At 63.5% G+C, this 57,671-nt stretch carries 53 protein-coding genes and 1 pseudogene (2 of these 54 cut by a window edge); 43 read left to right on the forward strand and 11 right to left on the reverse strand.

Annotated features, from left to right (window positions below; genetic code table 11):
• The 10 genes from C811_RS06215 to C811_RS06260 form a co-directional block, all read left to right on the forward strand.
• Positions 1-303: the final stretch of a PD-(D/E)XK nuclease family protein gene (locus C811_RS06215; protein ID WP_016308658.1), read on the forward strand. Its footprint begins 2,427 nt before the window's first position; 303 of the gene's 2,730 nt are visible here — the last part of the coding sequence; its start codon lies beyond the left edge, outside the window; it ends in the stop codon at positions 301-303.
• Positions 300-4,028, forward strand: a complete 3,729-nt coding sequence (locus C811_RS06220) for a UvrD-helicase domain-containing protein (protein WP_016308659.1) — start codon at positions 300-302, stop codon at positions 4,026-4,028. Before C811_RS06215 ends, C811_RS06220 begins: the two co-directional genes overlap by 4 nt.
• Before the next feature lie 45 nt (positions 4,029-4,073).
• Positions 4,074-4,379: a hypothetical protein gene (locus tag C811_RS06225; protein ID WP_016308660.1), complete on the forward strand. Its 306-nt coding sequence runs from the start codon at positions 4,074-4,076 to the stop codon at positions 4,377-4,379.
• A 114-nt stretch (positions 4,380-4,493) separates the two neighbouring features.
• Positions 4,494-5,066, forward strand: a complete 573-nt coding sequence (locus C811_RS06230; protein ID WP_016308661.1) for an RNA polymerase sigma factor — start codon at positions 4,494-4,496, stop codon at positions 5,064-5,066.
• A 253-nt stretch (positions 5,067-5,319) separates the two neighbouring features.
• Entirely contained in the window at positions 5,320-6,618 is a 1,299-nt protein-coding gene (locus C811_RS06235) for a hypothetical protein (protein ID WP_156997048.1), read from the forward strand.
• A 133-nt stretch (positions 6,619-6,751) separates the two neighbouring features.
• The gene (locus C811_RS06240) at positions 6,752-7,042 is read left to right on the forward strand and encodes a type II toxin-antitoxin system Phd/YefM family antitoxin (protein ID WP_016308663.1); all 291 of its coding nucleotides are present in this window, start codon (positions 6,752-6,754) and stop codon (positions 7,040-7,042) included.
• Positions 7,042-7,350 (forward strand): type II toxin-antitoxin system RelE/ParE family toxin, encoded by a 309-nt coding sequence (locus C811_RS06245; protein ID WP_016308664.1) that lies wholly within the window; start codon positions 7,042-7,044, stop codon positions 7,348-7,350. Before C811_RS06240 ends, C811_RS06245 begins: the two co-directional genes overlap by 1 nt.
• Positions 7,351-7,464: 114 nt before the next feature.
• Positions 7,465-7,623, forward strand: coding sequence for a hypothetical protein (locus C811_RS06250; protein WP_156997049.1), 159 nt, complete (start codon positions 7,465-7,467; stop codon positions 7,621-7,623).
• Positions 7,611-7,979 carry a hypothetical protein gene (locus C811_RS06255; protein WP_150840777.1) on the forward strand — a complete coding sequence of 123 codons (369 nt, stop codon included), beginning with the start codon at positions 7,611-7,613 and terminating at the stop codon, positions 7,977-7,979. Before C811_RS06250 ends, C811_RS06255 begins: the two co-directional genes overlap by 13 nt.
• Positions 7,980-8,179: 200 nt before the next feature.
• The gene (locus tag C811_RS06260; RefSeq protein WP_016308667.1) at positions 8,180-8,680 is read left to right on the forward strand and encodes a BspA family leucine-rich repeat surface protein; all 501 of its coding nucleotides are present in this window, start codon (positions 8,180-8,182) and stop codon (positions 8,678-8,680) included.
• On the opposite strand, the gene C811_RS06265 is transcribed toward C811_RS06260, so the two are convergent.
• From C811_RS06265 to C811_RS06275, 3 genes are read right to left on the reverse strand one after another with little or no spacing between them, the layout of a single operon-like run.
• Positions 8,681-9,031, reverse strand: a complete 351-nt coding sequence (locus tag C811_RS06265) for a hypothetical protein (protein WP_016308668.1) — start codon at positions 9,029-9,031, stop codon at positions 8,681-8,683.
• Entirely contained in the window at positions 9,018-9,374 is a 357-nt protein-coding gene (locus C811_RS06270; protein WP_016308669.1) for a hypothetical protein, read from the reverse strand. Before C811_RS06270 ends, C811_RS06265 begins: the two co-directional genes overlap by 14 nt.
• Positions 9,375-9,390: 16 nt before the next feature.
• Complete coding sequence (locus tag C811_RS06275) at positions 9,391-10,224, reverse strand: helix-turn-helix domain-containing protein (RefSeq protein WP_016308670.1); 834 nt, start codon at positions 10,222-10,224, stop codon at positions 9,391-9,393.
• Between the two features lie 161 nt (positions 10,225-10,385).
• On the opposite strand from C811_RS06275, the gene C811_RS06280 reads away from it, so the two are divergent.
• The 3 genes and pseudogenes from C811_RS06280 to C811_RS17020 all read left to right on the forward strand — a co-directional run bounded on the left by C811_RS06280 (position 10,386) and on the right by C811_RS17020 (position 11,818).
• Positions 10,386-10,865, forward strand: coding sequence for a phage holin family protein (locus tag C811_RS06280; RefSeq protein ID WP_016308671.1), 480 nt, complete (start codon positions 10,386-10,388; stop codon positions 10,863-10,865).
• A pseudogene (locus tag C811_RS17315) lies at positions 10,862-11,362 on the forward strand (endolysin-like domain-containing protein); the annotation flags it as partial. The gene C811_RS06280 and the pseudogene C811_RS17315, both read left to right, overlap by 4 nt.
• A 3-nt stretch (positions 11,363-11,365) precedes the next feature.
• Complete coding sequence (locus C811_RS17020; protein WP_438263789.1) at positions 11,366-11,818, forward strand: SH3 domain-containing protein; 453 nt, start codon at positions 11,366-11,368, stop codon at positions 11,816-11,818.
• Positions 11,819-12,066: 248 nt separating this feature from the next.
• Here C811_RS17020 and C811_RS06290 read toward each other — a convergent pair whose 3' ends face one another.
• Both C811_RS06290 and C811_RS06295 read right to left on the reverse strand, forming a co-directional pair.
• Positions 12,067-12,843 (reverse strand): dimethylarginine dimethylaminohydrolase family protein, encoded by a 777-nt coding sequence (locus C811_RS06290; RefSeq protein ID WP_016308673.1) that lies wholly within the window; start codon positions 12,841-12,843, stop codon positions 12,067-12,069.
• A gap of 95 nt (positions 12,844-12,938) precedes the next feature.
• A complete protein-coding gene (locus C811_RS06295; protein ID WP_016308674.1) occupies positions 12,939-13,193 on the reverse strand; it encodes a glutaredoxin family protein in 255 nt (84 codons plus the stop codon).
• A gap of 306 nt (positions 13,194-13,499) precedes the next feature.
• Here C811_RS06295 and serC point away from each other — a divergent pair, with 306 nt between their 5' ends.
• The 6 genes from serC to coaD all read left to right on the forward strand — a co-directional run bounded on the left by serC (position 13,500) and on the right by coaD (position 20,964).
• Positions 13,500-14,582: a 3-phosphoserine/phosphohydroxythreonine transaminase gene (gene serC, locus C811_RS06300; protein ID WP_016308675.1), complete on the forward strand. Its 1,083-nt coding sequence runs from the start codon at positions 13,500-13,502 to the stop codon at positions 14,580-14,582.
• A 49-nt stretch (positions 14,583-14,631) separates the two neighbouring features.
• Positions 14,632-16,209, forward strand: coding sequence for a phosphoglycerate dehydrogenase (gene serA / locus C811_RS06305; RefSeq protein ID WP_016308676.1), 1,578 nt, complete (start codon positions 14,632-14,634; stop codon positions 16,207-16,209).
• Positions 16,210-16,425: 216 nt separating this feature from the next.
• Positions 16,426-17,946, forward strand: a complete 1,521-nt coding sequence (locus C811_RS06310) for a 2-isopropylmalate synthase (protein ID WP_016308677.1) — start codon at positions 16,426-16,428, stop codon at positions 17,944-17,946.
• 130 nt (positions 17,947-18,076) lie between these two features.
• On the forward strand, positions 18,077-18,655 hold the full coding sequence (locus tag C811_RS06315) for a helix-turn-helix domain-containing protein (protein ID WP_016308678.1): 579 nt from the start codon (positions 18,077-18,079) through the stop codon (positions 18,653-18,655).
• 8 nt (positions 18,656-18,663) lie between these two features.
• On the forward strand, positions 18,664-20,355 hold the full coding sequence (locus C811_RS06320) for an AMP-binding protein (RefSeq protein ID WP_016308679.1): 1,692 nt from the start codon (positions 18,664-18,666) through the stop codon (positions 20,353-20,355).
• A 114-nt stretch (positions 20,356-20,469) separates the two neighbouring features.
• Positions 20,470-20,964: a pantetheine-phosphate adenylyltransferase gene (gene coaD, locus C811_RS06325; protein ID WP_016308680.1), complete on the forward strand. Its 495-nt coding sequence runs from the start codon at positions 20,470-20,472 to the stop codon at positions 20,962-20,964.
• Positions 20,965-21,058: 94 nt separating this feature from the next.
• Here the strand turns inward: coaD and C811_RS06330 are convergent, their stop codons facing one another.
• The 3 genes from C811_RS06330 to C811_RS17160 form a co-directional block, all read right to left on the reverse strand.
• The gene (locus tag C811_RS06330; protein WP_016308681.1) at positions 21,059-22,924 is read right to left on the reverse strand and encodes a flavocytochrome c; all 1,866 of its coding nucleotides are present in this window, start codon (positions 22,922-22,924) and stop codon (positions 21,059-21,061) included.
• A gap of 309 nt (positions 22,925-23,233) precedes the next feature.
• Complete coding sequence (locus tag C811_RS15700) at positions 23,234-27,988, reverse strand: isopeptide-forming domain-containing fimbrial protein (protein WP_016308682.1); 4,755 nt, start codon at positions 27,986-27,988, stop codon at positions 23,234-23,236.
• A 236-nt stretch (positions 27,989-28,224) separates the two neighbouring features.
• Positions 28,225-28,359 carry a hypothetical protein gene (locus tag C811_RS17160; protein ID WP_016308683.1) on the reverse strand — a complete coding sequence of 45 codons (135 nt, stop codon included), beginning with the start codon at positions 28,357-28,359 and terminating at the stop codon, positions 28,225-28,227.
• A gap of 989 nt (positions 28,360-29,348) precedes the next feature.
• Between C811_RS17160 and C811_RS06340 the strand changes: the two genes are divergently transcribed.
• The 14 genes from C811_RS06340 (at position 29,349) to ribF (ending at position 42,919) form a co-directional block, all read left to right on the forward strand.
• On the forward strand, positions 29,349-29,819 hold the full coding sequence (locus tag C811_RS06340) for a ribosome maturation factor RimP (protein ID WP_016308684.1): 471 nt from the start codon (positions 29,349-29,351) through the stop codon (positions 29,817-29,819).
• Between the two features lie 19 nt (positions 29,820-29,838).
• Complete coding sequence (gene nusA / locus C811_RS06345; RefSeq protein ID WP_016308685.1) at positions 29,839-31,041, forward strand: transcription termination factor NusA; 1,203 nt, start codon at positions 29,839-29,841, stop codon at positions 31,039-31,041.
• A gap of 27 nt (positions 31,042-31,068) precedes the next feature.
• Positions 31,069-31,359 carry an RNase P modulator RnpM gene (gene rnpM / locus C811_RS06350; protein WP_016308686.1) on the forward strand — a complete coding sequence of 97 codons (291 nt, stop codon included), beginning with the start codon at positions 31,069-31,071 and terminating at the stop codon, positions 31,357-31,359.
• A 3-nt stretch (positions 31,360-31,362) separates the two neighbouring features.
• On the forward strand, positions 31,363-34,107 hold the full coding sequence (gene infB, locus C811_RS06355) for a translation initiation factor IF-2 (RefSeq protein WP_016308687.1): 2,745 nt from the start codon (positions 31,363-31,365) through the stop codon (positions 34,105-34,107).
• A 273-nt stretch (positions 34,108-34,380) separates the two neighbouring features.
• A complete protein-coding gene (locus tag C811_RS06360) occupies positions 34,381-35,079 on the forward strand; it encodes a hypothetical protein (protein ID WP_156997050.1) in 699 nt (232 codons plus the stop codon).
• Positions 35,080-35,268: 189 nt separating this feature from the next.
• A complete protein-coding gene (locus tag C811_RS06365) occupies positions 35,269-36,120 on the forward strand; it encodes a hypothetical protein (RefSeq protein WP_156997051.1) in 852 nt (283 codons plus the stop codon).
• Positions 36,117-36,965: a hypothetical protein gene (locus C811_RS06370; RefSeq protein WP_016308690.1), complete on the forward strand. Its 849-nt coding sequence runs from the start codon at positions 36,117-36,119 to the stop codon at positions 36,963-36,965. The genes C811_RS06365 and C811_RS06370 overlap by 4 nt, the downstream gene beginning before the upstream one ends.
• Complete coding sequence (locus C811_RS06375; RefSeq protein WP_016308691.1) at positions 36,958-37,650, forward strand: ABC transporter ATP-binding protein; 693 nt, start codon at positions 36,958-36,960, stop codon at positions 37,648-37,650. Before C811_RS06370 ends, C811_RS06375 begins: the two co-directional genes overlap by 8 nt.
• Positions 37,651-38,325, forward strand: a complete 675-nt coding sequence (locus tag C811_RS06380) for a DUF5028 domain-containing protein (protein ID WP_016308692.1) — start codon at positions 37,651-37,653, stop codon at positions 38,323-38,325.
• 31 nt (positions 38,326-38,356) lie between these two features.
• On the forward strand, positions 38,357-39,094 hold the full coding sequence (locus C811_RS0102885; protein WP_022926403.1) for a hypothetical protein: 738 nt from the start codon (positions 38,357-38,359) through the stop codon (positions 39,092-39,094).
• A gap of 488 nt (positions 39,095-39,582) precedes the next feature.
• Positions 39,583-39,972, forward strand: a complete 390-nt coding sequence (gene rbfA / locus C811_RS06385) for a 30S ribosome-binding factor RbfA (RefSeq protein WP_016308694.1) — start codon at positions 39,583-39,585, stop codon at positions 39,970-39,972.
• Entirely contained in the window at positions 39,959-40,990 is a 1,032-nt protein-coding gene (locus C811_RS06390) for a DHH family phosphoesterase (RefSeq protein ID WP_237563917.1), read from the forward strand. Before rbfA ends, C811_RS06390 begins: the two co-directional genes overlap by 14 nt.
• The gene (gene truB / locus C811_RS06395) at positions 40,990-42,012 is read left to right on the forward strand and encodes a tRNA pseudouridine(55) synthase TruB (RefSeq protein WP_016308696.1); all 1,023 of its coding nucleotides are present in this window, start codon (positions 40,990-40,992) and stop codon (positions 42,010-42,012) included. The genes C811_RS06390 and truB overlap by 1 nt, the downstream gene beginning before the upstream one ends.
• Positions 41,993-42,919: a riboflavin biosynthesis protein RibF gene (ribF, locus tag C811_RS06400; protein ID WP_016308697.1), complete on the forward strand. Its 927-nt coding sequence runs from the start codon at positions 41,993-41,995 to the stop codon at positions 42,917-42,919. Before truB ends, ribF begins: the two co-directional genes overlap by 20 nt.
• A 114-nt stretch (positions 42,920-43,033) precedes the next feature.
• Here the strand turns inward: ribF and C811_RS06405 are convergent, their stop codons facing one another.
• A complete protein-coding gene (locus tag C811_RS06405) occupies positions 43,034-44,983 on the reverse strand; it encodes an LTA synthase family protein (RefSeq protein WP_016308698.1) in 1,950 nt (649 codons plus the stop codon).
• Positions 44,984-45,221: 238 nt separating this feature from the next.
• Here C811_RS06405 and uvrC point away from each other — a divergent pair, with 238 nt between their 5' ends.
• The 6 genes from uvrC to C811_RS06435 all read left to right on the forward strand — a co-directional run bounded on the left by uvrC (position 45,222) and on the right by C811_RS06435 (position 51,875).
• Positions 45,222-47,219: an excinuclease ABC subunit UvrC gene (gene uvrC, locus C811_RS06410; protein ID WP_084811575.1), complete on the forward strand. Its 1,998-nt coding sequence runs from the start codon at positions 45,222-45,224 to the stop codon at positions 47,217-47,219.
• Between the two features lie 86 nt (positions 47,220-47,305).
• Positions 47,306-48,244, forward strand: a complete 939-nt coding sequence (gene rapZ, locus C811_RS06415; RefSeq protein ID WP_198010049.1) for an RNase adapter RapZ — start codon at positions 47,306-47,308, stop codon at positions 48,242-48,244.
• Between the two features lie 4 nt (positions 48,245-48,248).
• The gene (locus C811_RS06420; RefSeq protein WP_016308701.1) at positions 48,249-49,400 is read left to right on the forward strand and encodes a gluconeogenesis factor YvcK family protein; all 1,152 of its coding nucleotides are present in this window, start codon (positions 48,249-48,251) and stop codon (positions 49,398-49,400) included.
• 9 nt (positions 49,401-49,409) lie between these two features.
• On the forward strand, positions 49,410-50,348 hold the full coding sequence (gene whiA, locus C811_RS06425; RefSeq protein ID WP_016308702.1) for a DNA-binding protein WhiA: 939 nt from the start codon (positions 49,410-49,412) through the stop codon (positions 50,346-50,348).
• 73 nt (positions 50,349-50,421) lie between these two features.
• Positions 50,422-51,012, forward strand: a complete 591-nt coding sequence (locus C811_RS06430; protein ID WP_016308703.1) for a type IV toxin-antitoxin system AbiEi family antitoxin domain-containing protein — start codon at positions 50,422-50,424, stop codon at positions 51,010-51,012.
• On the forward strand, positions 51,009-51,875 hold the full coding sequence (locus C811_RS06435) for a nucleotidyl transferase AbiEii/AbiGii toxin family protein (protein ID WP_016308704.1): 867 nt from the start codon (positions 51,009-51,011) through the stop codon (positions 51,873-51,875). The genes C811_RS06430 and C811_RS06435 overlap by 4 nt, the downstream gene beginning before the upstream one ends.
• A 58-nt stretch (positions 51,876-51,933) precedes the next feature.
• Here C811_RS06435 and C811_RS17025 read toward each other — a convergent pair whose 3' ends face one another.
• Both C811_RS17025 and hypA read right to left on the reverse strand, forming a co-directional pair.
• Positions 51,934-52,914: a LysR family transcriptional regulator gene (locus C811_RS17025; protein ID WP_244874312.1), complete on the reverse strand. Its 981-nt coding sequence runs from the start codon at positions 52,912-52,914 to the stop codon at positions 51,934-51,936.
• On the reverse strand, positions 52,898-53,290 hold the full coding sequence (gene hypA / locus C811_RS15705; RefSeq protein WP_016308706.1) for a hydrogenase maturation nickel metallochaperone HypA: 393 nt from the start codon (positions 53,288-53,290) through the stop codon (positions 52,898-52,900). Before hypA ends, C811_RS17025 begins: the two co-directional genes overlap by 17 nt.
• A 225-nt stretch (positions 53,291-53,515) precedes the next feature.
• On the opposite strand from hypA, the gene C811_RS06445 reads away from it, so the two are divergent.
• From C811_RS06445 to tpiA, 4 genes are all read left to right on the forward strand, one after another.
• A complete protein-coding gene (locus tag C811_RS06445) occupies positions 53,516-54,961 on the forward strand; it encodes a 4Fe-4S binding protein (RefSeq protein ID WP_016308707.1) in 1,446 nt (481 codons plus the stop codon).
• 279 nt (positions 54,962-55,240) lie between these two features.
• Positions 55,241-56,245: a type I glyceraldehyde-3-phosphate dehydrogenase gene (gap, locus tag C811_RS06450; protein WP_016308708.1), complete on the forward strand. Its 1,005-nt coding sequence runs from the start codon at positions 55,241-55,243 to the stop codon at positions 56,243-56,245.
• A 78-nt stretch (positions 56,246-56,323) separates the two neighbouring features.
• Positions 56,324-57,511 (forward strand): phosphoglycerate kinase, encoded by a 1,188-nt coding sequence (locus C811_RS06455; protein WP_016308709.1) that lies wholly within the window; start codon positions 56,324-56,326, stop codon positions 57,509-57,511.
• A gap of 58 nt (positions 57,512-57,569) precedes the next feature.
• Positions 57,570-57,671, forward strand: the beginning of a protein-coding gene (gene tpiA, locus C811_RS06460) for a triose-phosphate isomerase (RefSeq protein WP_016308710.1). Its footprint extends 669 nt past the window's final position; the window shows 102 of its 771 coding nt (coding positions 1-102); it begins with the start codon at positions 57,570-57,572; the stop codon falls past the right edge of the window.

The following is a 57,671-nucleotide window of genomic DNA, read 5'->3' on the forward strand; positions in this document are numbered from 1 at the left end:
CAGGCGCTGCGCCCCACCCTTGCGGGCCTGCACTGCGCCGGCGCGCTGTATCTGGCCTATCGCGCTCGCACCGACAAGGACATGGTGGCGGGCGCTGCCGACGCGGCGGTCTTCGGCGAGGAGCCCTTCGTGGGCCGCTCCTCGGTGGTGCCCATGAACTTCGACGCCTACCTGGATGCCGTGGAGGCGCTCGTGACCGAGCGGGTGCGCCGCCTGTACGCGGGGGACATCGCCCCCGACCCGCGCTTTTCCGGCATCTGCTCCTACTGTCCGGCCGTGGGCTGCGAAAGGAGGCTCGCATGAATCTCGATCGCTGCACCGAAGGCCAGCGCGCCGTGGTGACGACACTCGACGCGCCGCTCATGGTGTCGGCCGGCGCTGGCTCCGGCAAGACCTTCACCCTCACCCAACGGGTGGCCTTCGCCCTTTCTCCCGAGGCGGGAGGGGCCGGCCTCACGTCGGTGGACGAGCTTCTGGCCATCACCTTCACCACCAAGGCCGCCGCCGAGCTGAAGGGGCGCATCAAGGGGCTCCTTCTGTCCGAGGGGCTTGAGGCCGAGGCGCTGAAGGTGGACGACGCCTGGGTGTCCACCATCCACGGCATGGCCGCCCGCATCCTGCGCGAGCACGCGCTGGAGGTGGGGCTCGATCCGGCCTTCCAGGTGATCGGCGAGGTGGAGGCCGACGAGCTTCTGGCCGAGGCGGCCGAGCGCGTGGTGGCCCGGGCACGCGAGGCGGCCGCCGGGCCGGTGCACGAGCTCCTCTCCCGCGAGAAGCTTTCGGGCTCCTCGTTCAACGACCGGGGGGCGGTGGATTTCGCCCTGGCCGTCGCCGAGCGCGTGCACGCCATGCCCCGCGGCTTCGAGGGGCTCGTCGAAGCGCCTGATCCCGTCTCGCCCTCGCTCGTGGTGCGCTGCGTCTGCGAGGCCGCCGCCGAGATGCGCGCGGCCGCCGAGGCGTGGTCGAAGCCGTCGAAGACCAAGGTGGCCTTCCTCGAGCGCCTGGAAGCGGCTGTGGAAGCCGCCGAGGCGTGGCTCGCGGATGCGCCCGCCGCCGGTTTCGCCGATGCGGGCTTCGACGCCGACAGGTTCAGCGCCGTCTTCTACGGCTTTCCCCTGACCACGGGGGCGGCCGTGGGCAAGGCCGACGCGCCGGCCTTCGAGGCGTGGCAGACCGCCATGGTGGAGATAGAGCGCGAGGTGCGGGCGGGCCTCTCGGTGCGCTGGCAGGCCGCGGTGACCATGCTCGCCCGCGAGATCGAGGAGGAGTTCGCCCGCGTCAAGGGGCCCTCGCGCCTCGACAACGGCGACTTGCTCACGCGCTGCGCCGCGGCGCTTTCCGAGCACCCCTCCATCGCAGCGAGCTTGCGGGCGCGTTTCAAGATCATCATGGTGGACGAGTTCCAGGACACCGACCGTTTGCAGGTGGATATCATCGGCCGCATCGCGCGGCCCGGGTTCGCGAACGTGTGCACGGTGGGCGACGCCCAGCAGTCCATCTACCGGTTCCGCGGCGCCGATGTGAACGTGTTCACCGAGTACCGCTCGGATCTGAGGGCGCGGGCCGGGCAAGAGGCCCTCGTGCAGCTCGATTGGAACTTCCGCAGCCACGGCGACGTGCTGGCCTTTGTGGAGCGCATCTTCTCCCAGCCGACGGTGTTCGGCGACGACTTCCTGCGCCTGGAGGCGAGAGGCGCGGTCAACAAGGAGCCCGACGCGCTCTTCGACGGCGGTGCCCGCCCCCGCGTTTCCCTGTCGGCGGTGCACTACCCGGCGCGGGGCTTCGACGCCTCCCGGGCGCGCGACGCCGGTGCCGAGGCGGTGGCCGAGCACTTCGCCGAGCTTGCGGCCGCCGGGGCTCGCCCTGGCCAGATGGTCATCCTGCTGGGGAAGATGACCCACGCCCATCGCTATGCCGCAGCCCTGCGGGCGCGCGGTATTCCCTCCATGATCGCCGGCGGCTCGGTGTTCTCGCGCCTGCCCGAGCCGGCGCTTGTCTCGGCGCTGCTGCGCTGGGCCGTGAATGCGACGGACGATGAGGCGCTCTACCAGGTGCTCGCCTCGCCGCTGTTCGCCGTGTCGGACGATGTGCTCTTGGCACTGGCATCCTCGACAGACGACGACGGCTCTGTGCATCGCCGGCGGCTGGCGGCGGGCTTCCTCTCTCCGCAATGGGACGACGAGGCCCGCGCGCTCGGGCTCTCGGAGAACGACCTGGCCGCCTTCACCATGGCCCGGCGTCAGCTTCTCGCCTTCGCCCGCCGCGCCCACACCGGCGATGCGACCGGTGCCCTGCGCGGGCTGCTCGTGGGGTCGGGGCTGCTCGACCGTTTGCAGGACGCGGGGGTGGACGGCCTGGCCCAGGGCGCGAACCTCGCCAAGGCCCTGCGCCTTGCGGCCGACATGGAAGCGGCAAGCCAGGGCATCGCCTCGCTGTCCGCTGCCTTCGACGCGCACCTGGCCTGCGCCAAGGAGGCGCCGGGCGCGCTCGCCGCCGCCGAGGGCGACTTCGTGCGCATCATGACCGTGCACGCCTCCAAGGGCCTGGAGTTTCCCCATGTGGCCGTGGCCGACCTGAAGGACGGCCGAGAGAGCGCCGGGCCCCTCGTGGTGGAGAACGTGGGCACGTTCAGCTTCGCGGCGGCGAGCCGCGTGCCCGAGGGCGCGTTCGCCGATGCGGCGGCGAAGTACGACCGTCAGGCGAAGAAGCTCGGGTGCGACGATGACGAGCTGCTCGCGCTCTTCGAGGACGCGGCGTCGGCCCCCGATCGGTTACGGGCGCTTACCTGCGGCCGCCGCTACGGGGCCTTAGCGGCCTACGCGCGCGCCCAGGCGCTCGCCGAGGCGCGACGCCTGCTGTACGTGGCGCTCACCCGTGCGAGCCGCTCGCTGTTCGTGTCCATGGTGTTCAAGCGCGATCCGGCCAAGGGCTACGGGGATACGGGCATCTTCGAGGATATTCACGACGCGCTGCCCTGGGGTTGCGAGGGTGCGCGGGCGGTAAGCGAGCTCGACTACGGCGGAAGCGCCCCGGCCCGGGTGGTTTTCCGCCAGCTCGGCGCTGAGGAAGACGCGGAAGGCACGGAAGATGCGGACTCGTCGGCGGATGCGGGCGACCTCGGCGATCCCGGCGCCTACGGCGGGGGAGAGGCCGTCGACAGCACTGGTGAAGGTGAAGGCGGCGGCAGCGGCGAGGATTCCGGCGGTTCCTTCGTCGTTGCCGTGCGCGAGGAGCTGCCGGCGCCCGCGCTGCTTCCCTACAACTTCGCTCGGGCGCAGCTGTACTCCTACACGTCGCTCTCGGGCACCCATGCCCACAGCGACGAGCCGGCAACCGAGGACGAGGGGGGAGACGCCGTGCCCGCTCCTGCGCCCGCATCCGAGGCGATCGCGGGACAGGAGGGGAATGCCACCCCCGAGAGCGCCACGGCCTTGGGCACCGCCTTCCACCGGCTCGCCCAGCAGGCCATCGAACGAAGCGAACAAGGGGCACTCTTCACGCCGGGAGAGGCGGCCATAGCGGCTCAGATCCAGAAGGAGGGCCTGTCGGCCGGCCAGCAGGAGCGCCTGCGGCAGGCGCTCGACCGCTGGCTTGGAAGCGACGAGGCCGCCCGCTTCGCCGCCTACGAAAACCGCGCCGCCGAGGTGCCCTTCATCGTGCGGGTTCCCGCCTCCCCCTCCGACGGTTCGGCCGCCGGGGTGGGGGAGAGCTTCTTCCTGGAAGGCGAGATCGACGGCTTGGCCGACAATGGGGGCGGCGCCGCCTTTCTCATCGACTACAAGACCGGCGGCCGCGACGACGAGACCGACGCGGAGCTGGACACCAAACACCGCTTGCAGGCCAGCTGCTACGCCTATGCTCTCATGCGCGCGGGCTACACCTCGGTCGAGGCCCACTTCCTGCGCATCGAGCGTCCCTCGGCCGAAAACCCCCGCGATCCGCAGATCGTGCCCTACCGTTTCGAAACCGCCGACCTGCCCGCCTTGGAAGCCCTTATAATCGGCAGGCAGAAAGAGGCGACAGCCTAGCGCAACCCCGTGGGCGCAAGCCCCGCGACAGACAAGGAGGCCCCCGTGGCCCGTGAGCATACCGGAACCAACCGCGAGCGCAGCGAGTACTACGGCGCGCTCCAGGACATCGTGGACGCGCTGTTCGCGCAGTACGGCGATATGGACCCGACCATCGCCGAGGCCATCGGGGCCAAGGTGCGCCGGCTCGATGTGGTGGTGGCCGCCGAGGCGGCCGATCTGCCCGAGGAGCTGTACCGCATCGTCACCCTGCTGCCGCCCGGCGACTACACCCGCGCCCGCCTGTGCACCCAGCTGAACAGCGCTATCGCCGGACATGCCTGGGGCCAGGTCTACGGCACGGTGGAATAAAACCTCCCATTTCAATCCCCATATTTTGTCGCAGTGTCACAAAACGGCCCTCTCGTTCGTATTGTCTGGTGAGTGGCAGATGACGAGAAATACGACGAGAGGAGATGTGTGCCTATGGAGCTGCCGGAGAAAGGTCCAAACAGGGCGCGGCGAAGGCCTCCAGAAAAGATCGAGCGGTGGGTTGAGGAGTACGCCGATGACGTGTACCGCCTGGCCTTCACGTATCTGAAGTCGGCGCACGATGCCGACGACATGGTGCAAACGGTTTTCTTGAAGGCGCTCTCGAAAGCCCCCGATTTCGAAGATTCGACTCATGAGAGAGCTTGGTTCATTCGGGTGACGGCCAATGCCTGCAAAGACGCCCTGCGGGGGCGCCGCCGGCATCCGATGGCCGCCGGCAGTTCGCAAGACATAGCGGACGTAGCCGACGCGCAGGGCCGTTCCGCCGTGTCTGGCGGCGCCTCATTCGCACCGCGAGAGGGAGCGGCGCCCGGGCCTGTGACCGAGGCGGTGCTCAGTCTTTCCGCCGACTACCGAGAGGCAGTGTTCCTCTACTACTACGCGGGATACTCCACGCGGGAGATAGCCTCTCTGACCGAAAGCACCGAAGTGACGGTGCGGGCAAGGCTCTCCCGTGCCCGCAAGAAGCTGCGAATCCTGCTGAAAGGGGGTTCCAATGAATGCTAGGAAGACGTCGGGAGATGTTCTCGCCGACATGTACATTCGAGAGATGGACAGCGTGCGTTTGACGGAAGAGAGGAAGCGACAGCTCGCTCTTTCGCTCGGGAAGGCCTTGGAGTCCGATGGAGAGGCTGCTTCTAGCGGCGGGGAGGGGGCGGATCGGCCTCCGCTTCGCTCGGCGAAGACCCCGTATTTCGCGGAAGCCGTTCCGGCCAACGGCGGTCGGTCGAGTCATTTTCGCAAGGTTCGCCGAACCGCGGTGTTTCTGGCCGCCGCCTTTATCGTGCTCTGCGGTTTTGTTACGGCCCGCTACGGCCAGGAGGTATGGCGTGAGTGGTTCGGTACCGATGCGGCCGCCGACCGCTTGGAATCGGTGTCGGCCGCGGCTGATTACGGAAGCGTCCATATGGAGGTGCCCTCGGTGGTGGCCGACGCCAACGGGTTGTATCTGCTGCTGCAGATACGGGACGCCGAGGGGCGCATCGACGGACCTGTGGACTTGTTTTCCGTCGGCACATGGGTGAACGGGGAGAACCCCTCGTCCGAGGAGCAGACGGTGAGCTTCGATGAGGGGACGGGGACGGCGAACGTGGTGCTCAAGATCGACGGGGAGTTTCCCGTCGGGGCTGAGGGAGAGGTCACGCTGACCAACATTCGAGATGCGCCTCGAAACCAGGAGTGCTCCGTGGACATCGGGTCGCTTGCCGCCGTGCCCGACGTGGGAGCGTCGGCGTTCGCCAAGCGCCCCGATCGCAGCGATAGCCTGCCGCTCGATCAGCTTGAGGGCTTGATCGAGTGGAGCGCCGCCATGCCGGAGCCTGGGGACGACGCCTCGGTGCAGGAGCTGTTCGTGGCACAGACTATGGAGGTGCCTATCGCTGGCGACGAGCGTCTCAGCGTTGTCGGGGCGGGCTATCGCGATGGCGAGCTTCACGTGCTGGTGCGCAACAAGGCCGAAGGCCTGACGTTCGCCCAGTTGCTCTTGCGCTCTCAGGAGAGCGGCGAGTGGCTCTGGCCTGCTTTCGGCATCGACTACTGCTATGGCGAGGACTGGCCGGTACGCGAAGTGCGCCCCGATGACGTATACGAGGTTCCGGAGAAGATGTACAGCGATTTCACCTTCAAGGTCGATAAGGAGGATTTGGCCGACTACGACCTATGGGCTCAGGTCACGCTGGCCGATTGGGAGATTTGCGGGCAATGGAAGGCGACTTTCACGGTGCCCGAGATTTCTCCTTCCGATGTGCTGACCGCCTCGGCTGCTGTTCCCGACGAGGTTCTGGGCACCATCGACCGGGTAACGGTCACGCCTTTTTCCGTAGGTTTGCACGGCGAGCATCTGGTAGAGTGGACCGATTTCGCGCCGGAAGTGGCATTTGCGTATCGGGATGGCGCCGTGAGGCCCTACAGCGGCATCTTCGACAGTTACTCGCAGACTTCGGAGGAGCTGGCGGAGGATTCGTCGGCTGCCACGCTTTCGGCGATAGGGAAGATTGAGGACTTTGAGGAGATTGTCGCCATCGAGGTGAACGGTGCGCGCATCAATCTGAAGGACTGAGGCATTTCCGCTACAAGAGACTCCACGGGTGGCACGTGCCGCTCCGTGCCACCCGGTGGAGCAAGAGCCCTCTGCGTATCTTGATTTTACTGTAAATACGCTGTATATTTGCAGTGAATCATAGGAGGTGCCCATGCCGCAGATTAAATCGTTGTCTGAATTCAATAGAAGCCAGAACGCCATGATCGACGATTTGGAGAAATCCGGCGAGCCGCTCTATCTCACGCGCAACGGATCGGCTTGCATCGTGGTCATGGACTCGGCTGCTTTTGACGCGGCGATGTCCTTCCGCAACGAGGTCTACGAGCAGGAGATGCGAACGTATCATGGCATCATGCGCGGGTACCAGGAATACCTCGACGGCGACGTTCACGATGCCGAAGACGTCATGGCGGACCTTCGGGCTCTGCGAGGTTGGGAGTAATGGGCGCAGCCGACGAGCCCATGAAGGTTCTCTTCACCAGCTCCGTGAGGCAGTTCATTCTCGAGAATGTATACAGCGAGCGGGTGGCGGCCGCTATTGATCGGCAGCGGGAGATGCTGGCCCTCTTTCCTGAAATGGGCCGACGATACGATCCGATATACGAGGCGGCTTTTCCGCCGTTCCCATGTCGGTGGATTGCCATTCCCGACACGCCGTTCACGCTCTACTACACCGTGGATACCGGAAAGAACGAGGTCGTCGTCTTTTATATCGAGCACCAGCGCATGAATCCGCGTAAGCGATTCTGACGATTGCGATTAACGAGAAAACGCTCGTAGCCTTTTCTTCTCTCGGAATATGCGACTAAGACCGAGCTGCAGGAAGCGGTGCCGGATCTTTCGGACTACGCCACCAAAGAGTACGTGACCCAGAACATGCCTGATGTGTCCGCGTTCGTAACACAGGAAGGGCTTACGGCAGCGTTACCCGACATGAGCGGCTATGTCACAAGCGCCGAGTTGTCCACTGCCGTGGATGATGCGCTGTCGAATCTGATGAACCTTGAGGAATGGAATTACTGATGGCCATACCAAGCGGAATTGCCTCCACTCATACCCTGACAGACATCGCCAATGCGATCCGCTACCAGAGCGGAGAGAACCGAAGGTGCATGCCCGGAGAAATGGCGGATGCGGTAGAGGCATTGGATGGCACCCAGGAGAAGGGCGGCATGCAATACCCCTACGAAGCACCCCACTTCGGCAAGATGACAGTTCTGCCTTACATCTCGATTGCCAATGCGATACGTGGACAGAACGGCGAGCTGCGTGAGTACAAGCCCTGCGAGATGGCGCAAGCGATTCGTGATCTTGAATGGGAAAAGCCCTCGAAGGCATACGCGCTGCTGATGTATCTGTCGGACGGTGAAACCAAGTAAAAGCTGTGGTTCATCCGAGCAACGGAAGAACCACAGCCCATGACGTTCTATAACAGTCGGCCGATAGCTGCGGTTTACTCGGGGTTCGAGGAAACGATCTACACATCGATCAGCCTCTTTGGTAAGAAACACCGCTTGTCAGCAATATGAAGTACTGCTTCTACTATTGCTAGAAGCTTGAATCGCTGGACGTGCGTTATATGAGCTCAGCCAGTGTGACCGACTTCACCGAGTGCTTCCGAGGGTGCTCTGCGCTCACTGATCTGAAGGGCCCTGAGACTTGGACAGTGACCAGCGTATGCACCACGGCTAATAGCATGTTCAATGGATGTACAAAGCTTGAGAAGCTGAAGCTAGGGACCTGGAACATGACCGGTGTTGGCACCGCGACCTATATGTTCCAGGGAATGAGCGCAGTTACCGAGATTGACATGAACGGGCTTACTTGGGGCAGCGCGACGACCAATATCAACAGCATGTTCAATGGCAACGGTAAGCTCGTGATGATCTATGAGAAAGTCGGGACCGCTCTTGCCGGCGCGATATCATCAACGAGCGTTTTCTATAACTGCTATAACCTGAAGGGCGGATCCGGATCGGCGCTCAACAACTCCACGAGCGTGAATAACTCCTATATTGGCGGTGCTTATGCGCGCGTTGATGGGGTGGGAGGACTGCCGGGGTACTTCACGGCGAAGTAATCAGAAACATTTGTTGAGAATTGCTTTATAGATCTTATCGTCAACTTCCAAAACGCTGCGTTTGCCATCTATGAACTGGATGCCCACTGTGTGAATGCCGTTTCGCTTCGCCGTAGCCGCAGCCACGAGCCCAACAGGACCCAGCAGTAATTCACCTACGAGACCGCGCATCGCCGCGCTTGCAACGCTGACCTGGTTGTCGTCATCGAGGGGGACGACGCTTTCCACGGTGGAGTGATCGAGATAAACGAACTTCGTGAGCGCTAGCGATATGAAGGGGCTGCCAAGGCTGCCGCCTACAAGTTTGCCCTTGTAATCACTGGCGATCACCTTATTTTTAGCGCGCGCCATGAGGTTCCCCAAGTTCTGGATGTGATTCGTAAATTTGGCGAAGGAGCATCGGTAGTTCAGGGTGATCATTGAACATGCGATCGGAGTTGGCGATGATCTGCAGGGCATCGCCGGCATATCCGTTGTTGATCAGCCGAATCATGCAGCCGACACGCGTTGTCGTGCCGGAAAGGTTCTTGTCGAAGCCCTCTTCGTAAAGGTCGTCAATCAGAGCTTTCTTGTTATCTTTACGGGAATGCACTTCTTCAAAGTATTTTGCGAAGAACCATTTGCCTGTCGAAGCAAGAAGACGGCGAACCTGCTTGTCTGTCATGGGTTCCGTTTGCGTGTCGATGCTTTTCATGCTTGCTTCCTTTCGATTAATCCTGAGGACGTTTCCTGACGGGCTTCTGCTTGCGTGGTTTCCCCCGTGTAGGTTTCTTGCCACCATGATTCTTTATGTATTCCAGCCTCTGGTCGACCGATGACGACGTGATCAGAAGCTTGCTACCGAATTTGTACCCGTCGAGCAGACGATCATCCACCATCTGCTTGATGCGCTGCAGACTGACGCCGAGCTTTTCGGATGCTTCCTTACTGGTGAGAAGCCCCTCTATGTCCATCTGGGCTTCGATAAGTGGGCTGTTGATGTCTGGGATGTTGTGGTAGTAATCGTACAATTCCTGCTTCAGGTCGAAGTCGTCTTCCCAAATGACGTTTTCGAGCTCAAGGAGCACGTGATCACGTATGAAAGCCTCACGTCCGTACTTTTCTGTGAGCTCGCGTTCGTCTTCTGGATAGCACTCGTATATGCACATTCCCAAGGGCCGGATGAAGCCGAACTCGTAGTCTTTAAGGTAGAGCGCGTAGACATCTCCAAGATCTTGGATCAAGAGCTTGATGCCGCTGTAGTCCCGCAAGTAGTCGATTTCCTTGCCGCGAAGGTGCCCTTTCTCGGAATATTCACCTTTGGCGAGGAATAGCCGAGCATAGTCATTGAAATCCACTTCATAGAAATCTGCTCTATGGAAGGAATCACGGTCGAGCAGCGTTCCGGTATCCATCTGGTCGAGCAGGTTGACCTTCACCAGTGCGGATGGGTCGTTCTCGATCTTCTTCCAAAGAGAGGCGCGATTGTTGGGGTCTTCTTCGAAGTCGGACCAGAACCAGGAACTATCCAGCAGTTCCTGCACTGTTACATCTTCAAGCTTCATCGTTCCCCTTTCGTTTCTATTGATATTCAAGACTTTAATTGCATCATACTCAACTTCCGACTATTGTCAAAACAAAATCTTGATAATCAAGATAAACGGTATTTGTGACACCTCCATAACCTTGCGTTGTTGGAAAACGCGAGAATTGGAGGTGTTTCACTATGGATTTCCATGTTCTTCTTATCACGTGCGTGATGATCGTGCTGGACGTCGTTTTCGGCTTCGCTGGCGCCATCAAGCAGAAGGATGTGCAGTCCAGCAAGCTGCGTGACGGGCTCTGGCACAAAGCCGGTTTCATGGGGCTTATTACCCTTGCCTATGTGATCCAGTACACAGCGCAGCATGCAGAGCTCGGCTTCGATGTGCCGAGTGTCATGGCGGTGTGCGTGTACGTGATCGTGACCGAGGTTGTGTCGGTTTTCGAGAACCTGTGCGTACTGAATCCCAACCTGGTTGATAGCCCGCTCGGGGCGATCTTTCGCAAGGCCCCCAAGGTAGAAGCTGCTGAGTTGGAGAGCGCCAACGCGGTTGCGGGCGTTTCTTCGGCCGAGGTTGCTGCCGGAGGCGTTTCGCAGGATGCAAGCAGCGAGAAGTGGATTGGCGCTGAGTTCGCAGACGTTGCGGGCGGTGATGCCGAGTGACGGCGTATATCGGCCAGGCATCGTGCGACGAGCGAGGCAAGTACGTTGGCGGTCAAGCTGGGAATCAGACCGGGACCGAGCTCAATACTCGCGCGGCCTATCTCTATAGCTGGCACACGCTGATCCGTTTCAACGATCCAGGTATGGCTACAAAGTGCGGTCAGGCTATGGCGGACGCCGCGGCCAACATGCGCATCGGGTAGGACCAAGGCGAGCGCAGCAGCATCTTGCCGCTTGCGCGTGCTGCAGGTTGGAATCTCGCTGCAATCACCCAGGCATACGAGTGTGACTGCTCAAGTCTCGCCGGTGTGTGCGGCATTGCTGCAGGTGCTCCAGAAAGCGTGATCTTCCGAGGCGGGAACCTCTGCTATACCGGCAACATCGCAGCGCGTTTCAAGGCAACCGGGCTGGTAAGTATCTTCACTAGCTCCGATTATGTGGGGTCCACCGTGAAGTGGCGCGTTGGCGACATCCTCGTTTCAAACACGCACGCAGTTGTTGTGGTTGCGGGTGCGGCTGCTGGTGGCACCGGAGTAGCGATTGCAGTTTCTGGAAGCATTGAAGAGCTTGCGCGGGCCGTTATCGCCGGACGCTATGGCGTAGGCGACGCGCGGCGTGCGGCCCTCGGCGACAAGTATGCCGCTGTGCAAGCGCGCGTGAATGAGCTACTGTCTGGCACGGCGAATGCTGCAGGAACTTCTACCGGCACCGCCAGGATCATCGCTGGCGAGTACAAGGTTGTGTGCAGCAAGCTCTACGTTAGGAGCACGCCATCGAGGAAGCTTCAGCCCGTGGCGGACTATTCCAACGGTCAGAGGATCTATAGCGTGGCTGCTGATGTTGTAGAAGCTGAGGGGTATGTGTGGGCTCACTACACGGCTTACAGTGGTGCCACGAGATACGTTGCGATTGGTACTGCTGATGGTAGTGAAAAGTTTTTGGTGAAGGTCTGATGCCGTAAATTGCGGTGTTTTACGCGGTAAAAGCTACAATCTAGTGAGAAGAAAACGAGAAGAACTATCAAAATTGGCGGGTTTTAAGTTCTTTCGTTTGAGATTGAGGGGAATTGAAAATGTCACTTGACCTTGGTGCTCTTCTTTAGGTCAGTTGCTATCAATCCCCCTCAAAGTGCTTGTTTTTACTCAGAGAAAGAAGAAGGAGCCCCGCGGGGCTCCTTCGTGCGTTCGGACTCTTCTTGCTTCTAGAAGCGCAGGCTCAGGCAGGACAGGCCGCCGTCGACCTTGCGGTACTCGGAAGTGTCCACCACAAGCGTCTTGTAGCCGAGATCCTGCACCGCCTTCAGCACGGTGGGATAGCCCTCGGGCACGATGACGGTGCCGTTCACCCAGATGCAGTTGGCGCCGTAGGCCTCGTCCTCGGGCACGATCACCTTGTTGTACTCGGCGAAGTCGGGCTTGTCGATGAACTCGCCGGACACGAGCATGTTGCCGTCCTCCAGGTAGTTCACGCCGGTCTTCAGGTGCAGCACCTCCTCGAGCGGCACCTCGGAGCCGGACAGGCCCCAGCCCTCGAGGATCTCGATGAACTGGCGGATGCCCTCCTCGTTGGTGCGGGCGGAGCGGCCCACGAAGAAGTGGTCGCCCACCATCATGACATCGCCGCCGTCGAGCGTGCCCGGGGCCACGATGTGCGCCACGTGCTCGTCGTCGAAGAACTGGCGGATGGTCGGCTCGATCTCGTCCTTCTCGCCGTTGCGCGTGTCGGCGCCGGGGTTGGTGATGATGGCGCCGCAGCGGGTGATGACCGCCGGGTCCTCCACGAAGCAGGAGTCCGGGTAGGCCTCCAGGGCCGGCAGCTCGGTCACTTCCACGCCGCACTGCTTCAGGGCGGCGATGTAGTCGTCGTGCTCCTCCACGGCGCGCTCGTAGATGGGCTGGCCCAGCTCCGGGGCGCTCGTGATGCCGTCGCACAGCGAGCGGCCCGGCTTGCGGACGATGACGTTGGTGAACTTGGTCATAGCTGACTCCTTGTCTTCGCGGAACACGCCTCCGTGCGTGTGTAAGACAGTGTATCCCTAACAGGGGGTCAGCGGGGGAGAATCTTCCTTACTTTTTAGCCTTCCTCGCGCTCGATGATGAGGTCGCCCAGAAAGCGGATGATGTCGTCGGACTCGAACATCGGCTCGCCGTCCACCACCAAACACGGCACCTGGCCCTTGCCGGCGAGGCGCATAAGATCGTCCTTCACACCGGGTTCCAGCGTGTCGCGCATGGGCATCGCGATGTCCTCTTCCTCCATGAAGGCGAGCACCTTCTGGCAGAACGGGCAGGTGGGCTTGTAGTACAGCACCATGTTGTCGAAGTACATGATCGCTCCTTTCCTCGGGATGGCCGCTTGCGCGCTTTCGTCACGTGATCGAGTTGCGTGCTGCTCGATGGCGCGAGAAGCATGATAAGCGAGCCGCTTTCGGTCGTTTTCAGATCTGGAATCAGGTTGATAGATCGTAAAGCTCGTGAATCTCGATGGATATGAGGCGCGTCCTGCCCCGACCGCTCGGCCCTTACGTGGGGCGACGGGCTCATGGTTAGGGGTACAATGGCCCCGTTAACTCAAGAAAGCCCGCGGATGAGCCCGGACAGGGCGCTTCGGGCTTGCGACGAAGGAGAACCGCCCATGACTCGCGTCTACAACTTTTCCGCCGGTCCCGCCGTGCTGCCCGAGGAGGTGCTGCGCCAGGCGGCCGCCGAGATGCTCGACTACAACGGCTGCGGTATGTCCGTCATGGAGATGAGCCACCGCTCTAAGCCCTTCGCCGAGATCATCGAGACCGCCGAGGCCGATCTGCGCGAGCTTTTGTCCATTCCCGACAACTACCAGGTGCTCTTCCTCCAGGGCGGTGCCACCCAGCAGTTCGCGGCTATCCCGATGAACCTCATGCGGAACAAGAAGGCCGACTACATCGTGTCGGGCTCCTGGTCGAAGAAGGCTTTCAAGGAAGCCCAGCTCTACGGCGAGGCGCGCTGCGTGGCCTCCTCCGAGGACGAGAACTTCTCCTACGTGCCCGACGTGGCGGGCCTTCAGTTCGACCCCCAGGCCGACTACGTCTACATCTGCCAGAACGAGACCATCTACGGCACCACCTACCCCGCGCTGCCCGACACCGGCGACATCCCGCTCGTGACCGATGTGAGCTCCATGTTCCTCTCCGAGCCCATGGACGTGTCGAAGTTCGGCCTCATCTACGGCGGCGCCCAGAAGAACATCGGCCCGGCCGGCGTCACCATCGTCATCGTGCGCGACGATCTGGTGCGCGAGGACGTGCTGCCCTTCACCCCCTCCATCATGCGCTATACCACCCAGGTGAAGGCCAAGTCGCTCTCCAACACGCCGCCGGCCTACGGTATCTACATCTGCGGGCTCGTGTTCAAGTGGCTGAAAGGTTTGGGCGGCCTTGAGGCCATGGCCGAGCGCAACCGCGAGAAGGCGGCGCTCCTGTACGATTACCTGGACCAGAGCAAGCTCTTCCGCGGCACCGCCCGCAAGGAGGACCGCTCTCTTATGAACGTGCCCTTCGTCACCGGCTCGGACGAGCTGGACGCCCTGTTCGTGGCCGAGGCGAAGAGTCACGGCATCGAGTCCATCAAGGGCCATCGTTCGGTGGGCGGTATGCGCGCGAGCATCTACAACGCCATGCCGAAGGCCGGCGTGGAGGCGCTCGTGGCCTTCATGGGCGAGTTCGAGCGCAACAACGCGTAGGGAAAGACTCCCCAGGGAGACGGCAGGGCGAAAGGCGAAAGGACGCGCCATGGCGAAGAAGATTCTGGTCACAGAGGACTTGGTGCAGGAGGGCATCGACGCGCTCGTCGAGCAGGGCTACGAGGTGGATGTGCTCATCGACCCGACAGCCGATGAGCTGATGGCGGCCATCGCGCCCTACGACGCGCTCATTGTGCACCCGAACACGGTGGTGGACGCGGCCCTGCTCGACGCGGCGAAGAACCTGAAGATCGTGGGCCGTGCGGGCGTCACGGTGGACAACATCGATGTGGAGGCGGCCTCCGAGCGCGGCGTCGTTGTCTGCAACGCGCCCACCTCCAACGTGATCAGCGCCGCCGAGCACACCATGGCGCTTCTGCTGGCCGCCGCCCGCCGCATTCCCGAGGCGAGCGCCTCCATGCACGCCGGCCAGTGGCGCCGCGGCGACTTCATGGGCAGCGAGCTGTACGGCAAGACGCTCGCCATCTTCGGTCTGGGGCGCGTGGGAGGACTCGTGGCCGAGCGGGCAGCGGCCTTCGGTATGAACCTCATCGGGCATGACCCCTACTGCTCGCCGGAGCGGGCGCTGCATCTGGGCGTGACCCTCTACGAGGATATGGCCCCCGTGCTCGCCCAGGCCGACTTTATTACCGTGCATCTTCCGCGCACGGTGAGCACCCTGGGCATGTTCGGTGCCGACGAGTTCGCCGCCATGAAGGACGGCGTGGTGCTCGTGAACGCGGCCCGCGGCGGCATCTTCAACATGGAGGCCCTGGCCGACTTCGTGGCCGCCGGCAAGGTGGCGGGCGTGGCCATCGACTCCTTCGAGAGCGAGCCGTGCACTTCGTCGCCGCTGCACGAGTTTGCGGGCGCCATACTGACCCCGCACTTGTCGCCCATGACCCACGAGGCCCAGCGCCGTGCCTCCACTCAGATCGCGGAGTACGTGGCGGCGGGCTTGGAGGGCGGCATGGTGGCCACGGCGGTGAACCTCGCGCCCTTGCCGCCCGAGGCCTTCGACATTGTGGGACCTTATATCCACGCCTGCAAGATGCTCGGATCGGTGGCAAGCCAGCTGCTCGGGCATACGCCGAAGAACCTCAAGCTTGAGCTGGCCGGCGCCATCGCCGACGCCGATCCGGCTCCGCTTCTGGCCGCCGTGCTCGACGGGGGGCTGTCCTACCGCCGCCTCGGCGCGTTCTCGGCCGCCAACGCCGAGTCGGTAGCCTCGCGTCATGGCATCTCCGTTACCACGGCCTCGGTGCTCGACGCTCAGGAGTACGCGAGCTCGGTGCGCGTCGTGGCCGATGAGGTGGAGGTGGCCGCCACCTTGTTCGGCACCGAGCACACCCCGCGCATCATCTCGCTGCTCGATTACAAGATCGACATGGCGCCCGGCACCACGTCGCTCGTCTTCGAATACGTGGATGCTCCCGGTCGCATCGGCACCATTGGCACCATCCTCGGCGAAGCTGGCGCAAACATCACCACCATGCAGATCGGCACCAAGCCTGCGGAATCCTGCGCGCTTGTGTACATGAACGTGGAGGGGGATGTGGGCGAGGCGGTGCTCGATCGGCTGCGGGATGCCATCGACCTGCGCAATCTGTGGAAGATCGTGCTATAGGGGAGAGGCCGCTGCCGAGCGCCTGTCCGCGCTTTCGCGGGCTGCTTCGGTCGGAGGCGCGAGCGTCATCGGGCGCGCCGATGATAGGCCATCGAAACTTTTAACTGCTTTTGGCGGCGCCATCGCGAGGTCGCGCCGCTCGTTTTGCTATGATGCTCTCGGTCAGTTTTGCCCGCGCCGCGCGACGCGGGGCCACGGAAAGAAAGAAGGAACGGCATGACACGCAAGATCGACATCTTCGACACCACGTTGCGCGACGGCGAGCAGTCGCCCGGCGCTTCCATGAACACCGAGGAGAAACTGGTCATCGCGCGTGAGCTCCTTCGCCTGAACGTTGACGTCATCGAGGCCGGCTTCCCCATTTCCAGCCCGGGCGACTTCGAGAGCGTGCGCCGCATCGCCGAGCTGGCAGGTGATGCCGCCACGGTGTGCGCCCTCACCCGCGCGGTGGAGAAGGACATCGACTCGGCCGCCGATGCGCTGCGCTACGCCAAGCGCCCCCGTATCCACACCGGCATCGGCGTGTCGCCCTCGCACATGCGCGACAAGCTGCGCATCACCGAGGACGAGTGCGTCGAGCGCGCCGTGAAGTGCGTGAGCTACGCGAAGAAGTTCGTCGAGGACGTGCAGTTCTACGCCGAGGACGCGGGTCGTTCCGACTTCGCCTTCCTGGCGCGGGTCATCGAGGCGGTCGTCGCCGCCGGCGCCACGGTGGTGAACATCCCCGACACCACGGGTTACTCGCTGCCCGAGGACTTCGGCGCGCGCATCAAGTACCTCATGGACCACGTGAAGGGCATCGAGAACGTCACGGTGTCGGTGCACTGCCACAACGATCTGGGCATGGCCACGGCGCTGTCGCTCGCGGGCGTGCGCAACGGCGCCACGCAGATCGAGTGCACCATCAACGGCCTGGGCGAGCGTGCGGGCAACACGGCCATGGAGGAAGTGGTCATGGCCATGCGCATGCACGGTGCCGAGCTGGATGCCCACACCGACATCAACACCCGCGAGTTCATTAAGGCGAGCCGCCTGGTCAGCTCTATCACGGGCATGAACGTGCAGGCCAACAAGGCCATCGTGGGAGCCAACGCCTTCGCGCACTCCTCGGGCATCCACCAGGACGGCGTGCTGAAGAAGCGCGATACCTACGAGATCATCGACCCGGCCGAGGTGGGCGTGGGGGCCAGCCAGATCGTGCTGACGGCCCGCAGCGGGCACGCGGCCTTGAAGCACCGCCTGGAGGAGCTGGGCTATGTCTACGAGGGCGATGAGCTCGACCGCATCTATACCGCCTTTCTGGATGTGGCCGACAAGAAGAAGGAAGTCTATGACGAGGATCTGGAGGCCCTCGTCAACGAGAGCGACCGCGAGCTGACGGCGCTCTACACCCTGGAGGGCGTGCAGGTGAGCTGCGGCTTCCCGCTGAAGCCCACGGCCACCGTCACCCTGCGCGGGCCCGAGGGCGACGAGCGCACCGTGTGCGACTGGGGCACCGGCCCCATCGATGCGGTGTACAAGGCCATCGACCAGATCGTGCAGGTGGACAACGACCTGTCCGAGTTCGCGGTGACGGCCGTTACCCGCGGCATCGACGCGCTCGGCGAGGTGACCGTGCGCGTGAAGGCTGCCGGCGGCGAGGTGTACGTGGGCCGCGGTGCCGACGGGGACATCATCGTGTCCTCGGCCAAGGCCTATCTGAACGCGCTCAACCGCCTGCTTGCCGAGAAGCGCTAGGGCGCGGCGCGGTCGCGCGCCGGAAAGCGCGCCCCTTGGCTCCGCGAAGCCGACGGCCCGTCCGTCGGCTTCTTCTTTTCCCAGGTGTTTTCGTGTATGATACGCCGATACCCTAGGAGAAGGAGAGGCTATGGCTGAGGACAACAAGCTCGGGCGCAAGATCACGACCCTGCGCGAGGCGCATCACCTGTCGGCCCAGGATCTGGCCGATCGCTGCGGCTGCGACGTGGCGCTCATCGAGCAGCTGGAAGGCGGGGAAGTGCCCGCGTCGCTCGCGCCCCTCATCAAGCTGACCCGCGCCCTCGGGGTGCGCCTGGGTACCCTGATGGATGACGACGAGGACTTCGGGCCGGCCTATATCAGCGCCGAGGCCATGGCCGAGGTGGAGCGCGTGAAATCGCTCCAGACTGCCAAAGATGCTGGCGACCTGGCCTATTTCAGCTTGGCCGCGGGCCGTCCGTCCCGCCATATGGACCCCTTCATCATCACGGTGACCCCCACCGGCGAGGCCACGCACAAGCTGGATTCCCATGAGGGGGAGGAGTGGCTCTACGGCATGGAGGGCTCCATCGAGATCGAGTACGGCAGCGAGACCTACGTGCTCGGCCCCGGCGAGTCCATCTACTACGACTCCATCGTGCCCCACCAGGTGCGCGCCCACGCGGGCCAGAACGCGAAGTTCCTGGCTTGCGTATATACCCCTTTTTAGGAGGCGCGATGACTGAAGAGCAGAACGCCGCGCCGGTGCCCGGGTCGCCGGATTATCCGCTGCACTCGGAGCTGACCCTTGGCGCCTATCTGAAAGAGCAGGTGGCGAAAGACCCCGACCACGAGTTCGTGGTGTACCCCGACCGCGACCTGCGCTGGACCTACCGCGACTTCGACGAGCGCACCGACAACCTGGCCAAGGGCCTCTTGGCCATCGGCATGAAGCCGGGCGATCACTTGGGCGTGTGGGCGCGTAACATCCCCGACTGGCTCACCTTCATGTACGCTTCCGCCAAGATCGGCGTGGTCATGGTGACGGTGAACCCGGTGTACAAGTCCCACGAGCTGGACTACGTGCTGAAGCAGTCGGATATGAAGGCGCTGTGCGTCATCGATGCCTACCGCGACGTGGACTACCTGAAGATCATCCGCGATCTGGTGCCCGAATCGCTCAATGTGCAGCGCGGGTTCCTGCGCTCGGAGGAGTATCCCTTCCTGGAGAACCTCATTTACATGGGGCCCGAGAAGCACCGCGGTTTCTACAGCGTGCCAGAGCTTCTGCTGCTCGGCCAGCACAAGCCCGACAGTTCCCTGGAGTGGGCCCAGGGCCAGTTCGACAACAACGACGTGGTCATGATGCAGTACACGAGCGGCACCACGGGCTTCCCCAAGGGCGTCATGCTCACCCACCGCAATATCCTGAACAACGGCTTCTACATCGGCGAGGGGCAGAAGCTGGGCGCGTGCGACCGCGTGTGCCTGCCGGTGCCCTTCTTCCACTGCTTCGGCTGCGTGCTGGGGGTCATGGCCTCGCTCACCCACCGCTGCACCATGATCATCGTGGAGGATTTCGACGCGGGGCTCGTGCTGCAGGCCCTGCACAAGGAGCGCGCCACGGCGGTCTACGGCGTGCCCACCATGTTCATCGCCGAGCTGAACCACCCGGATTTCGACTCCTTCGACCTGTCCCATCTGCGCACGGGCATCATGGCCGGCAGCCCCTGCCCGCCCGAGACCATGCGCGAGGTGATGGAGCGCATGAACATGCGGGATGTGACCATCTGCTACGGCCTCACCGAGACGAGCCCCGTGTTCACCCAGACCTCGGTGGACGACGACATTCCCCACAAGTGCGAGACCGTGGGCCGGGCGCACCCGCCTGTGGAGGTGCGCATCCTGGACCCGAACGACGGCCACATCTGCGCCCCCGGCGAGCACGGCGAGCTGTGCTGCAAGGGCTACAACGTCATGAAGGGCTACTACAAGATGCCCGAGGAGACGGCCAAGGCCATCGATGCGAACGGCTTCCTCCATTCCGGCGACATGGGCACCGTTGACGAGGACGGCTACTTCCGCGTCACGGGCCGCATCAAGGACATGATCATCCGCGGCGGCGAGAACATCTACCCCCTTGAGGTGGAGAACTTCCTGCTCACCATGCCCGGCGTGCTGGATGCCCAGGTGGTGGGCATCCCCGATGCGAAGTACGGCGAGATCGTCGGCGCCTTCATTCGCGTGCGGCCGGGCCACGAGGCCATGACCGAGGATGACGTGCGCGAGTATGCCATCCCGCGCATCGCCCGCTACAAGGTGCCCAAGCGCGTGTTCTTCGTGGACGACTTCCCCATGACCCCTTCCATGAAGGTGCAGAAGTTCAAGCTGCGCGAGATGGCCGAGGAGCTGGTGAAGGCAGGGCAGTAGGGAAGTGGTAAATTCGCTCCCTTCGGCGAAAGCCGCTCCTGTGGAGCCGACGTTCGGGTACACTCGTCATGTGGCCCGCCGCACGCCATTGCGGCCGTAAGAAAAGGAGCCGTCGTGAAACGTGCGCTTACTCCCGGTACCTTCGATCCCATCACCGTGGGTCATCTCGACGTTATAAGCCGCGCGGCCCAGCTGGTCGACGAGGTCGTCGTCGCTGTGGCCGTTTCCGCCAAGAAGCAGCCGCTGTTCTCGCTGGAAGAGCGCGTGCGGCTGGCTCGCGAGGCAACGGCTCATCTGGCGAATGTGCGCGTAGAGCCCTTCGATGAGCTGCTCGTTGATTTTGCCCATCGAGTGGGCGCTCAGGCGGTAGTGAAGGGCCTGCGCGCCATTACCGACTTCGAGTACGAGTTTCAGATGACGGCGCTCAACTACCAGCTGGACAAGGAGCTCGAGACCCTGTTCATTATGTCCACGCCCCAGCACATGTACCTCTCCTCGTCCATTGTGCGCGAGATCGCCTCGCTGGGGGGCGATGTGTCCCAGTTCGTCAGCCCTTGTGTGGAGGAGGCCCTGCGCCGACGTTACGCGGAAATAGCTGCCGGGAAGTAGGCTGCCGGACACGTAATGCAACGAGAGAGGGCGCCTCAACTGGGGCGCCCCCTCTTCTTTCAGCCTCCGCAGTGCCGGGAGGTGCAGTTAGCGTTTAGGCCAGCGCGTACTTTGCGGCGTTGGTGCCGGCATTGCGGCCGAAGGTCATGCAGTCGGCGATGGCATTGCCACCCAGGCGGTTGCTTCCGTGGATGCCGCCCGTGACCTCGCCGGCGGCGTAGAGGCCGGGGATGACCTTGCCGTCGGCGGAGACCGCCTCGGACTCCACGTTCACATGGATGCCGCCCATGGTGTGGTGCACCGTGGGCACCTTGCGGCAGGCGTACCAGGGGCCGTCCACCATCTCGGCGTCGGCGGTGTTGTCGGCCACGAAGCCGAACTCGTCTTCCGCGCCGCCCACCACGGCGTTGTAGGCGTCGATGGAGGCCTGCAGGTTCGCGGCATCCACGTCCATGGCCTTGGCGAGCTCGTCGACGGTCTCGCCGGTCACGATGTGCTGCAGGGCCAGCATGTTGTTGATGGTGGCGCCGTTGGCGTCGGGCTCGTCGGGATCGGGGTAGCGCAGGGTGTTCACGACCACCCAGTAGGTGCCGTCGGGCTGGGCGAAGATGTTCTTGCACAAAACGTCGCGCTCGGCGCCCTCGTTCACGAAGCGCTTGCCCTCCTTGTTCACGAAGATGCGGTTGCGGCCGGAAGTGCGGATGTCCTCCATGAGGCCCGTGCCCGGGGTGCCGCAGGGGTGCAGCTGGATGTCGGACAGGCCGATGAGCTCGGCACCGGCCCCTTCGGCGAGCGCCAGGCCCTCGCCCTGGGCGCAGGGCTTGATGTTGGTGCAGCCGATGGAATCGTCCAGCACGACTTCCTTCCACACGCCGTCGTTGACGGACTGGCGGTACTCCACGTTGGCACCGAAGCCGCCGGTGGCGATGATAACGGCCTTGGCGTTCACGGTCACCTCGTCGGCGCCGTCGTAGAGGGCCCTCACGCCCACGACCGCGCCGGCGTCGTCGGTGATGAGCTCGGTGGCCTGCATGTCGTTCAGAAGCGTGATCTTGTCGGCGTTGTCGCTGATGAACTTCTGGAACGAGCGGATGTAGGTGTTGCCCGACGGGGTGGCCGGGTAGTGACTGCGCTCGCCGAGGGAGCCGGTGGCGCTGCCGCACTCGTCCTTGAACTCAACGCCCAGGCTCTCCAGCCAGTGGACGGAGTCGAGCGCGTTGTCGGTCAGGTAATGCACCAGCTCCGGGGTGCCCTGGTTGTGGCCGCCCTTGATAGTGGTGTCGTAGAAGGTCTCGATGGAGTCCTCGATGCCCTGCTTGTCCTGACGCTCCGGGTCCACGGCGTTCAGCGCGCCCTCGGACACGTTGGTGGAGCCGCCGGTGATGCCGCACTTCTCCAGCACGATGACGTTCGCGCCGGCCTGCACGGCCGCGATGGCCGAGGCCAGGCCCGCACCGCCGCCGCCCACGACGCACACGTCGGTGTCATAGGCGGATTTGACGGCCGGCTTCTCGGGAGCCGCGGCCTCTTCCAGCGTCTCGAGGGCCCCGGCCTGCTCGGCGCATTCCTTCAGGCCCTCCTGCAGCGACATGGAGGACAGGGTAGCGCCGGTCACGGTGTCGATGTTGATGGTCTGGTTCTCCACCACCTGGTCGGAGAGGGCCTTCAGGGCATCGGCGCCCACGCCCAGGGACTCCTGGTTGCTCGCAGTGTCGATGGCGGTGATGGCGTCGTCGGAGAAGGTGACCGAGACGGTGTAGGGCGCGTTGTGGCCGGTGACCTCGGCGGTGTAGGTGCCGGCTTTCCAGCCGCCGCCGGCGCTCTCGGCGCCTGTGTGCGGAGCGCAGCTGGTTAGGCCGAAGCTCGCCAGGCCGCCCCAGATGCCGAGCACGGCGGCACCTTTGCAGAAGGTACGACGGGAAATGCCGTTCGCCGGGATTGGGGTAGATGTGCGGGTCATGATTTGCCTCCTTTATTGGCACTGCGGGATTCGGCAACGGGGAGTCGCTCGGGCCAGTCGGAATTGGATTTGCCTCAACGCCAAGGGCTCTGGCGATTGCCTTGCGTTGACTTTAGTGCGCTAGAGGGCAGTAACGCTGTGTCAATTGCTCACTGTTGTGCATGTGCTTATTATGTGTTTGCAATTTGAAACTTGTGTTTTGAAATTGTGTCTGAGCAATGGCGGCGAAGGTGCTACACGGGCGGGAGGCAGAAGAGCCGCCCGAAGGCGGCTCTTCTCGGTTTCAGCTACAGCGGGGATGCCGGGTCGTTAACGGCGCAGGCGCCGGCGGGCGAGCAGCAGGGCCCCGGCTGTGACGGCGGCGGCCGCCAGGAGGGGGAGCGCGGCGGCCAGCGCGGCGTCGCCGGTCTGGGCGAGCCTGGTGCCGGAGATGGGCCTGGCCTTCGGCTTCTCGGAGCCCTCGCCGCCGCCCTCGGTGCGCGCGAGCTTCCCGGCGGTCACCTTCTCGCCGCCGGGCGGGTAGGCCTTCGGGCTCTCGGCCTTGGGGCGGTCGCGCTCGTAGTCGGGCCAGCCCCCGGGCGGGGAGAACGGCTTGCCCGGCTCGGGGTGGCCGCCGTCCGGGTCCCACTTGGAGGGCAGGTCGCCCACCGCGGCCGCCACGTTGCCGATGTCGGCGCCCACGGCGTCCTCGGTGACGTGGGCGGTGAACTCCATCCTCGCCTCCTGGCCCCCGTAGAGGTGCCCCACCGCCACGGCGAGGGTGCGGGTGCCCACGTCGTAGGCGTCGTCGGCCACGCCGGCCTCGCTTCCGTTCGGCAGCGTGACCCTGATGGACCCCGCGGCCACCTCCAGGCCCCGGGGCACCACGTCCTTGATGACAGCGTCCATCCAGGCGGTGCCGGCGCCGTCGTTGCGCAGCACGATGGTGTAGCGCACCTCGTCGCCCACGCGGGTCCTCCCGTCGGAGCTCGTCAGGTTCTCGGCGGCCTTCTCCACCTTCACGTCGCCCTCGGCGGGGTCGTCGCCCACCAGCACCGGCGGCACGACGGGCGGAGTGAAGGAGGCGGGGTCGTCTGCCGGCGGCGCGGTGGGCTTGCCGGGCTCGGGATCGGCGGGGGTGCCCCCGGGACCCTCGGAGGGCACGGTGCCGTGGGCGAGCGCAATGTTGACATTGTTGGCTCCCATGGCCTCCTTGCCCACGGTTACGTCGAACACGAGCACGACCTCCTTGCCGCCCCACAGATCGCCCGCGGTCACAGCGATGGTGCGGCTCGCCTTGTCGTAGGCGCTGTCGGCTACGGCAACTTCGGTGCCGTCGGCGCTGACGAGCTTGATGGAGTTTGCTACCGGCTCCAGGCCCGCCGGCAGCGGGTCGGAGACGACGGCGTTCTGCAGGCAGCTGTTGGAGGCCCCCTCGTTGGAGAGCGTCACGGTGTAGCGCAAGACGTCGCCCACGCGGGTCACCTTGGCGCCGGGCGCGGTGGCGTTCTCCACGCTCTTTGTGATCTTCACGTCGGGGTCGGCCGGCGCCACGGTGGGGGACTTGGGCGGGGTCGCCGGGTCGGAGGGCTCGGGGTTCTCGGGCAGCTCCTTGCCGGGGTGCTCCGGGTCGGGGCGAGTGCCCGTGGCCTCGGCGATGTTCGCGAGATCCGAGGCGATGCCCGGGCCCGCGGCGTCGGCCTGCACGGTGCACTCGAAGGTGAGGGTGGCTGTGCTCGCGCCGTAGACGCGGCCCGCGGGCGCCGTCAGGGTGCGCCGTCCCTCGCCGTCCGGCGCCGAGAGCCGGTACTCGCCGAGGACGGGTGCGGCGCTGCCCGCGGCCGCTTTCAGGGATCCCTTCAAGGGCTCGGAGGGATTGTCCAGGCGCAGGGTTCCCTCGTCGATGTCCAGGCAGGCGGGCAGGCGGTCGGTTATCGTCACGGCGTTCCATACCGAGCCCGCGGCCTCGTTCTTCGCGGTGATGGTGTAGCGGATGCGCTGGCCCGGCTGCACGGGCGCGCCCGGATTCGTCAGGTTCTCGGCCTTCTTCGTTACCGACGGCTTCGGGGCGATCTTCGGATTCGGGTTCACGGTCACCTTGTAGGACCAGGTGCTGCCGGTGTAGGCGCCGTTGGGGGCCTGTTTGAACACGAGGATGCCGGTGCCGAGCATCTTGGGATCCAGCACGAGCGAGTAGGTACCGTCGTCGTTGCGCACGGGGTTGCCGTCCTTGTCGCGCACGAAGTCGGCCTCGTAGAGCTCGCCGTCCTCGGCGGTGATGGAGATCTTGCCCGTGGAGGGCGTCTCCACCTTCATGATCACGCGGCCGGGATGGGGGTTGTCATCGCTGGGGATGTCCCAGGTGGTGATCACCTCGCCCACATAGCCGTTCTCGGTGGGGCCGAGGGTGCCGATGTGCTTGCCCGGGTCGTCGGGATCGGAGGGATCCACCGGATCGTCGGGGTCGTAGGGCTCGGTGTCCACGCTGGGCTGGGGCGCCTGGGGATCCTTGTTGTCGGGGTCCTTCTCGGGCGTCACGGTCGGCTTCGGGTCGATGGGCTCCACGGCCACCTCGGCTTTCGGAGCCTGCTCGGGATGATCGGCCGGGTTCACGCTCTCGAGGTAGTTGGCCGGCTCGGGGTCCGGGCTCTCGCCGTCCTTCACCGGGGGCAGGTACTGCAGGGACACGATGTGGCGGTTGTCCTTGGTGGCGTCGGGCAGCAGGAAGTCCTTCTCGGCGGGGACGAACGTGTAGGTGAAGTCGGTCCGGGATCCCTCGCCCACGGCCGCCGCCACCGCGTTGACGCGCGCGTCGCCGGCCGGGATGGCGTTGCCGTCCTCGTCTGCGTCGCCGGCGAACACGAGCTTCACCGGCTCGCCCACGGCCTTGCCGTCGACGTAGAGCTGCACATAGCCGCGGGGCGCCTGGCACTTGGCGCCGTCGATGGGCGTGCCGTCGGGGTGGTGCGTGCCGTGGCTGATGGTGGCGTCGATGGTCAGCTGCTTTCCGGCGTCGTCCTGCTCGCTGCCGTCCTTCTCCTCGTCGGGCACGCCGGCGTTCCAGGTGGCCTTCACCAGGTCGACCGCGGAGTTGGTGGGCTTGATCTCGCACCACCCGATGGCCCGATGCCCCCAATAGTTGGTAGAGAAATCGGGATCGTCGCACCATTCGGTGGAGTCGACCGTGAGCTTCATGTAGCCCACGTCGCAGGGCATGCTCGTGCTTGCGGAGCTCTCGGCGCCCAAGGGCGTCTGCTGGTCGGCGCTGTACAGCTGGTACTTGTACTGGACCTTGCCGGACTGGGAGAGCACCTTGCCGTCATCGGTCGGAATCTGGTTGTGCTCGTCGATGGTAAGCCCTCGAAGGGGGGAGCCGTCGTAGTACTTGGTCAGGTCTTTGAAATCGTCGGGCAGCGTGAAGTAGATGTACCGCTTGAGCACGGTGCCGCTCTGGCTGCCAGAAGGTTGGCGGAAGAGGGGCTCGATGGTCTGCTCGTTGCCGTTCTTGTCGACGTACTTGAGGGTAACGGTAACCTCCTGGGAGAAGGCGCTTGAGGGAAGCCAGAGGAAGAGCTGTCCGTCGAAGAACTGCTTCGGCGAACCGTACTCGTACTCTTTTCCTCCTACGGTGAGCGTCCATGACGTGATGAGCTCGTCAAAGTCGGTGTGCGTAATGACGGGAGTCGCCTCTTTGTTGCGCTTCTCGATCTCCGACTTCAGATTGATGGTCATCATGGACACCTTGTTCGGATCGTTGGGGTTGCTGGTGTTGTACCCCTCCTCTTTGTAGGCGTCGTTGCCCCAGGCCGTGCCTCCGATGCCGATGAACTTGCCGGCGCCGGCATACACCGAGCCGCCTGTGACGACGACGTAGCCATCATAACCACCGAGATCGCCGACGGAGCCGGTGGGATACAGCGTGCCGCCGGTAACGGTGATGGTGTGCCCGGTGTTGTATCCGGCCGCCCCGGCCCAGCACGCGGCGCCGAAGCCATTGCCATGGCCGCCGCCGGAGGCGCGAATGTAGCCGCCGTGGATGGTGATGTCGCCTGCAACTGTCGGATGGTTGTAGGAGCGGCTCCCGATGATATCGGGCTGATAGAAGGTGGCTCCGCTGTAGCCATCGTAGCAGGCGGCCCCGACGCCGGCGCCGTGGTATCCTCCCGCCACGGTGTAGCGGCCGCTGTTGAACATGATGAGCGTCTCGGTGCCGTTGCCGCCCGAACCGGCCCCGATGCCGGCCGCGCAGCCGGAGCTGCCCGCATAGGTTGCCTCGAGGATGCCTCCGTTGAAGGTCATGCGGCCGCCCGACTCACAGTTGTTGCCGCCGATGCTGGCAGCGTCCTGCACGCCGTAGATGAGCAGCTTTCCCGGATTGTCGCTGTCGAGAACGGAGTGAATCTGCCCCTTGGCGAGCTGCTTGCCACCAACAAGGGTCACGTCCTCATTGATGATACCGCCGACGGGAATGACCATGTTGCCCGCTTTGTCGGCGTTGCGCACCGAGTCGTCGAGAACGAACTCGGATCCCTCGCCGCAATGCAGGGGCGCCGTGTAGGCGGTGGCGCTCCAGAGGGCGTTATGGGAGCCGTCCGCCAACGTGAGGTGCAGCCTCGTGGGATTCTTCACGTCCGTGCCCTCGGTGGCTTTGGCTCCATCCTCGGTGTCATAGCAGTTGGTGAGGATGTTGATCGGCGTGCGATGGTAGATGTGCACGCCATCGAGAACGATGTCGGCCTCCCTGCCCTCCCTTACGACAATGGCCGTCGTCGAGTAGGTTCCGGCGTTTGCGACGTTGTCGATGTTGAACGGATCGGCGTCTTGGAAGGTGAGCGGCTCGGAAGTGAGCACTTCCACTACATTGGTGAGAGGGGCGCCCGCCACCGTGTAATCGGCGCCATGGAACTGCATGGTGTCCGCAGTATAGATGTAGTCTTTTCCGTATTCGCCGCCCTTTACTTTCAGGCTGCCGACTTGGGTCCATCCGTCGGCGTCGGCGTGGGGCTCGACGGCGTTATCGGCTTTGGCCGAGGCGAAGGCCTTCTCGACGGCGCTCGTGGCCGCCTCGTGGGCAGCGGAGAGCACCTCGTGGGCGAGGCTTTGCGAGGGGGGGTTGTCGGGGGTTGACGATTGGGCGGTGTCCTCATCGCCTTCGGCCGGCTCGGTGCCGCCTGAAGAGGGGCTGTCGTTCTGCTGCTCGGATTCGCCGTCTGTATTGTCGGACTTTGGCTGCGCTGCCGCATCGTCGGGCGGGGCATCGAAGCTCGTGGCGTCCGTACTACCGTCGGCCGCCGGGGCGTCGGCGCTATCGGCCGGCTGGCTTAACGTCGCTGGGGGGGGGTCTCCGTGCCCTGGCCCTCGGCGGCGAGGGCGCCGGTGGGCATCATGAGCCCGCAGGCGAGCACGGCCGCCAGCACCGCCCGGGCGGCGGGCGCGGCCTGTCGGTTCGCTCTCATGTCGGTCTCCTTCTCTCAGTGTCCTCGGCGATGCCTCCCGCGCACCCGCTGTTGCTCCGTCTTGGGCGCGCCAGGGTGCGCGAAGCGTTGCCGAACTGTCAGCAAATCGTGGAGGAGTGTACACCCGACAGGCCCTCGCTGTCAAGGAGGTGCAGGTAAATGTAAGAAAATCTGATCTGGATTAGGGGCTATGCGTGGTTTTCGGCTCTTGTTCGCGCTTCGCCCGCTCGGTGGCCTCTGAGATTCAGCCCAGATAAGGGGGACCTAGGCTGTACTCCATATTTTGTGGACGCGAATGTAGAGATGTATAAGGGTTTTCGACCCATCGGGGCTAATTTTGGTCACGAAACGGTCGCTTTATAAGGATTTAGCGGGCATCGGCTCCTGCATTCTTATAAATCCCTTTCGTATGTGGCTCTTTTCTAAGAAATAGAAGCAGACGCCATGCTTCGGGCCGGCTGCTCTTAGACATCACCCCCTTTGTGACCAGAAATCGCCTGCGAGGGTGGAAAACGCATAGAAATCTTCTGCTTTGCGGCCGTTGCCGATGTGGCTCGAAGGCAAAAAAAGGCCGCCCGAAGGCGGCCCGGCTGTGCACGGCGTGTCTCTACACGGTGTATCTGGCATACCACAAGAAGCACGTGCATTCGCGCGCGGTCTCCGATTTCATCGACTTCGTGAAATCCTATCCGGGAAACGATCTGCCGCTTTCGGGAGGGGAGGAGTAGGCGCTCTCGCCGGCCGAGACGTGCGGATAAGATTTCCCGCGGCGCGTCCGTCAGCGGCAGTTTTGGGCCTTGAGTGGGGAAATTGCGGGCAAGGCTGGTCACTGGGCCCCGTATATGGTATAAATTGACCGCTGCGCAAAGAGCCGCGCAGACATACTTTCGCGTTCGAGAAAGTGGGCATGTCCCGCTTTCTTTTGTTGTAAGGGCCAAAACGGCCGCGCGGGAGCAGCGAAGAGACGACAGCGAGACGAGGAGGCAAGCGTGCTGACAGGCAAGGAGAAGAGCCTGCTCGAGGCCATGGAGCCCCGGGCCGCCTCCGAGGGCGTGGAGATCGTCACCGTGGAGATCGCCGGCGCCAAGCGCGCCCCCACCATCCGCGTGTACATCGATGCGGAAGGCGGCGTGAGCTTCGACGAGCTGGCGCGCACCCAGGCGTGGGTCGGGGAGCTCATGGACGAGATCGACCCGTTCCCCGGTGCCTACATGCTGGAGGTGTCCTCTCCGGGCATCGACCGGCCGCTGCGCACGCCCGAGCACTTCGAGCGATTCGCCGGACAGGAGGCCTGCGTGAAGACGCGCGGCCCCATCGACGGGCGCAGCTCGTTTACCGGCACGCTGGCCGGCATCCGCGACGGCGCGGTGCTCATGGAGGTGGACGGCGCCGAGCTGTCCGTTCCGTTCGACGCGATCAAGCGGGCCCGGCTCAAGGGCACCGTTGATTTCAGCTCATAGGGAAAGGAAGTCAGGAAAAGTGGCAAGTTCAGAGTTGATCGAGGCATTGCAGGCGCTGGCCCACGAGCGCAAGATCGACGAGTTCTATCTCATCGAGCGTTTGGAGCAGTCGCTTGCCAAGAGCTACGAGCGCATCCTTGACCTTGAGTGGGACGCGCGCGTGACCATCGATCGCCAGACCGGCAAGATCTACGTGTACGAGCTGGTGCCCGTCGGCGAGCCCGATGAGGAGACCGGCGAGTACAGCGAGTTCGAGGAGCGCGATGTGACGCCGGCCGATGTGAGCCGCATCGCCGCCCAGAACGCCAAGGGCGTCATCTCCTCGCTCGTGCGCGAGGCCGGGCGTCAGTCCATCTACGATGAGTTCCGCAGCCGCGTGGGCGATCTGGTGACCGGCACCGTGCTGCAGGGCACGCCTGACTTCACCATCATCAAGATCCGCGACGGCGTGGAGGCCGAGCTGCCGCACTACGACGCCAAGCGCAACCCCGGCGAGCGCAACGAGCGTCCGGCTAACGAGCATTACCGCCACAACCAGCGGCTCAAGGTGCTCATCATCGAGGTGCGCGACCCCAACGGCGATACGGCCCGCGCCCGCGGCGAGCAGGCGCGCCCGTCCATCGTGGTCTCCCGCACCCATCCCGACCTCATCCGCCGCCTCTTCGAGATCGAGGTGCCCGAGATCTACGAGGGCGTCGTGGAAGTGAAGTCGGTGGCCCGCGAGCCCGGCGCCCGTTCCAAGGTGGCCGTGTTCTCGCGCGAGGCGAACCTGGATCCGGTGGGCGCCTGCGTGGGCCCGAAGGGCTCCCGCGTGCGCATGGTGGTGGAAGAGCTGCGCAACGAGCGCGTCGACGTCATCCAGTGGAGCCCCGACGCGGCCGTGTACGTGGCCAATGCGCTGTCTCCGGCGAAGGTGAACCATGTCACCATCGACGAGGATAACAACTACGCCACGGTCGTCGTTCCCGACGACCAGCTGTCCCTGGCCATTGGCAAGGAGGGTCAGAACGCGCGTCTGGCCGCCCGCCTCACCGGCTGGCACATCGACATCAAGCCGGTAAGCTACCAGGGAAGCTCCCTTGTCAGCGACGAGCTCATCGACGAGGTGGAGGAAGACGACGACTTCTGCATCTTCGTTGGCGAGGACGGCGCGCGCTGCCGCAACCATGCCCGTCCGGGCAGCCAGTACTGCGGCGTGCATGCCGACGAGGAAGCCGAGTAGGACGAGGAAGCGGGAAGAATCGCACCGATGCCCATTCAGACGAACAAGCGCCAGCGCACCTGCATCGCCTGCGGGGCCACCCAGCAGAAGGGGGCCTTTCACCGCATCGTGCGCACGGCCGAGGGCGCAGCGGCCTTCGATCCGACGGGCCGTGCGGCCGGTCGGGGCGCCTACGTCTGCGCGGGAGCCTGCCTTGCGGCGGCAAAGAAGACCAGGAAACTTGAGCGCGCCCTGCGCTGCAAGGTGACCGACCAAGATTACGAGCGGCTCGCTCGCGAGATAGCTCTCGTCGAGGCACCGGGAAGAAACGAGGAGTGATATATGGCCAGCATGCGAGTACATGAGTTGGCGAAAGAGTTCGACATGTCGAGCGGGGATCTGCTCGACCGCCTGAAAGAGATGAAGATCCCGGCGAAGTCCCACGCGAGCATGCTCAACGAGGCCTACGTCGATAAGATCCGCAAGAACCTCGAGCCGGAGATCCGCGCCCGCGCCGGCGCCCTGGCGGCTGAGGAGGAGGCGGCGCTGGCGGCCGAGAAGGAAGAGGCCGAGCGCCAGCGCGCCGAGGAGGAGGCCGCCCGCAAGGCCGCCCGCGAGAAGGAGCTCGCCGAGCGCGAGGCCGCCCGCGCCCAGCGCGAGAGCGCCCGGGCCGATGAGCCGGCGCGCGAGGGAGAGGGCCGCACTGTGCGCAAGGCGCCGGTGACGAACTCGTCCTTCGCGAGCCTCGAGCAGCAGATCGCCTCCGAGAAGGAGCGCGTGGAGCGCGAGCGCGAGGAAGCCCGTGCCCGGGCCCGGGCCGAGAAGGCCGCCGCCGAGGTGGCCAAGAAACGCGCCGTGGAGGAGGCGCTTCGCCGCGGCCACAAGAAGTCCGCCAAGGCCGCCGCGCCCGAGGCTCCCAAGCACGCGCCGGCCCCCGCGCCGGCGCCGACGGCCCGCAAGGCCAACTTCGACTCGCTGCTCTCACAGATCGAGGCCGAGAAGCAGCGTATGGAGGCCCAGAAGAGCGCCATGGACGCTGCCCGCAAGGCCGGACGAGGCGCCGGCAAGAAGGGCAAGAAGGGCGCGCACCAGGTGGTGCCCGAGCTGGAGGCGCAGCAGGCCGCCGCGCCCGAGGACCGCTACGCCCAGATGGCCGTGCAGGCCGAGAAGCTCCAGCGCGACAAGGTTCTCGCCGAAGCCCGTGCTGCCGTAGCCGCCGCCACCACCCATGAGGGCGAGGGCCGCCGTAAGAAGCGCAAGGAGAAGCGCGAGGCCGAGGCCCGCGAGCGCGCCGAGGCCGAGGCTATCGAGCGCGGCCTCGACCCGTCGCTGGTGCTCGACGATTCGGTGGTGGAGATTCCCCAGGGCGCGACCGTGGCCAAGTTCGCCGAGTTGCTCGGCGTGCAGCCCAACGACGTCATCAAGCGCCTGTTCATGCTGGGCCAGGTGCTCACGCTCACCCAGTCGATGAACGACGAGACCATGGAGCTCATCGCCGACGACATGGGCCGCAAGGTGCGCGTCGTGTCGCCGGAGGAGGAGTACGCCGTGGTGTACAACGATTCCGAGGCCGACCTGAAGCCGCGCCCGCCGGTGGTCACCGTCATGGGACACGTCGACCACGGCAAGACCTCGCTTCTGGATGCCATCCGCGACACCGGCGTGGTGGCCAGCGAGGCCGGCGGCATTACCCAGCACATCGGCGCTTCCGTGGTGAACATCGGCGATCGCCAGATCACCTTCATCGACACCCCGGGCCACGAGGCCTTCACCGCCATGCGCGCCCGCGGCGCCCAGGTCACCGACGTCATCGTGCTCGTGGTGGCCGCCGACGACGGCGTGATGCCCCAGACCATCGAGGCCATCAACCACGCCAAGGCCGCCGAGGTGCCCATCGTGGTGGCCGTGAACAAGATCGACAAGCCCGGCGCCAACCCCGACCGCGTGCGCCAGGAGCTCACCGAGTACGGCGTCATCCCCGAGGAGTGGGGCGGCTCCAACATGTTCGTCGAGGTGTCGGCCAAGAAGAAGCTGCACATCGACGACTTGCTGGAGACCATCATCCTCCAGGCCGACGTGCTGGAGCTGAAGGCCAACCCCGATGCCGAGGCCTCCGGCTTCGTCATCGAGGCGAACCTGGACAAGGGCCGCGGTCCTGTGGCCACGGTGCTCATCCAGCGCGGCACCCTGCACACGGGAGATGTGGTAGTGGCCGGCACGAGCTACGGCCGCGTGCGCGCCTTGGTGAACCCCCGCGGCGAGCACGTGGGCGAGGCCCGTCCCGCCGACCCGGTGGAGATCTTGGGCCTGAACTCGGTGCCCACCGCCGGTGATGAGTTCCGCGTGTTCGAGGACGAGCGCGATGCCCGCAAGCTGGCCGAGGAGCGCGCTCTGCGCGCCCGTCTGGCCGCCCAGGAGACCAAGAGCCACATGAGCCTGGACGACCTGTTCAGCCGCATCGAGGAGGGCAAGCAGACCGATTTGAACCTCATCGTGAAGGCCGACGTCCAGGGCTCCATTGAGGCTTTGCGCGACGCCTTCGAGAAGATGGACCAGTCCGAGGTGCGCATCAACATCGTGCACTCGGCCGTGGGCGGCATCACCGAGACCGACGTCACCCTGGCCGCCGCCTCCGACGCCATTATCATCGGCTTCAACGTGCGCCCTACGGGCAAGTCCCGCGTCCAGTCCGAGAAGGAGAAGGTGGACATCCGCCTGTACCGCGTCATCTACCAGGCTATCGAGGACATCAACGCGGCCCGCGTGGGCCTGCTCTCGCCCGATATCGTGGAAGTGGACACCGGCATCGCCGAGGTACGCGAGACCTTCAAGGTGCCGAAGGTGGGCACCATCGCCGGCTGCTACATCGTCGAGGGTGAGATCAACCGCGACGACAAGGTGCGCATCGTGCGCGACGGCACGGTCATCTTCGAGGGCCATATGGCCAGCTTGCGCCGCTTCAAGGACGACGTGAAGAACGTGAAGCAGGGTTACGAGTGCGGTATCGGCATCGAGAAGTTCCAGGACCTCAAGGTGGGCGACACCATCGAGGGCTATCAGGTGAAAGAAGTCGAGAGAACAGAGTAGGTTGGTCCGTTCGCCCTGACGGGACGAACGGGAGCTTTGTTTGCGCTGATCGGCTAGGTAACAGCATGGGATGTCTGGAAGAAGGGCCGATGAAGACCCTCCTGCTGAGTTGCAGGAGGGTCTTCTCTTTCCTTTAGGTGTTTTGACATATTCTATTATGGTGTTTTATGTCCCCTAGCCGCCGCCAGGAGGGCGGCTCTGCACGAAGCGGTCTCAGGGACTGTCACAAAATGCCGCGATACGATCCTCGCTCTATTTCCTGCGAGATAATCTGTGGAGAGGCCTGCAAGAGAATTGACAGGAAGCGATGAGATAAGATTACAAGCGTTCTGCGAGAATAATCAAAATCGCAGCGATGAGGACACGACGTTCAAACAAGAATCGTCAATCAACGAATCAAGGGTGTTTTCCCTGATAGAGTTTGGATTGCAATCGATTGCAGCTTTAAAAAAACAAATTTGGAGGTGCAATATGAAAGCATCATCATCCGCCTCGCAGCTCACTTTTCAGCAAAAGGCTGCTGCGTTGATCATTGTCGGTCTCCTATCCTTGTTCTCCGTTCTAGCGTTCGCTCCGCAAGCCCACGCCGACGATCTGGATACGGGCTATATGTTCTATCTGAAGAGCAAGGGAGCGACCGACGGAACCGGCTGGAGGCATAAGGGCGCCGAGGGCAGCGCTTACATTCATATCATGGAGCATCGCGGAGATCATTGCCGCCTGTACATTGATGGCGCTCTGGACCGAGAGGGTCGCGGCGCCAAGAACTGCATGGTCGGCGAGGCCTGGGCTGACCGCGATGGTCAATACCGCATCCACAACACGGTTCGCGATGCGCACATGGGCAACGCAGACTATCACTATGCACGCCTGACTGCCTGGGCGCCTTACGGTGAAGGAAGCACCAACGGCGTTTGGAGTCCTGATTGCAGCAAGAAGGCCGAAAAACTGCCCATACTTAATATCGAGTAGTACCTTGTTGTAAAGGCCTCTCGCTGCAAGCCAGTAGCGAGAGGCCTTTTCCAGACAAATGCGCAGTTGCCGTTCTCGGTTCAGTTTAACAACAAGTTGCTCATCAGGGCATCCGTGGCAGAACGCAGGGCTAGCATCTAACGAAGTAGGAGAACCACATCCAAGCTGAGAGGAGGCCTTATGCGCCGTATGTTGGCACTCGAACTACGAGAGGCCTTTTCCAATAGGTGGTTCACCATCGCCGTGCTCGCAGCCGTTCTTCTCGCAGCTCTCGCAGCTGGAGAGTCGGTTGAGAAATTCAACACAAACGGCTTCGACGCCTCCGATTCCAGTTACTACGCCTACTACTCAAGCTGGAGCAGCGTTTCCGTATGGTTGGGGGTGGGCGCATGGGGACGGTCGAGCCTGTATTATCTCTTCTTCTACGGCATCATCTTTGTAGCGCCCTTGGCATATAGCTGGTCAAGTTCGACCGATATAAGAAGCGGCTACGCGCGTCAGCTGGCCGTACGCAGCACCAAGAAATACTATCTCTTCAGCAAGCTCTTCGCATGCTTCTCGGCGTCGTTTGTCGTGGCAGCCTGCGGGCTTCTGGCAAACCTGCTGTTCGTCTCTTTGTTCTTTCCAGCTTACCCTCCCTTCTCCTACGACAGCCTCTACACTGGCATGACGTACGGCAAGGTCCTCGCCGATCTGTACTATGCTAACCCCATCCTATTCATCGCCGTACGCACCCTTTTCGATTCGTGTGTCTGCGGCGCCTGGGCAGCCTTCGTTGCTAGCATAGGGTGGTTTTCCCGACACGTCGCACTGAACTATATTGCGTCCTATCTAGGACTCCTTGGGTTGGAGTTTCTCAACCATTATTTCTTTGCCGCCATTACCACTGCGCCGATCTTTGAGTTCAGTGTTTTTCAGATCATTCAAAGCTGGAGTTTCGAATATGCCCACGAACCTCTCGTTTCCCTTGTCGTCCTTGCGATTTTGGCGCTAGGCTCAGTCCTGCTCACCCTCGTTAAATGCAGGAGGGATCTCCTGTGAAAAGACTGGTACAATGCCTACGCTTCGATATGCTGGCGGGGCACCGTTTCCTCTTGGCTTCTGGGTTGCTGGGATGTTTAATGGCTGCATTCTTTCTGACGGGCTCCTGGGTCAGGGCTTCGGCATATCATGTGGAATGGTCCTCGTTCACGCTAGGTGACAACGCGCTGCTGCTTCTAGGTGGCACTCTGCCCCCGGCGGCATCCGATCAGACCCCCACATTGTTCCCGATTGGCTGGCTCTTGCTGTTTGTGAGCTCCATGGCCGCCCCCGTTCTCTATGCGGGAAGGTCCAGCAGAGGCAGTTTTGCGGCCAATGCGATTATTAGAGGCGGCGCACGGGCACCGTGGCTCATCGCCAAATGTCTGTGGTCCATTATTGCCTCGCTTGTCTTTTGGCTCGCATTCTTTACTGTCTTGTCCGGGCTCACCTTGTGTGTATCGGGGGATCTGTCGCCCCTGGCATCCAGATCCATAGAGGTGATCGGCCTCGCTCGCAACGACGATTTGACTCAGGGACCCTATGCTCTCGGAGCTTTTCTGTTGATCGCACCTGCCGTAAGCACCCTTCTTCTTGTACCGCTCGTCCTTCTCGGCATCCTGGCTAACGAGCTCCTTGCCTTTCTCGTTGGCATCGGCTGCCTCCTTGCATCCGTGATGTCGATAACGGGCTTTGTTCCCGGTGAGTATCTTATGGCAACGAGGACGAACTCCTTCCTTGCGCATGGCATAGCCCCTGTGCAGGCTCTTGTTTATTCACTAACTCTTAGTATTGTCAGTTTGCTCATTGGCACGATAGTGTTCCGCGGCAAAAACCTTATGGGAAGGAGTGAGACCCATGATTGAGCTGCTCAATGTTTGCAAGTTCATTAAGAGTCGCGAGGTCCTGCGCGATGTCTCCCTTTCGATCGAATCTGGCGAGGTCGTCGGCATCAAAGGCGCCAACGGCTCGGGAAAAACCATGCTTCTTCGCTCCATAGCCGGGCTGATCTACCCTACGTCGGGGAGCGTTATCGTCGACGGGGTAAATCTCAGGGAATCCGCTGCGTTTCCCCCAAGTATCGGCCTTCTCATCGAGAACCCGTCTTTTTTACCTCACCTCACTGGCCTGAAAAACTGCGAACTTCTCGCCTCGATCAAAGACGTTGTGACAAATAAGCAAATTTCTCAGTGCCTCATGGACGTGGGTCTTGATCCTCAGGATACCCGTACGTTCAATAAGTACTCTCTCGGGATGAAGCAGCGCCTCGGACTAGCGGCTGCATTCATGGAACAGCCCCACGTTGTCCTACTGGACGAGCCCACCAATGCCCTCGACGAGGAGGGCATCGAGCTGCTATCTTCTCTCGTGCGCAAAAGCCGAGAACGTGGCGCCTGTATCGCCATCGCTTCCCACGACGCTCTTGTACTGGAGACCATAGCCGACAAGATATACCTTATGAAAGAGGGTGCACTGCAGCCCGCATCGTCCACCGCCATCCCTCCAGTCGATCAGCAATGCGCAGGCACGCAAGCAGAGGAGGCGGCTTAGATGACCAGATCGAGAAACTTCAAGTTCGCCGCTATCGTCGTCTTGGCAGCTGCCCTAATCATTGCCGCTTTCGTTCGGGTTGCCTTGGTCAATCAATATGTAACTCAAACACTCGTGGAGTCTTACCCTGAAGGCACATGGGTCACCTACGACGGTGCTTACGCAGGAGTCGCCAGCGAAAACACGGACGGTCTCTCCATACGAGTCGACAGCGCCTCGCTCGTATCCCCCCGACAATTCATTGACTCCTACGCCTCATCCCAAGTGAATCTCACCGAAAACGTAATTGGGAAATATGCCGACATCACGCCAGCCACTGCGGACACGCCCTCCGTCCTTGCCGTGAAAATCTCTCTACGCCGGTCGCCCACCAACGTAGATGGTCAATTCTCGGCTATCGACTGGCGCATTATTAGCTTGCAAAGCCCTAGTCTTTCCATGCAGCCAGATTGGGACCTGTGGGAATTGGCCGATACCCACATGATAGACCAATCCGCTTTTAGTATTCAGGAAGGAAGTGAGTATGCGACTGTCGTGCCCTTCAGTATTCAGTCCCAGGGGGAATACTTCGATCCTTCTCCCCTCAGAACCCGGCTCCCGCTGGAGCAGGGAGATTACGAATTCGTCGTGACCAATTCCCCCGTTCGTAAACTTATCACCTTTGCGACACATTAGAAAGCACGCTCTCAAGAGAAAGGGATCCATCATGAAAACTACTACCGCAAAACCTCTCGCTATGGCGCTTCTTCTGGCCATAACGATCGGCGCCCTCGCTGTCGTATCTGGCTGCGCGAACGAGGCGGCGACCTCCGCGTCAGCAGACTCCGATGTGGAGCAGTCCTCAGCAACAACCCAAGCCGATGGAGAGGATTCTTCCAGTGCCACTGTCCCTGGAAGTAGCATGAGCGACACTCTTACCCTCAGCTCCGATACTTATCAAAATCTCGGCTGGAGGGGGACGCTTGAGGCTCGCATCGAATCTGCCCAGCTCTACAAGAATTACGATGCCGCCAAGAAGAAGATTGCCGACTTGTTTCCCGCTGAAGACGCCGTCAAGGACGGCCCGGTGCTTGTCTGCGAAGTCTTTCTCGACAACTCAGGAGCGGTGAGCCAGGAGCAGAGCGGAGCCTTTAAGGCAGACTTCATGTTCCTCGGCCCCGACCGCATCCCTGTCACGTTCTTCGCTCTCTCGGAGAAGGGTAATGCGACCTCCCGCAGCGACGACGCTTCCATGGAATTCGAGCTCCCCGACAAGGGATCCACCACTATCACCGTTGGCTTCTCTGTACCCCAAACCTGGCTCGATGGGAGCGTGGATATCAACAACCGCGACTACATCGCCTTTGGCGGTACGAAAGAGCAGTATCACATGAGCTACGCCGGCGAAGTCCCCGACAATGACTTCATCTGGCTGACCACGGAAGTATTCAAAGAGACGAAGTAGTCAAGCAGAGATCGCTCACTGGTCCCGAACTTGGAGCGCCGCGACGACTAGGCTCGTCGCGGCGCTTTGCATTTGCGAGAGGTCTTACCGCAACGCTCGGAGCTGTTTACGGACCCCGCAGCTCGGCTATGCGTTCTCAATCATCGTTTCTCGTCTTTTAAGTGTAACTTTTCGGGATAGATGAGGGCGAGTTCACTGCGCAGGAGGCAGAACTCGTGTGTGGTGGAGGATGCTTCCGGTTGGTAGTTTCAAGCATGATTGTTTCCTTTGGGTGATCGATACGGCGCCTTTGACCTCTTCTTCGTGTGAAAGCATTGGAAGAGCGATCCGTTTTCTATACAATTTCAGGCACCTATCGGACTCTCGCTGACCTCCTTGGGCGAACCTGGGAGTTCCGTTTTGATGACGTAATTCCAATAAGGAAGAACGGGGCTTTTCTTTCCCTATACTGAGATCATCTATCCGTCTCGATGTGAGGAGATGGCGTTATGAAGCAGAGTGCTTCCAACCGCAAGGTTAACGAGCAGGCCCGCGAGGTCATCGCGAGCATCCTTTTGTTCGACGTGTCCGATCCTCGGCTGCATCTAGTGACCATCACCGGCTGCGAGGTCAGCTACGACCGCTCGGCCTGCAACGTGTACTACACCACCGACCCCGAGCGCTACGGCGACGTGCAGGCCGCCTTCGAGCAGGCCGCCGGGCATATCCGCTCGCTCATGGCCAAGAAGCTCTCCTGGCGCGTGGCGCCGGAGCTGCGCTTCCATCTGGACAAGTCGGTGGACCAAGCTGAGGCTATCGGGGCGGCCCTGGCCTCCGAGCGCGAGCACCAGCAGCAGCGCATCGTGGAGGAGACCATCGGCGAGGATGGGGAGTTCTAGACCCATGGCGGTGACTCCTCAGACCAATACGACTCTGGCCGCCATCGCCAAGGCGCTACGCGACCGGGATCATTTCGTGATTTGCGGCCACGTGAGTCCCGACGGCGACTGCCTCGGTTCCCAGCTCGCCTTAGCCGCCGCCCTGCGGCAAATGGGGAAAAAGTGCGTCTGCGTGCTCGCCCGCGAGGAGGAGCCCCCGCGCGATCTGGCCTTCCTGCCCGGCTTCGACGGTCTTATGCCCGCGGCGGCCTATAAGGGTCCCTGCGAGGTGTTCGTCGCGGTGGATGTGCCCACGACTGAGCGCGTGGGCGATGCGGCGCGCCTGCAGGCGGCTGCCGACCTCACGGTGACGGTGGACCACCACGCGGTGCCGACCGTTATGAGCGCCCTCAGCTACACCGATCCCGATGCCGCCTCCACCACCATGCTCATCTGGGAGCTCGCGGCGGCGTTGGGCGCCGAGCGCGACCGCATCGTCGCCACGTGCTGCTACACCGGCCTCATGACCGACACGGGCCGCTTCCAGTATCAGAACGCCGACGCGGCCGCCTTCGCCGCCGCTGCCGAGATGGTGGCTGCCGGCGCCGAGCCCGCGGCCATTTCGCGCCACATCTACCAGAGCCGCTCGCTCGCCTCTATCCTGCTGGAGGGCCGCAACGTGGACCATATGGCGCTTGCCGCCGACGGTACCGCCGCGCTCTCGTGGCTGTCGCTGGCCGACTTCGCCGAGTGCGGCGCCTGCAAGGCCGACGCCGAGCCCATGGTGGACGTGCTGCGGGCCATTGACGGCGTGGAAGTGGCCTGCATGCTGCGGGAGCAGTCCGGCGGCGAGATTCGCGGCAGCCTGCGGGCCAAGGGCGATGCCGATGTGGCCGCCATCGCCCGCGCCTTCGGCGGGGGAGGGCATACCGCCGCGGCCGGCTTCACGTTCTGCGGCACTCTGGCCGAGGCCGTCTCGGCGCTCGCCGAGCGCTTGGGCATCGAGGAGCCCTGCCTGCCGGCGGAGGCGTCCCTCTGATGGCGAAGAAGCGCGGAACGACCGATCTGTCGCTCATGGTGGCGGTGGACAAGCCCTCGGGCATGACCTCCCACGATGTAGTGAACCGTGTGCGCCGCATCTTCGGCGAGCGCCGGGTGGGCCATACCGGCACCTTGGACCCGCTGGCCTCCGGCGTACTGCCCGTGTGCATCGGGCCGGCCACACGTCTGGATCACTACCTGGTGGGCCACGACAAGTCCTACGTGGTATCCATCGTCTTCGGCGCCGCCACCGACACCGACGATGCCGAGGGCGCCGTCATTCGCACCGGCGAGGTGCCCGACGAGGTGTTCGACCCCTTCTTCGCCAGCGCCTTCGTGGCCAGCCTGGTAGGGAAGTCCAAGCAGCTGCCCCCGGTGTACTCTGCTATCAAGGTGGGCGGGAAGAAGGCTTGCGACGAGGCGCGCCGCGGCCGCATCATCGACCTGACGCCCCGCGACATCGAGGTGTCTACCGCCGAGCTGCTCGGCATCTGGGGGGCCGACGGCACCGAGCCCGCCCGCTGGGATGTGGCCTTCACCGTATCGGCGGGCACCTATATCCGCTCTCTGGCCCGCGATATGGGCAATGCGCTCGGCTGCCCGGCTCATGTGGGGGCCCTGCGCCGCACGGCGGTGGGGGCCATCGCCCTGGATGAGTGCGTGAGCCTGGAGACGCTGGAGGATATCGGCTTGGCTGCGGCGTTAGACCCCCTGCGGGCCCTCGGATGCCGTTTCGCCTATCTGGACGATGCGGCGGCGGCCCGCGTGCGCAACGGCAACCCGCTTCCCGCCCGCGCGCTCTCCCTCTGCGAGCGGCGCTCGTCGGACGCTGCCAGCGAGCTGTGCGCCTGTACGGCCGGGGTGCGCGAGAGCTGCAAGCCGCCCGAAGATGACGAGATCGTCGCCTTGGTGTACGATAACCGCGTCATCGCCCTGTACGCGTACCGTGCGGATCGCGACCAGTTCGCCTCCCGCTGCGTGTTCCCGATTGGAGTCATCCGTGGCTACTGTGATCTCTAAGGCCGATCCCGCCTACGACGAGGCCTTCCTCGCCGGAGCCTCCGTGGCCTTCGGCGTGTTCGACGGCGTGCACGAGGGGCACCGCTTCATTATCGGCGAGGCGGCCAACACCGCCCGCGAGGAGGGGGCGATGAGCGCCGTCATCACCTTCGACATCGATCCCGACGAGATGTTCGCGCCCGACCGCCTGAAGAAGCTCATGGCCAACGAGGCCCGCATCGCCAAGCTGGCCGAGCTGGACGTGGACGCGGTCGTGGTGCTGCCGTTCTCGCGCGAGTTTGCCGCCCAGAGCCCCGAGGATTTCCTGAACGCCTGCTTCGGCGGCGGGGTGCCGCGCCATATCCACATCGGCAGCGACTTCCACTTCGGCCGCAAGGCCGCCGGCAACGTGGAGAGCCTGCGCGCGTGGGGGGCTGCCCGCGGCATGGAGGTGCATGGCCACGAGCTTTTGGCCGAGGGCGGCGTTCCGGTGACGGCCACGCGCATCCGGCATCTGCTCGGCGAGGGGAAGGTGCGCGAGGCCGATGAGCTTCTGGGTCGCGCCTGGGCGCTTTCCGGTACCGTGCGCCCCGGCCGCGGCGAGGGCCGCGACTTCGGCTTCGCCACGGCGAATCTGGAAGTGGCGCCGATCATGCTGGCCATCGGCGAGGGCGTGTACGCGTGCTATGCCGTGGTGGACGGCCAGCGCTATAAAGCTGCCGTGAACGTGGGGGTGCCGGCCACCTTCGCCGATGCGTCCACCGCCAACATCGAGGTGCACCTGCTCGATTTCGACCGCGATATCTACGGCGATGCCATCGAGGTGGAGTTCGTGGAATGGCTGCGCCCCATGCGCGTCTTCGACTCCCTCGACGAGCTCATCGCCACCGTGCAGGGCAACATCGCCTGGGTCCGCGAGAACCTGTAGGGGCAAAGGGATTCGCCCTGAAATCCCCTCGACGTCGCGGCATGTACGGTCAGGGCCAAGATACCGAGGCGCCCTGCCTGCGGGAAGTTCCTCGCGGGCAGGGCGCCGGGCCGTCTACTGCCTTCCGAACAGCTGGTCGTACTGGATGATGCGGTACTGCTTCAGGATTCTCTTCGCTTGCTTGTGCTCGTCGGTCGCGGCTTTCTCCTTGAACCAGTGCCAGGTGCCGTCGGGGGTCATGAATCCGTTCAAATTGACGGCGGGTACCTTATCGCGCAGCGCCTCCATGTAGCGCATCCGCGGCGTCTCGGGCAGGCCGGCCGCCTCTGCGAGCAGGCTGCCCAGGTAGTTCAGGCTGGTGGCATCGCCGTTGGCGATAGAGGTCAGGCGCGACCCGTACTGCTGTCGCGCACTTTCGTTTGCCCAGATGAGATAAGGGGTGCGCCAGCGCTGCTGCACCTCGGCGAGCGGCGCGTCGTCGACGCTGTGGCCATAGGTGCGCTCGAACAGCCAGTCGGCGAATCCGGGCTGGTGATCGCCAAAGAACACCACGACGGTCGGTTCGTTTCGCGCGTTCAGCTCGCCGATGAGCCAGCGCAGATCCGCTTCCGACCGCTTGATGCAGGCGAGGAACTCGTCCACCTCGGCATCGTTTACGGCATCGGATTCCAGATGCACCGCATCGGCCTCGGGCACGAGGCCCGTGTCGTAGCCGCCGTGGTTCTGGATGGTCACGTCGAAGACGAACTGGGGCGCTTCGCCCTCGTCGATTTTCTCGAGCGCCCGCGCATAGGTGGCCCGGTCGGTTACGAGGTCGCGGAAGGTGTCGGCGCCCTCCATGGTGGTGATGTCGTCGAACTCGTCGAAGCCGAGCTGCTCGTAGATGCGGTCGCGCCGCCAGTTCGAGGCCTCGGCCGGGTGAATGGCGTGGGTCCCGTAGCCAAGGGAACGGAAGTACGACGCCAGGTTTTCGGTACCCTCCAGATCGTAGAGCACATAGGGATACACCCCGCCGCCCATGTTGCCCATGGAGGCGCCGGTCAGAAACTCGAATTCGCTGTTGCAGGTGCCCCCGCCCATAGCCGACACGTACACGTCGCCGGCGGCCAGGGCGTCGGCGGCCACCTCGCGAAAGAACGACGGCTCGGCCACCGTGCCCGCGAGGCCGGGGTAGCTGGACAGATCCGAGAAGGTCTCGTTCATGATGGCGATGACGTTGGGGCCGTCGTGGGGGCCCGCGACCGAGTTGCTCGCGGGGTCTTCCCGGTCGGCTGCGGTGTCTGCGGGTCGCGCGCCGAAGGGCTCCAAAATGTCGGTCACCGCTTCGGCGGAATAGCCTGCGGGGGGCTTGGGCACCAGTTCCTGGGCCCGGGATAGGAAGCAGAGCGCCGTTCCCTGGGTGGCGTAGGAGCCGCGCACGTCCCACACGTCCACCTTCACGGCGCACTCTTTCTTAATGGAGACGCGATCGAACTGCATAACGCCCGCCGTCGCGAGCAGCACGGCGCACAAGCAGTTCACCATCACGTCAGGCCCGGTGACGGGGCGCTTGGGGCACCAAAGGGCGAGCGCCGCGCAGAAGGCGGCGAAGGCGGCCAGGCACGCGACAAGCCGCGGAGTGAGAAAGAGGCTGTAGCCGCTGGATACCGAGGCGGCTGTGGACAGGGCGAACAGGTCGGCCGGCACGATGGGCTGGCCCTTGAACTCGATGAGGAAGAAATTCGCCATGCCCGAGAGCAGGCACAGGCCCACGAACACGGCAAGCGATGCCCGCGTGCGCTGGCCGATAAGGAACGTGATGGCGCCTCCGAGGGCGAGCACGGCCAGGTTCGGCATCACGTACTTCGCCTCCATGGCCGGAAGCCCATCGTTCCAAGGTACCTCCAGCAGGATGAACCCGAGTGCCACGGCCACGGCGAAAAACGCCAGGCGCACCAGCGTGCGGGCGATATCGCCGCGTCGGCTGCGCGCCGGAACGTCGGCGGCACGGCCGGTGCCGCCGCACCGGTTGCGCGTCGCCGCGCCCGCGCCGTCGACCTGTACTGCCTTCTGCGATTCAGTCAAAAGAAACCCCTCCGTTGGTTTATTGCAATTGCACAACATACCATCGACTCCGCTCGCCGGGCCGCGCCGCGCAACAACTCCCCGCATCCCACGGAATTTCTCCAAGAAGTTGAAGGAGATCCATCCTGCGAGGAGCGCCGAGCGCCTCAGCCGTTATACTGGGGCCATGAACGAGGACACTTCGCGCGAGAGCGCCTTTGAAACGGAATACGATGCCACCCTGGAACGAGAGGGGCGCATGAGACCCGCGCTGGATCGCGCCGTGCGCGGCCACGTGCCCGAAGGCGGTGAGACCCAGCAGGTCAAGATCGCCCGCATTAAGGGCGAGCTGGCATCGGTGCCCGCCGAGCCGGGCGTGTATCTGTGGAAGGACGCTGCCGGCGAGGTCATCTACGTGGGCAAGGCCAAGCAGCTGCGCGCCCGCATGCGCCAGTACGTGAACTTCCAGGACGATCGCGCGAAGATCCCCCTGCTCGTGGAGGCCATTCACTCCTTCGACTATATCGTGGTGGACAACGAGCATGAGGCGCTGGTGCTGGAGAAGAACCTCATCAACCAGTACAGCCCCTTTTTCAACGCGGACTTCAAGGACAACAAGAGCTATCCCTTCATCGCGCTCACGAAGGGCGACGTGTTCCCGGCCGTCAAGTACACCCGCGAGAAGCGGCGCGCCGACACGAAGTACTTCGGCCCCTTCACCGACGCCCGCGCGGCCCGGGAGATGATTGACATCGCCCGGCGCGTGGTGCCGCTGTGCGCCGCCACCTGCGCCGACTGGCGGCAGCTCACGCGCGCCCTGGAGAAAGACCCGCTCGCGTTTCTGAAGCGGGATGCGCGCCCCTGTTTCGACTGCCATGTGGGGCTGGGTCCCGGGGCCTGCTGCGGGCAGATCACGCCGGAGGACTATGCCGTCAACGTCCGGCGCATCGAGCGCTTTTTGGCGGGCAGCCACCGCGAGTTCGTCGACGAGCTCGCGGCCGAGATGCGCGCCGCCGCCGAGGAGCTCGACTTCGAGCGCGCGGGCCGCTTGAAGAGCCGCATCGACACCATCAACTCGCTCGCCGACAAGCAGCACGCCGTGTCGAGCCGCGACTTGAACGCCGATGTGATCGGATTTTTCCGCGAGGAGACCGTGGCCGGGGTGCACGTGCTCGTCATCCGCGAGGGGCGCATCGTGAACTCCAACGAGTTCGTCTTGAACCGCGGCACCGACGTGCCCGACCAGGACCTGCTGCGCAACTTCCTGTTCCGCTACTACGATGTGACCACCTCGGTGCCCCGCGAGGTCATCTGCGCGGTGCTGCCCGAGGATGCCGGGGCCATGGGGGAGTGGCTCACGGCGAAGCTGGACTCGGCCCACGGCGCGAAGGTGCGCTTTACCGCCCCGCAGAAGGGGGAGAAGGCCGATCTTCTAGCCATGGCCGAGACCAACGCGCGCCACGCCCTCATGCGCTACAAGGTGCGCACCAACTACGACGACAAGCGCATCAACAACGCCCTTCTGCAGCTGGAGAGCGCCCTGGCCCTCGATGCGCCGCCCATGCGCATCGAGTGCTTCGACATCTCCACCATCCACGGGTCCTACACGGTGGCCTCCATGGTGGTGTTCACCGGCGGCAAACCGGACAAGAACCAGTACCGCCGCTTCAAGATAAAGACGCCGCTTTCCGAGGCCAACGACTTCCTCTCCATGCAGGAGGTGATGAGGCGGCGCTACGCCCCCGAGCGCATGGCCGACGAGCGCTTCGGCAGCAAGCCCGACCTCATCATCTTGGACGGCGGCAAGCCCCAGCTCACGGCGGCGCTCGCCATGTTCGAGGAGATGGGAATCGATGACATCGCCATCTGTGGTCTGGCCAAGCGCGACGAGGAGCTGTTCGTGCCCTGGCAGGACACGGGGCCTGTGGTGCTGCCGAGCGGCTCGGCCTCGCTGTACCTCGTGAAGCAGGTACGCGACGAGGCCCACCGCTTCGCCATCACCTTCCACCGCGAGTTGCGCGGCAAGGGCATGACGGCGAGTATCTTGGACGAGGTGGCCGGCCTGGGGCCCGTGCGCAAGAAGGCCCTGCTCGCGCACTTCAAGTCCTTCAAGAACTTGAAAGAGGCCACCCTGGACGAGATAAAGGCGGCCCGGGTGGTTCCCGAAGAGGTGGCCGAGGAGCTCGTGGCCGTGCTGGCGCAGTATAATGAGCGGAAGCACGAGCGAGAAGAGAAACTGGCGGAAGAGATCTCCTGAAAGGAGCCCTGATGGCTGACGAGCAGAGCACGATTGCCGAGAAGATAGACCGTGAACTCGAGCCGCGCAAGGTGGTGGCTGAGCAGATGCCCGATTTCGTCATCGTCACCGGCATGTCCGGGGCGGGACGCACCGAGGCCATGCACGTCTTCGAGGACTTGGGCTATTTCTGCGTGGACAACCTGCCCTCGAGCCTGCTGGGCGATCTGGTGCGCGTGAACGAGGAGACGGAATCGACCGATGACCGCCGCCGCCTGGCCGTCGTGTGCGATTCTCGCAACGGCGACTTTTTCGGCGATTTGGAGGCGGAGCTGGCCGCCATGGAGGAGGCGGGCATCTCCTACAAGACGCTGTTTTTGGATGCGGCCGACGACAAGCTCATCGCCCGCTACAAGTCGAGCCGCCGTCGACATCCCCTGTGCACCGACGGCACCACCATCTGGCAGGGCATCCAGCGCGAGCGTCACCTGCTCATGGGTTTGCGCGATCGGGCCGACTTTGTCATCGACACCACCGACATGCTTCCCCAGAAGCTGCGCAGCACCATTCGGGGGCTGTTCTCCACGGGCAGCGAGCGCAAGGGGCTCGCGGTGACGGTGTACTCCTTCGGCTTCAAGCACGGCGCGCCCTATGACGCCGATCTGGTGATGGATGTGCGCTTTCTGCCGAACCCCTACTACGATCCGGAGCTGCGGCCCCTGACCGGACTCGATGCTCCGGTGCGCGATTTCGTGCGCATGCGCGAGGAGACCATCGAGTTCGAGCAGAAGTGGCACGAGCTTCTGGATGTGGTGATGCCGGGTTATGTGGCCGAGGGCAAGCAGCAGCTGGCCATCGGCGTGGGCTGCACCGGCGGCCAGCACCGCTCCGTGGCGCTTGCCGAGGCCACGGGCGACTACCTGAAGTCGAAGGGCTACCGGGTGAGCGTGGCCCATCGCGACCTGCGCCTGGCCGAACGCGGGGCGACGGTGGAGTCCCAGGGAGACAACGTGCTCGACCCGCGTGCCGCCGGGAAGGACGCCTAGGGCCATGGGCATCCGAAAGACCGACGCCTTCCGTGTGGACCCGGCGGCCACGGCGGCGTTCTCGGCCCTGAAAAGCGCGCTGCCGAACCTGGGCGGCCTCGACGCCGACGAGCGGGCCCTGCGCGCCGTGGTCATTGGCGGCGGCACGGGCGCGCCCGTGTCCATCCGCACGCTGCTCTCGCTCGGGGTCACGACGAGCGCGGTGGTGGCCATGGCCGATGATGGAGGCTCCACCGGCGTGCTGCGCGAGGAGGCCGACGCCACGCCGCCCGGCGACATCCGCAAGTGCCTCGTGGCCTTTGCGAAGGATCCAGCCGATCCGCTCGTGCGGGCGCTCAAGTACCGCTTCGCCGTGGCGCGCGACCATGCGCTGGGAAACCTCCTGCTCACGGCCTTGGAAGACGCCTGCGGGTCGTTCCCCGAGGCCATCGCCGTCTGCGAGCGGCTCGTGGACGCCCAGGGGCATGTGTATCCTTCCACCCTGGACCATGTGGTGCTTTCGGCCCGCACCTGCGACGGGCGCGTGCTCGACGGCCAGGCCGTGGCCTGCCATTCCCGCACGGCTTTGGAGTCGGTGTGGCTCGCCGGCGAGGACGGGCGGGCGCCCCGGCCCTTTGAGCCGGCGCTTCAGGCCATTCGCGAGGCCGACCTCATCGTGCTCGGTCCGGGGTCGCTGTTCACCTCCATTATCCCGAACCTGCTCATTCCCGGTGTGGTGGATGCCATTCGTGAAAGCCGCGGGCGCGTGCTGTTCGTGTGCGCGCTGGCCGACGTGCAGGGCGAGACCTGGGGGCTTACGGCCCGCGAGCACTTCGAGGCCCTTGCGGCCCACGGCATGGAGGGCCTGGTGGACTACATGCTCGTGCATTCCAAGGTGCCTCTGCGGGCGGAAAGCCCCGCTACGGGCAGTTTCGCGGCCATATCCGGCGCCGATCTGGAGCACGCCTCCACCTCTGATTTGAACGATACGCAGCTGATCCGGGGCGTGCGCCCCATCTCCATCAGCTACGCCGATATGCTGGCCATCCAGGCGCGCGGCCCCATCGTCATCAGCCGCAACCTCGCCGACCCCGAGCGGCCCACGTGGCATTCTCCCTTCGCCCTGCGCGATGCCTTCCAGAATGTCATCAGGCTTTCGCGCTCGCGGCGCGGCTAGGGAGACGCCATGTCGTTTACGGCCGAGGTGAAAGACGAGCTCGCCCGTGTGGTGCCGGCGTGTGCCGCCTGCGAGAAGGCGACGCTCGCGGCGCTCGTGCGCATCGAGGGCACGCTGTTCGTGAGCGGGCCCGACCGCTATCGGGTGGAAGTCGCCACCGATGCGCCGGCAGCGGCACGTCTCGTGGTGCGCTTGCTGCACGCCATCTACGCCCTGAAGACGAACCTCACCATGCGTCGCAGCGTGCTGCACAAGACGCCGAACTACCTCATCGAGGTGCCGGCGCAGCCCCATCTGGCCGACGCCCTGAGGGATATGGGCGTGCTCTCGGCCGAAGGCGGTCTTGAGCTGGGCATTAAGCCGGAGCTCGTGGCCAAGCCGTGCTGCGCGGCGGCCTACGTGCGCGGCGCCTTTCTGGGCTCGGGCTTCATCTCCAACCCGAAGAGCGATTTTCACTTCGAGATCACCGTGGAAACGGAGCCTCTGGCGGCGGGGCTCGTGGAGCTTATGGCCCGCAAGGACATCGCCGCCCGCGTCATGCAGCGGCGCAGCTCGTATATGGTGTACCTGAAAAGCGGTGCCTCCATTTTGGAGTTCCTCGCCTGGACCGGCGCTCACCAGGCGGCGCTCTCGATGGAGGAGGAGCGCGTAGTGAAGAGCGTGCGCAACGACGTGAACCGCATGATCAACGCCGAGATGGCCAACCAAGCCAAGGCCGCCGGCGCCGCCGTGGACCAGATCTACGCTATCCGCGCCGTGGTGGAGCACTACGGCATGGAGAACCTGCCCCCGGCGCTGCAGGATTTCATCCGCCTGCGTGTGACCTATCCCGAGGCGAGTCTGAAGGAGCTGGGGCAGCGCGCCACGCCGCCGCTTTCCAAGAGCGCCGTCTACCACCGCGTCCGCCGCATCGAGTCCATGGCCCGAGAAATAGGAGCAGGGGAGTAGGAGGGGCGATTCCCTCTCTAGTGGCTATATTTCCTCCAGTAAGTTGTGTATAATGCAACTTACTGGAGGAAATATGGTTAAGACGACGAAAATGATCCGTGAGGAACTGAGCAGCTTCGCCGATCCGGCGAACAAGGTCGCGCGTATGGTGCGCGAAGGACGCCTCACTCCTATAATCCGCGGCCTCTACGAAACCGAGGCGACCGCCTCTCCCTGGTCGTTGGCCGGGTGCATCTATGGGCCATCGTACATCTCCTTCGAGAGCGCCCTCTCCTTTCACGGCCTTATTCCCGAGGGGGTGAGGGCGGTGACGAGCGCCACCTTCGAGAAGGGCAAGGCGAAAGCCTACGACACGCCGTTCGGCTCGTTCCTCTTCCGCGACGTGCCCGCTGAGGCGTTCCCCTACGGCATCGACGTGAAGGGCCCCGCGAATGCGCCGTTCCGCATCGCGACGCCGGAGAAGGCGCTCTGCGACAAGCTCTACACGATGAGTCCGGTTACGAGCTGCGGGGGGCTTGAGGCGCTGCTCTATGATGATCTGCGCATCGATAGGGGCGATCTGGCCGCTCTCGATGTCGATGACGTGGCCTTTCTCGCCGAGAAGTATCGGTCTCGCAATGTGCGTCGATTGGCGAGGTACTTGAAGGAGGGGAGCGGGAGATGAGAAGCGTTTTGCAGCAGATGCTTGCAACCTATGATCCGGTTTCGCTCAATGACCGCAAGAATGCCGCGAAGGAGGTTATCCAGGAGATTGTGCTGTGCGGTTTATCCCGCGCGGGGTTTTTCGACAAGGTCGCCTTCTACGGCGGGACGGCGCTGCGCATCTTCTACGGCCTCGATCGCTTTTCCGAGGATCTCGATTTCTCGCTCATGGAGCCGGACGCCAGCTTCGATCTCTCGCGCTACTTCGACGCCGTGCAGAGGGAAGCGCGCTCGTTCGGGCTTGAGGTCGATATCCAGATGAAGCAGAAGAGCCGTCCCTCCGACATCCACTCGGCCTTCCTCAAGGCGAATACGCGCGAGCACCTGCTCTCCTTCTATCCGAACGAGGGGTCGCTTGCGGGCGTGCCCGCCGACGAGAAGCTGAAGATCAAGTTCGAGGTGGACGTCAACCCTCCCGCAGGCGCCTCGTTCCAGCGGGAATACCGCCTGTTGCCGGCTCCCTACGAGGTGAACCTCTACGACGCGCCGTCGCTGTTCGCGGGGAAGATCCATGCGGTTTTGTGCCGCGGATGGAAGGATCGGGTGAAGGGGCGCGACCTGTACGACTACCTGTTCTACCTCGCCCGCGATATTCCCGTGAACCTGGGGCACCTCAATGCGAGATTGGCCCAGACGGGATTTCGGGATGGATGCCCGATTGAGGGTGCAGGCGGTCTTCGCCGTGCTCTGTCGGAGCGTTTCGACGCCATCGATTTCGCGGATGCGAGAAGAGACGTCGAGCCCTTCCTCAACGATAGGAGCTCGCTTGCTCTGTGGTCGAGGGAGTTCTTCTGCCGGGTAGCCGAGGGACTCGAGGTGATTTAGCGCAACATGAGGCGGCTGATGCGCCGGATGCGATAGAGGACGGGCGCCTTCAGCGCATCTAGAGGGTCTCGGCCGCCACTTGCTTGGCAAGGTCGACGAAGGATGCCACCTGGGGCTTGACGGGGCGGTTGCCGTAAAGCAGGTAGGTGCGGATGACAAATTCGTCGTCTTCGGGCAGAACCCCCACCACATCGGGGTTGTAGGGGCATATGGTCGTTCCCAAATCCATGGTGACCTTGATCTCGTTACGACGCATCATGATGAAGAAGTCGGCGGAGTTTTCGATGCCCCTCAGGCATGAGTTCGGTGAGACGCCGGCCTTTTCAAGCACCTCCAGCTCGCCGTCGCGCCAGGTGGTGTACATGCGGTTCGTCGAATCGACAAGAACGCTTCCCGCGAAGTTCTGCGCCCTTATGGGAGACACCTTCAGTCCCGGATTGTCCTTATGGGCCCAAATCATGCCCCGGTAATCCATGAGCGGATCGCAAGTGAAGCCTTCCGGTATCTCATGCGGCATCGAGAAAACGACGCCGATGTCGGCCTTGCCGGAATAAATCGCCTCGGGAATAGTGTACACGCCCGAGTAGAAGAAAGTCGGAGCGAAGGCAGCGCAGGCGGTCCGCATGCGTGCAATCGACTCGTAGACGATTCTCGAGTAAGGGCCCAAATCGAAGGGAATGGAGCAGATGACAAGGGATTCCCTGCTTCCCGCGGCGATGCTCTGGCAGCGGGCTGTGAGCGAGTCGACATCGTTGATCAGAGTGCTGATGCCCTCGAGGTAGTGGCAACCGGCCGTGGTGAGCGTGAGCGGATTGCGCTCGAAGAGCTGAAGCCGAGCTCTGATTCCAATTCCGCGATATGGCGACGCAGGCTCGGCTGCGACATGTTCAGCTCTTTGGCCGCCTTGGAAAAGCTCATGGCATTGGCCAGTTGAATGAATTCCCTTGTGCGCTCGAGCATCGCGGCCCCCCAATCTTCTGACGTTTATTATGCCCGAAAAGAAACGGTGATAGCGGAAGATATCAGGTGCAGCGACCATGTTGGATGGACTGAGGTTCCTTTCGGGGAGAGGCTTCGATGCCTCCCACCAGAAACTCCAAGCCAGAATGTATTGCGTAGTTTTTATCCTGGCACGCGGGACAGCGATGCGTGGCCTCGTCGTGTGCGTCGAAGTGAAATACATAGCCGCAGGATTTGCACCGCAACATGATGGGCGGCCGTGAGATAACGAGCTCGGCGCCCTCGGCAATCGTATCGCGGGTGAGTCGTTCGAACATCCCCTCGAAGATACTCTCTGAGATATCGCGCAAGCGACCGATGGTGAGGTGTACTCCAGTCACGCGCTCGACTTCGCAGTTCTCAGCTTGGTTGAGAACAATATCCACCACGTTGTAGACCAGACTGGTTTCGTGCATGACGTCCTCCTGTCTCCCTGCTACATGATGGGCCTGCATGCCGATGCCATCATGTGCAAAGGATGAGCTTCGATGCTCGGAAAATGACAGGCGTTGATCGTCGGGCGAGAAAGGCCTGCTTGCCAAATGCGCAGAGGATGCCGGTCATTGTTTCGGCAAGGCGGTCGGGCTCGGGATATCGTGAGCTTGCGTTCCTGAACACGAGACGAGAGGAGCTGGTGCGCAATGAAGGAGATGGGAGTCGAGAGCATGGTTGCGAACGTGGAAGAGGTCGTGAGCGCCGACGGTGCCCAGAGCCGTTCGTTCGACCGGCGGGCTTTCCTTAAGGGCTCGGCTATCGGCATGGCGGGCATGATGCCCTTGGCGTCGCTCGTCGGGTGCGCTCCCAAGGGCTCGGAAGCGTCCCTTTCCGAGACCAGCGGGGAAGAGCCCTCTGCGGCCAACCAGGCCTTCGCTGCCGGAGGCGTCGAGGACTCCATGAGTTTGGAGGAGCTGAACGCCCTGCGCCACGCCTTCGTGGACAGCCAGACGGCCTACACCTGCGAGGACGGCTCGGTGGTGCCCGAGGTCTACGTGAAGCTGCGCGCTCTGTTCAACACCTACGGCTGGGGTATGGGCATGGCCGTGAATGATCACGCCTTCGACGAGTTCGTGTACCTGTTCAGCGAGGATGAGGCCCAGGCGTACCTGGAGATGCCCTTCGGCGTCGAGTTCACCGCGACGGACTTCTCCCTTGAGTCGGGACGCGATGAGGCTGCATGTTTGGCGCTGTGCGAGGATTTGGCCAAGCGCGGCACGCTTTACCGCGTGCGTCGCGGCGGCGTGTCCTTCTTCCATCATCTGGCCATGGCATACGGCCTGTGGGAGTTCCAGATCCTGGGTGCGGGCGACACGCCGGAGTACCGCGAGGCCCACAGCTACGTGTTTACCGAGGACGCCCCGCAGAACAAGATGGGCACTGGCACTCCGTTCTATTACTCGATTCCCGTGGGCAAAGAGGTTCTTGCCGATGACGAGCCCGGACTGTACCCCTACGACGACATCGAGAAGATTCTCGAGAACAACACCGTGTTCGCCGTGGGTCCCTGCCAGTGCCAGGCATTGGACCTTGCCGGCATTCCGCTCGACCCCATGCCCGAGATCGAGCGCTGTGTTGCCTTCGGCGCCACGGCCCAGTACGTCATCGACGGCGGTTATGGCCGCGAGATAACACGGGATGAGGCCCGCGAGATACTTCAGAAGTGCAAGGAGGCCGGCTATGTCTACCAGCATACCTGGACCAAGGAGCCCGAGATCATGTGCAACTGCCCTCGCGATGTTTGCGGCATCCTCACTACCTATGAGGCCCTGGGAGACCAGCTTGCTGACTTCAACACCTGCGTTAACGTGAGCCATTACACCCTGGAGCATGACAAGGACGCCTGCATCAAGTGCGGCAAGTGCATGGACCGTTGTCCGGTGCGCTGTATCTCTATGGATGATGAGGGCTTTCCCGCGCGTCTCATGTCCTGTGTGCGCTGCGGCCAGTGCGCCCTCGTCTGCCCGCAGGACGCACGCAAGCTGCGCCTTGCGAACCCTGACAGCGTCGAACCGCTGGCGAAGAACCTGCTTGACGACTACAACAAGAAGGCGGCCTTCCGCTTCGCGAACGACATGATTCCCGTGAAGTAACGCACGTTTTCCCTCCCCTCGGCGAGGCGGCTTCGTTTTCTTGCGGGGCCGCCTCGTTTTTTTTGAGACAGCTCGCGAGTCACTTGGGCCAGGATCGAGGACGAAGGATGCCCACGTTCGTTTTCCGGCCGTAACTTTGTGCAGGTCTGCCGCTTTATTTCGCTGCTCGTCCAAGATGCCGCGCGCGCGGCGGCGGTTCGTAGTACACTTACAAAGCTGCTTAGCATTTACTTACGTCCACTCAGTGGCATCGCGAGTATCTTGTGAAAGGAGATACGCATGACAACCAAGGTAGGCATCAACGGATTCGGCCGCATCGGCCGCCTCGTGTTCCGCGCCATGGCCGATGACCCCGCCGTCGAGGTGGTTGCCGTCAACGACCTGGGCGAGAAGGCCACCGCCGCTCACCTGCTGAAGTACGACTCCGTCCACGGTATTCGCAACTTCGACATCGAAGTGGTGGACGACGGCCTCATCGTGGACGGCAAGCACGTGACCATGCTCTCCGACCGCGATCCGGCGAACCTGCCCTGGGGCGATCTCGGGGTGGACGTGGTCGTGGAGGCCACGGGCATCTTCAAGACCGGCGAGTTGGCGCAGAAGCACCTGGATGCCGGCGCCAAGAAGGTGGTCATCACCTGCCCGGCCAAGGATGAGGACATCACCATCGTCATGGGCGTGAACGACGATCAGTACGATCCTGCGGTGCACAACATCATCTCGAACGCCTCCTGCACCACCAACTGCCTGGCGCCCTTCGCCAAGGTGCTGCTGGAGAACTTCGGTATTAAGCGCGGCTACATGAACACCATCCACTCCTACACCAACGACCAGAAGATCCTCGATCTGCCCCATAAGGATCTGCGCCGCGCCCGCGCCGCCGCTGTGTCCATGATCCCCACCACCACCGGCGCCGCCCGCGCCGTGGCCCTTGTGCTCCCCGAGCTGCAGGGCCGCCTCGACGGCTTCGCCACTCGCGTTCCCACCCCCGACGGGTCCATGGTCGACCTCACGGTGGAGCTGGAGCGCAGCGTGACCAAGGACGAGATCAACGCCGCCATGAAGGCCGCGGCCGAGGGTCCCTTGAAGGGTATTCTGGAGTACACCGAGGATCCCATCGTGTCCATCGACATCGTGGGCAACGACCACTCCTCCATCTTCGACTCGCAGCTGACCATGGTGCTCGGCGGCGAGGGCAATTTCGTGAAGTGCATCAGCTGGTACGACAACGAGTGGGGCTACTCCAACCGCGTGAAGGACCTGGTTAAGATTCTGCTGCCGTAGCCCGAGGCAATAATCGCTTGCGAAAACCCAGCTCTCCTGTCGGGCTGGGTTTTCCCGTATAAACGGAAAGGACGAGACATGGCCGATATCAAGACCATCGACGATGCGAATTTCGCGGGTCAGCGCGTGCTCGTGCGCGTCGATTTCAACGCGCCGGTGAACGATGAGGGCGTGGTGACCGACGACACGCGCATCCGCGCGGCGCTGCCCACCATCGAGAAGCTCATCGGCGACGGCGCGCGCGTGATCCTCGTGAGCCATCGGGGCCGCCCGGCCGGCACCGGCTTCGAGGAGGCCTTCAGCCTGGGCCCGGTGGCCCGCCGCCTGCAGGAGCTGCTCGGCCGCGACATCGTGCTCGCCCGCGCCCTTGTCGGCCCCGATGCCCGGGAAGTCGTGGACGCCATGGGCGATGGCGACGTGGTGCTTTTGGAGAATATCCGCTTCGACGCGCGCGAGAAGAAGAACGACCCCGCTTTCGCCCACGAGCTGGCCGATCTGGCCGACGCCTACGTGAACGACGCCTTCGGTACCGCGCACCGGGCGCACGCCTCCACGGCCGGCGTGGCGGAGTTTCTGCCGTCGTACGCGGGTTATCTCATGGAGCGCGAGGTGGCCACGCTCACCGGCATGCTCGACAAGCCCAAGCGGCCCTTCGTGGCCATTCTCGGCGGTTCGAAGGTCTCCGACAAGATCAAGGTGATCGACGCGCTGCTGGACAAGGCCGACACCCTCATCATCGGCGGCGGCATGTGCTTCACCTTCCTGCTGGCCCAGGGCAAATCCGTGGGCACCTCCCTTAAGGAAGAGGATTGGGTCGAGCGCGCCGCGGCCATGATCGAGAAGGCTCGCGAGCGCGGCGTGAGCCTGCTTTTGCCCGTGGACGTGGTGGCCGCCGACGCCTTTGCCAACGACGCCCGCACGGCCATCGTCTCGGTGGACGACATGCCCGCCGACATGATGGGCCTCGACATCGGGCCCGAGACCGCCGAGCTGTACGCCGAGGCCATCGCCATGGCCAAGAGCGTGTTCTGGAACGGCCCCATGGGCGTGTTCGAGATGCCCGCCTTCGAGGCCGGCACCAAGCGCGTGGCCGAGGCCGTGGCCGCCAACGAGGCGGCCGATACCATCATCGGCGGCGGCGACTCGGTGGCCGCGGTGAACCAGTTCGACCTGGCCGACCAGATGACCTTCATCTCCACGGGCGGCGGCGCCTCCATGGAGCTGGTGCAGGGCGAGGCGCTTCCCGGTGTCGAGGCCCTGAAATAGCAACCCCGTCCGGGTGCGTCGCGTGCGCGTCCGGCTTTCTCAGAGAAAGGATACGCCCGTGACCCGCAGAAAGCTTATCGCCGGCAACTGGAAGATGAACGAGACCGTCCCCGAGGCCGTGGTGCTCGCCCAGGAGATCTCCAACCTCATGGAGCGCGAC

This window comes from Adlercreutzia caecimuris B7, assembly GCF_000403355.2.
Classification (GTDB): Bacteria; Actinomycetota; Coriobacteriia; order Coriobacteriales; family Eggerthellaceae; genus Adlercreutzia; species Adlercreutzia caecimuris.

Excerpts from the sequence above, each read along its gene's own strand:
- C811_RS06220 (WP_016308659.1), top strand. The coding sequence starts at position 300 with ATGAATCTCGATCGCTGCACCGAAGGCCAGCGCGCCGTGGTGACGACA.
- C811_RS06230 (WP_016308661.1), top strand. The coding sequence starts at position 4,494 with ATGGAGCTGCCGGAGAAAGGTCCAAACAGGGCGCGGCGAAGGCCTCCA.
- C811_RS06240 (WP_016308663.1), top strand. The coding sequence starts at position 6,752 with ATGCCGCAGATTAAATCGTTGTCTGAATTCAATAGAAGCCAGAACGCC.
- C811_RS06245 (WP_016308664.1), top strand. The coding sequence starts at position 7,042 with ATGGGCGCAGCCGACGAGCCCATGAAGGTTCTCTTCACCAGCTCCGTG.
- C811_RS06255 (WP_150840777.1), top strand. The coding sequence starts at position 7,611 with ATGGAATTACTGATGGCCATACCAAGCGGAATTGCCTCCACTCATACC.
- C811_RS06260 (WP_016308667.1), top strand. The coding sequence starts at position 8,180 with ATGAGCTCAGCCAGTGTGACCGACTTCACCGAGTGCTTCCGAGGGTGC.
- C811_RS06265 (WP_016308668.1), bottom strand. The coding sequence starts at position 9,031 with ATGGCGCGCGCTAAAAATAAGGTGATCGCCAGTGATTACAAGGGCAAA.
- C811_RS06270 (WP_016308669.1), bottom strand. The coding sequence starts at position 9,374 with ATGAAAAGCATCGACACGCAAACGGAACCCATGACAGACAAGCAGGTT.
- C811_RS06275 (WP_016308670.1), bottom strand. The coding sequence starts at position 10,224 with ATGAAGCTTGAAGATGTAACAGTGCAGGAACTGCTGGATAGTTCCTGG.
- C811_RS06280 (WP_016308671.1), top strand. The coding sequence starts at position 10,386 with ATGGATTTCCATGTTCTTCTTATCACGTGCGTGATGATCGTGCTGGAC.
- C811_RS06290 (WP_016308673.1), bottom strand. The coding sequence starts at position 12,843 with ATGACCAAGTTCACCAACGTCATCGTCCGCAAGCCGGGCCGCTCGCTG.
- C811_RS06295 (WP_016308674.1), bottom strand. The coding sequence starts at position 13,193 with ATGTACTTCGACAACATGGTGCTGTACTACAAGCCCACCTGCCCGTTC.
- serC (WP_016308675.1), top strand. The coding sequence starts at position 13,500 with ATGACTCGCGTCTACAACTTTTCCGCCGGTCCCGCCGTGCTGCCCGAG.
- serA (WP_016308676.1), top strand. The coding sequence starts at position 14,632 with ATGGCGAAGAAGATTCTGGTCACAGAGGACTTGGTGCAGGAGGGCATC.
- C811_RS06310 (WP_016308677.1), top strand. The coding sequence starts at position 16,426 with ATGACACGCAAGATCGACATCTTCGACACCACGTTGCGCGACGGCGAG.
- C811_RS06315 (WP_016308678.1), top strand. The coding sequence starts at position 18,077 with ATGGCTGAGGACAACAAGCTCGGGCGCAAGATCACGACCCTGCGCGAG.
- C811_RS06320 (WP_016308679.1), top strand. The coding sequence starts at position 18,664 with ATGACTGAAGAGCAGAACGCCGCGCCGGTGCCCGGGTCGCCGGATTAT.
- C811_RS06330 (WP_016308681.1), bottom strand. The coding sequence starts at position 22,924 with ATGACCCGCACATCTACCCCAATCCCGGCGAACGGCATTTCCCGTCGT.
- C811_RS17160 (WP_016308683.1), bottom strand. The coding sequence starts at position 28,359 with ATGAGAGCGAACCGACAGGCCGCGCCCGCCGCCCGGGCGGTGCTGGCG.
- rnpM (WP_016308686.1), top strand. The coding sequence starts at position 31,069 with ATGCCCATTCAGACGAACAAGCGCCAGCGCACCTGCATCGCCTGCGGG.
- infB (WP_016308687.1), top strand. The coding sequence starts at position 31,363 with ATGGCCAGCATGCGAGTACATGAGTTGGCGAAAGAGTTCGACATGTCG.
- C811_RS06365 (WP_156997051.1), top strand. The coding sequence starts at position 35,269 with ATGTTGGCACTCGAACTACGAGAGGCCTTTTCCAATAGGTGGTTCACC.
- C811_RS06375 (WP_016308691.1), top strand. The coding sequence starts at position 36,958 with ATGATTGAGCTGCTCAATGTTTGCAAGTTCATTAAGAGTCGCGAGGTC.
- C811_RS06380 (WP_016308692.1), top strand. The coding sequence starts at position 37,651 with ATGACCAGATCGAGAAACTTCAAGTTCGCCGCTATCGTCGTCTTGGCA.
- C811_RS0102885 (WP_022926403.1), top strand. The coding sequence starts at position 38,357 with ATGAAAACTACTACCGCAAAACCTCTCGCTATGGCGCTTCTTCTGGCC.
- rbfA (WP_016308694.1), top strand. The coding sequence starts at position 39,583 with ATGAAGCAGAGTGCTTCCAACCGCAAGGTTAACGAGCAGGCCCGCGAG.
- C811_RS06390 (WP_237563917.1), top strand. The coding sequence starts at position 39,959 with ATGGGGAGTTCTAGACCCATGGCGGTGACTCCTCAGACCAATACGACT.
- truB (WP_016308696.1), top strand. The coding sequence starts at position 40,990 with ATGGCGAAGAAGCGCGGAACGACCGATCTGTCGCTCATGGTGGCGGTG.
- uvrC (WP_084811575.1), top strand. The coding sequence starts at position 45,222 with ATGAGACCCGCGCTGGATCGCGCCGTGCGCGGCCACGTGCCCGAAGGC.
- rapZ (WP_198010049.1), top strand. The coding sequence starts at position 47,306 with ATGCCCGATTTCGTCATCGTCACCGGCATGTCCGGGGCGGGACGCACC.
- C811_RS06420 (WP_016308701.1), top strand. The coding sequence starts at position 48,249 with ATGGGCATCCGAAAGACCGACGCCTTCCGTGTGGACCCGGCGGCCACG.
- whiA (WP_016308702.1), top strand. The coding sequence starts at position 49,410 with ATGTCGTTTACGGCCGAGGTGAAAGACGAGCTCGCCCGTGTGGTGCCG.
- C811_RS06430 (WP_016308703.1), top strand. The coding sequence starts at position 50,422 with ATGGTTAAGACGACGAAAATGATCCGTGAGGAACTGAGCAGCTTCGCC.
- C811_RS06435 (WP_016308704.1), top strand. The coding sequence starts at position 51,009 with ATGAGAAGCGTTTTGCAGCAGATGCTTGCAACCTATGATCCGGTTTCG.
- C811_RS17025 (WP_244874312.1), bottom strand. The coding sequence starts at position 52,914 with ATGGTCGCTGCACCTGATATCTTCCGCTATCACCGTTTCTTTTCGGGC.
- hypA (WP_016308706.1), bottom strand. The coding sequence starts at position 53,290 with ATGCACGAAACCAGTCTGGTCTACAACGTGGTGGATATTGTTCTCAAC.
- C811_RS06445 (WP_016308707.1), top strand. The coding sequence starts at position 53,516 with ATGAAGGAGATGGGAGTCGAGAGCATGGTTGCGAACGTGGAAGAGGTC.
- gap (WP_016308708.1), top strand. The coding sequence starts at position 55,241 with ATGACAACCAAGGTAGGCATCAACGGATTCGGCCGCATCGGCCGCCTC.
- C811_RS06455 (WP_016308709.1), top strand. The coding sequence starts at position 56,324 with ATGGCCGATATCAAGACCATCGACGATGCGAATTTCGCGGGTCAGCGC.